General features: G+C 67.9%; 49 protein-coding genes and 1 pseudogene (1 of these 50 running past the window's edge). 18 read left to right on the forward strand and 32 right to left on the reverse strand.

Annotated elements, in window-relative coordinates:
* Positions 1–260: 260 nt before the first annotated feature.
* From ACFOYU_RS24405 to ACFOYU_RS24415, 3 genes are read right to left on the reverse strand one after another with little or no spacing between them, the layout of a single operon-like run.
* Positions 261–1244 carry a TRAP transporter substrate-binding protein gene (locus tag ACFOYU_RS24405; protein WP_226738630.1) on the reverse strand — a complete coding sequence of 328 codons (984 nt, stop codon included), beginning with the start codon at positions 1242–1244 and terminating at the stop codon, positions 261–263.
* 33 nt (positions 1245–1277) lie between these two features.
* Positions 1278–2591, reverse strand: coding sequence for a TRAP transporter large permease (locus tag ACFOYU_RS24410; protein WP_226738627.1), 1314 nt, complete (start codon positions 2589–2591; stop codon positions 1278–1280).
* A 3-nt stretch (positions 2592–2594) separates the two neighbouring features.
* Positions 2595–3140, reverse strand: a complete 546-nt coding sequence (locus ACFOYU_RS24415) for a TRAP transporter small permease (RefSeq protein WP_226738626.1) — start codon at positions 3138–3140, stop codon at positions 2595–2597.
* A gap of 220 nt (positions 3141–3360) precedes the next feature.
* Here ACFOYU_RS24415 and ACFOYU_RS24420 point away from each other — a divergent pair, with 220 nt between their 5' ends.
* Positions 3361–4575 (forward strand): putative DNA modification/repair radical SAM protein, encoded by a 1215-nt coding sequence (locus ACFOYU_RS24420; RefSeq protein WP_377035564.1) that lies wholly within the window; start codon positions 3361–3363, stop codon positions 4573–4575.
* The gene (locus ACFOYU_RS24425; protein ID WP_377035565.1) at positions 4572–6014 is read left to right on the forward strand and encodes a UdgX family uracil-DNA binding protein; all 1443 of its coding nucleotides are present in this window, start codon (positions 4572–4574) and stop codon (positions 6012–6014) included. The genes ACFOYU_RS24420 and ACFOYU_RS24425 overlap by 4 nt, the downstream gene beginning before the upstream one ends.
* Positions 6015–6018: 4 nt before the next feature.
* Here ACFOYU_RS24425 and ACFOYU_RS24430 read toward each other — a convergent pair whose 3' ends face one another.
* Positions 6019–7332, reverse strand: a complete 1314-nt coding sequence (locus ACFOYU_RS24430) for a cation:proton antiporter (protein ID WP_377035566.1) — start codon at positions 7330–7332, stop codon at positions 6019–6021.
* Positions 7333–7470: 138 nt separating this feature from the next.
* Between ACFOYU_RS24430 and ACFOYU_RS24435 the strand changes: the two genes are divergently transcribed.
* Complete coding sequence (locus ACFOYU_RS24435; RefSeq protein ID WP_226738618.1) at positions 7471–9618, forward strand: transglycosylase domain-containing protein; 2148 nt, start codon at positions 7471–7473, stop codon at positions 9616–9618.
* Between the two features lie 4 nt (positions 9619–9622).
* On the opposite strand, the gene ACFOYU_RS24440 is transcribed toward ACFOYU_RS24435, so the two are convergent.
* From ACFOYU_RS24440 to ACFOYU_RS24455, 4 genes are all read right to left on the reverse strand, one after another.
* A complete protein-coding gene (locus ACFOYU_RS24440) occupies positions 9623–10816 on the reverse strand; it encodes a multidrug effflux MFS transporter (protein WP_377035567.1) in 1194 nt (397 codons plus the stop codon).
* A gap of 73 nt (positions 10817–10889) precedes the next feature.
* Positions 10890–12575 (reverse strand): methyl-accepting chemotaxis protein, encoded by a 1686-nt coding sequence (locus ACFOYU_RS24445; RefSeq protein WP_226738613.1) that lies wholly within the window; start codon positions 12573–12575, stop codon positions 10890–10892.
* Positions 12576–12746: 171 nt separating this feature from the next.
* Positions 12747–13490, reverse strand: a complete 744-nt coding sequence (locus ACFOYU_RS24450; RefSeq protein WP_377035568.1) for a M48 family metallopeptidase — start codon at positions 13488–13490, stop codon at positions 12747–12749.
* Positions 13491–13566: 76 nt separating this feature from the next.
* Positions 13567–14841: a polyhydroxyalkanoate depolymerase gene (locus tag ACFOYU_RS24455; protein ID WP_226738591.1), complete on the reverse strand. Its 1275-nt coding sequence runs from the start codon at positions 14839–14841 to the stop codon at positions 13567–13569.
* Between the two features lie 238 nt (positions 14842–15079).
* Here ACFOYU_RS24455 and ACFOYU_RS24460 point away from each other — a divergent pair, with 238 nt between their 5' ends.
* Entirely contained in the window at positions 15080–16474 is a 1395-nt protein-coding gene (locus tag ACFOYU_RS24460) for an ActS/PrrB/RegB family redox-sensitive histidine kinase (RefSeq protein ID WP_226738589.1), read from the forward strand.
* 46 nt (positions 16475–16520) lie between these two features.
* The gene (locus ACFOYU_RS24465) at positions 16521–17078 is read left to right on the forward strand and encodes an ActR/PrrA/RegA family redox response regulator transcription factor (protein WP_226738587.1); all 558 of its coding nucleotides are present in this window, start codon (positions 16521–16523) and stop codon (positions 17076–17078) included.
* A gap of 11 nt (positions 17079–17089) precedes the next feature.
* Here ACFOYU_RS24465 and ACFOYU_RS24470 read toward each other — a convergent pair whose 3' ends face one another.
* On the reverse strand, positions 17090–17587 hold the full coding sequence (locus ACFOYU_RS24470; RefSeq protein WP_377035569.1) for an MmcB family DNA repair protein: 498 nt from the start codon (positions 17585–17587) through the stop codon (positions 17090–17092).
* Between the two features lie 213 nt (positions 17588–17800).
* Here ACFOYU_RS24470 and ACFOYU_RS24475 point away from each other — a divergent pair, with 213 nt between their 5' ends.
* A complete protein-coding gene (locus ACFOYU_RS24475) occupies positions 17801–18433 on the forward strand; it encodes a DUF4142 domain-containing protein (RefSeq protein WP_377035570.1) in 633 nt (210 codons plus the stop codon).
* Between the two features lie 54 nt (positions 18434–18487).
* Here the strand turns inward: ACFOYU_RS24475 and ACFOYU_RS24480 are convergent, their stop codons facing one another.
* Positions 18488–21169, reverse strand: coding sequence for a peroxidase family protein (locus ACFOYU_RS24480; RefSeq protein WP_377035571.1), 2682 nt, complete (start codon positions 21167–21169; stop codon positions 18488–18490).
* A 647-nt stretch (positions 21170–21816) separates the two neighbouring features.
* Complete coding sequence (locus tag ACFOYU_RS24485; protein ID WP_377035572.1) at positions 21817–22371, reverse strand: tetratricopeptide repeat protein; 555 nt, start codon at positions 22369–22371, stop codon at positions 21817–21819.
* A gap of 151 nt (positions 22372–22522) precedes the next feature.
* Between ACFOYU_RS24485 and ACFOYU_RS24490 the strand changes: the two genes are divergently transcribed.
* Positions 22523–25054 (forward strand): ABC transporter ATP-binding protein, encoded by a 2532-nt coding sequence (locus tag ACFOYU_RS24490; RefSeq protein ID WP_377035573.1) that lies wholly within the window; start codon positions 22523–22525, stop codon positions 25052–25054.
* Between the two features lie 96 nt (positions 25055–25150).
* The gene (locus tag ACFOYU_RS24495) at positions 25151–26062 is read left to right on the forward strand and encodes an MBL fold metallo-hydrolase (RefSeq protein WP_226738575.1); all 912 of its coding nucleotides are present in this window, start codon (positions 25151–25153) and stop codon (positions 26060–26062) included.
* 136 nt (positions 26063–26198) lie between these two features.
* Here ACFOYU_RS24495 and ACFOYU_RS24500 read toward each other — a convergent pair whose 3' ends face one another.
* Positions 26199–27875: a hypothetical protein gene (locus tag ACFOYU_RS24500; RefSeq protein WP_377035574.1), complete on the reverse strand. Its 1677-nt coding sequence runs from the start codon at positions 27873–27875 to the stop codon at positions 26199–26201.
* Positions 27876–28874: 999 nt separating this feature from the next.
* On the opposite strand from ACFOYU_RS24500, the pseudogene ACFOYU_RS24505 reads away from it, so the two are divergent.
* Positions 28875–29201: pseudogene (locus tag ACFOYU_RS24505) on the forward strand (cadherin repeat domain-containing protein); the annotation flags it as partial.
* Positions 29202–29221: 20 nt separating this feature from the next.
* On the opposite strand, the gene ACFOYU_RS24510 reads toward ACFOYU_RS24505, so the two are convergent.
* A complete protein-coding gene (locus ACFOYU_RS24510) occupies positions 29222–29422 on the reverse strand; it encodes a hypothetical protein (protein WP_377035575.1) in 201 nt (66 codons plus the stop codon).
* A 395-nt stretch (positions 29423–29817) separates the two neighbouring features.
* Here ACFOYU_RS24510 and ACFOYU_RS24515 point away from each other — a divergent pair, with 395 nt between their 5' ends.
* From ACFOYU_RS24515 to ACFOYU_RS24525, 3 genes are read left to right on the forward strand one after another with little or no spacing between them, the layout of a single operon-like run.
* Positions 29818–30825, forward strand: a complete 1008-nt coding sequence (locus tag ACFOYU_RS24515) for an NAD-dependent epimerase (protein WP_377035576.1) — start codon at positions 29818–29820, stop codon at positions 30823–30825.
* 1 nt (position 30826) lies between these two features.
* Positions 30827–31855 (forward strand): glycosyltransferase family 4 protein, encoded by a 1029-nt coding sequence (locus ACFOYU_RS24520; protein WP_377035577.1) that lies wholly within the window; start codon positions 30827–30829, stop codon positions 31853–31855.
* Positions 31852–32793 (forward strand): NAD-dependent epimerase/dehydratase family protein, encoded by a 942-nt coding sequence (locus tag ACFOYU_RS24525; RefSeq protein WP_226738567.1) that lies wholly within the window; start codon positions 31852–31854, stop codon positions 32791–32793. Before ACFOYU_RS24520 ends, ACFOYU_RS24525 begins: the two co-directional genes overlap by 4 nt.
* On the opposite strand, the gene ACFOYU_RS24530 is transcribed toward ACFOYU_RS24525, so the two are convergent.
* From ACFOYU_RS24530 to ACFOYU_RS24540, 3 genes are all read right to left on the reverse strand, one after another.
* A complete protein-coding gene (locus ACFOYU_RS24530; RefSeq protein ID WP_377035578.1) occupies positions 32726–34693 on the reverse strand; it encodes an SDR family NAD(P)-dependent oxidoreductase in 1968 nt (655 codons plus the stop codon). The two genes, ACFOYU_RS24525 and ACFOYU_RS24530, sit on opposite strands and share 68 nt — an antisense overlap.
* Before the next feature lie 88 nt (positions 34694–34781).
* A complete protein-coding gene (locus tag ACFOYU_RS24535; protein WP_226738562.1) occupies positions 34782–35564 on the reverse strand; it encodes an ABC transporter ATP-binding protein in 783 nt (260 codons plus the stop codon).
* Entirely contained in the window at positions 35561–36565 is a 1005-nt protein-coding gene (locus tag ACFOYU_RS24540; protein WP_377035579.1) for a FecCD family ABC transporter permease, read from the reverse strand. The genes ACFOYU_RS24535 and ACFOYU_RS24540 overlap by 4 nt, the downstream gene beginning before the upstream one ends.
* A gap of 312 nt (positions 36566–36877) precedes the next feature.
* Here ACFOYU_RS24540 and ACFOYU_RS24545 point away from each other — a divergent pair, with 312 nt between their 5' ends.
* From ACFOYU_RS24545 to ACFOYU_RS24555, 3 genes are all read left to right on the forward strand, one after another.
* A complete protein-coding gene (locus ACFOYU_RS24545) occupies positions 36878–38032 on the forward strand; it encodes an aminotransferase (protein WP_377035580.1) in 1155 nt (384 codons plus the stop codon).
* Positions 38033–38133: 101 nt separating this feature from the next.
* The gene (locus ACFOYU_RS24550; protein ID WP_226738556.1) at positions 38134–39222 is read left to right on the forward strand and encodes a polyamine ABC transporter substrate-binding protein; all 1089 of its coding nucleotides are present in this window, start codon (positions 38134–38136) and stop codon (positions 39220–39222) included.
* A 74-nt stretch (positions 39223–39296) separates the two neighbouring features.
* Positions 39297–40022, forward strand: a complete 726-nt coding sequence (locus ACFOYU_RS24555; protein WP_226738554.1) for an SIMPL domain-containing protein — start codon at positions 39297–39299, stop codon at positions 40020–40022.
* Between the two features lie 7 nt (positions 40023–40029).
* Here the strand turns inward: ACFOYU_RS24555 and ACFOYU_RS24560 are convergent, their stop codons facing one another.
* From ACFOYU_RS24560 to ACFOYU_RS24575, 4 genes are all read right to left on the reverse strand, one after another.
* Positions 40030–40842 (reverse strand): anti-sigma factor family protein, encoded by an 813-nt coding sequence (locus ACFOYU_RS24560; RefSeq protein ID WP_377035581.1) that lies wholly within the window; start codon positions 40840–40842, stop codon positions 40030–40032.
* Complete coding sequence (locus tag ACFOYU_RS24565; RefSeq protein WP_377035582.1) at positions 40839–41348, reverse strand: RNA polymerase sigma factor; 510 nt, start codon at positions 41346–41348, stop codon at positions 40839–40841. Before ACFOYU_RS24565 ends, ACFOYU_RS24560 begins: the two co-directional genes overlap by 4 nt.
* Positions 41349–41450: 102 nt before the next feature.
* Entirely contained in the window at positions 41451–42104 is a 654-nt protein-coding gene (locus ACFOYU_RS24570) for a GNAT family N-acetyltransferase (protein WP_377035583.1), read from the reverse strand.
* A gap of 195 nt (positions 42105–42299) precedes the next feature.
* Positions 42300–42686: a hypothetical protein gene (locus ACFOYU_RS24575; RefSeq protein ID WP_226738546.1), complete on the reverse strand. Its 387-nt coding sequence runs from the start codon at positions 42684–42686 to the stop codon at positions 42300–42302.
* 193 nt (positions 42687–42879) lie between these two features.
* Here ACFOYU_RS24575 and ACFOYU_RS24580 point away from each other — a divergent pair, with 193 nt between their 5' ends.
* Entirely contained in the window at positions 42880–43623 is a 744-nt protein-coding gene (locus tag ACFOYU_RS24580; RefSeq protein WP_377035584.1) for a Crp/Fnr family transcriptional regulator, read from the forward strand.
* Positions 43624–43631: 8 nt separating this feature from the next.
* On the opposite strand, the gene ptsN is transcribed toward ACFOYU_RS24580, so the two are convergent.
* From ptsN to ACFOYU_RS24620, 8 genes are all read right to left on the reverse strand, one after another.
* The gene (ptsN, locus tag ACFOYU_RS24585) at positions 43632–44090 is read right to left on the reverse strand and encodes a PTS IIA-like nitrogen regulatory protein PtsN (protein ID WP_226738541.1); all 459 of its coding nucleotides are present in this window, start codon (positions 44088–44090) and stop codon (positions 43632–43634) included.
* Positions 44091–44170: 80 nt separating this feature from the next.
* The gene (gene hpf, locus ACFOYU_RS24590) at positions 44171–44743 is read right to left on the reverse strand and encodes a ribosome hibernation-promoting factor, HPF/YfiA family (protein WP_226738539.1); all 573 of its coding nucleotides are present in this window, start codon (positions 44741–44743) and stop codon (positions 44171–44173) included.
* 93 nt (positions 44744–44836) lie between these two features.
* Positions 44837–46255: an RNA polymerase factor sigma-54 gene (rpoN, locus tag ACFOYU_RS24595; RefSeq protein ID WP_377035585.1), complete on the reverse strand. Its 1419-nt coding sequence runs from the start codon at positions 46253–46255 to the stop codon at positions 44837–44839.
* 85 nt (positions 46256–46340) lie between these two features.
* Positions 46341–47171: a hypothetical protein gene (locus ACFOYU_RS24600; RefSeq protein ID WP_377035586.1), complete on the reverse strand. Its 831-nt coding sequence runs from the start codon at positions 47169–47171 to the stop codon at positions 46341–46343.
* Between the two features lie 10 nt (positions 47172–47181).
* The gene (locus ACFOYU_RS24605; RefSeq protein ID WP_377035587.1) at positions 47182–47721 is read right to left on the reverse strand and encodes a GNAT family N-acetyltransferase; all 540 of its coding nucleotides are present in this window, start codon (positions 47719–47721) and stop codon (positions 47182–47184) included.
* A 10-nt stretch (positions 47722–47731) separates the two neighbouring features.
* On the reverse strand, positions 47732–48331 hold the full coding sequence (locus tag ACFOYU_RS24610) for a helix-turn-helix domain-containing protein (protein WP_377035588.1): 600 nt from the start codon (positions 48329–48331) through the stop codon (positions 47732–47734).
* A gap of 119 nt (positions 48332–48450) precedes the next feature.
* Positions 48451–50871 (reverse strand): bifunctional diguanylate cyclase/phosphodiesterase, encoded by a 2421-nt coding sequence (locus tag ACFOYU_RS24615; protein ID WP_226738528.1) that lies wholly within the window; start codon positions 50869–50871, stop codon positions 48451–48453.
* Positions 50872–50901: 30 nt separating this feature from the next.
* Positions 50902–51426: a molybdopterin-dependent oxidoreductase gene (locus ACFOYU_RS24620; RefSeq protein WP_226738526.1), complete on the reverse strand. Its 525-nt coding sequence runs from the start codon at positions 51424–51426 to the stop codon at positions 50902–50904.
* 198 nt (positions 51427–51624) lie between these two features.
* Here ACFOYU_RS24620 and folE point away from each other — a divergent pair, with 198 nt between their 5' ends.
* Together folE and ACFOYU_RS24630 are read left to right on the forward strand one after the other, a co-directional pair.
* Positions 51625–52299, forward strand: a complete 675-nt coding sequence (folE, locus tag ACFOYU_RS24625; RefSeq protein WP_377035589.1) for a GTP cyclohydrolase I — start codon at positions 51625–51627, stop codon at positions 52297–52299.
* Between the two features lie 31 nt (positions 52300–52330).
* A complete protein-coding gene (locus ACFOYU_RS24630; protein ID WP_377035590.1) occupies positions 52331–52834 on the forward strand; it encodes a 6-pyruvoyl tetrahydropterin synthase family protein in 504 nt (167 codons plus the stop codon).
* A gap of 46 nt (positions 52835–52880) precedes the next feature.
* Here the strand turns inward: ACFOYU_RS24630 and lptB are convergent, their stop codons facing one another.
* The 4 genes from lptB to ACFOYU_RS24650 form a co-directional block, all read right to left on the reverse strand.
* On the reverse strand, positions 52881–53663 hold the full coding sequence (gene lptB / locus ACFOYU_RS24635; protein WP_226739245.1) for an LPS export ABC transporter ATP-binding protein: 783 nt from the start codon (positions 53661–53663) through the stop codon (positions 52881–52883).
* 111 nt (positions 53664–53774) lie between these two features.
* Positions 53775–54413, reverse strand: a complete 639-nt coding sequence (locus ACFOYU_RS24640; RefSeq protein ID WP_377035591.1) for an LptA/OstA family protein — start codon at positions 54411–54413, stop codon at positions 53775–53777.
* Positions 54410–55186 carry an LPS export ABC transporter periplasmic protein LptC gene (lptC, locus tag ACFOYU_RS24645; protein WP_226738518.1) on the reverse strand — a complete coding sequence of 259 codons (777 nt, stop codon included), beginning with the start codon at positions 55184–55186 and terminating at the stop codon, positions 54410–54412. Before lptC ends, ACFOYU_RS24640 begins: the two co-directional genes overlap by 4 nt.
* A 63-nt stretch (positions 55187–55249) precedes the next feature.
* Positions 55250–55487, reverse strand: the end of a protein-coding gene (locus ACFOYU_RS24650) for a ribonuclease D (RefSeq protein ID WP_226738516.1). It continues 377 nt past the right edge of the window; the window shows 238 of its 615 coding nt (coding positions 378–615); its start codon lies beyond the right edge, outside the window; its stop codon occupies positions 55250–55252.

A 55487-nucleotide genomic window follows, 5' to 3' on the forward strand; every position in this document is an offset into this window, starting at 1 on the left:
GCTCACGGTCGGGCGGAGCGACATGGAACCCTCCAGGTCTAAACCCAAGCCCCTACAGCCTGAACGCCGACCCCGCCTCAATCGCTCCAACCATTCGCCAGCAGTATCAAGGGGGAGGAGAGCAGGTTGGCGCTTCCGGCGAGTCCGAGATCCGGGGGAGGAGAGCACGCGCAGCGCCCCTCGTACCGGTCTTTGATCGGCCCAACCCCTCCCCTTGCGCCCCGCCTCTCCCCGGCGGGAAGAGGCGGACGCCGCTTCCGTCAGCTTCCGGACTTCCTGTAGGCGTCGACGATGGCCTGGCCCTCGGAGCCGGCCTTGTTGAGCCAGTCCTGGGTGAGCTGGTCGCCGATCTTCTGGAAGCCAGCCTTCAGCTCGGGGCTCGGCGGCTGGACCTTCATGCCCTTGGCGGCGAGCTGCTCCATGTACCACTTGGTCTTGTCCTGAGCCATCTGCCAGCCACGCTCCTCGGCCTTCTTGGCGGCGGCGAGGATCGCCTCCTGGGCCGGCTTGTCGAGGGCGTCGAAGGCGGCCTTGTTCACGAAGACCATGTTCTTCGGAAGCCACGCCTGGGTGTCGTAGAAGTGGCTCAGCGACTCCCACACCTTGGTGTCGTAGCCGGTGGCGCTCGACGACATGAAGGAATTGACCGCGCCGGTGGCGAGCGCCTGCGCCAGCTCCGCCGCCTGGATGGTGACGGGCTGCGCGCCGACGAGCTCCGCGATGCGGGCGGTGCCGACGTTGTAGGCGCGCCACTTGAGGCCCTTCATGTCCTCGACGGTGTTGATGTCCTTCTTGGCGAAGATGCCCTGCGGCGGCCACGGGGTCGCGTAGAGCAGCATCAGTCCCTGACCGGCGAGCTTCTTCTCCACCGCCGGGCGCTGCGCGTCCCACAGCTTCTTGGCCTGGTCGAACGAGGTGGCGACGAAGGGCACCACGTCGAGGCCGTAGATCGGGTCCTCGTTCTCGTGCAGCGACATGATCACCTCGCCGATCTGCGCCTGCCCGGTCTGGACCGCGCGCTTGATCTCCGGCGCCTTGAACAGGGAGGCGTTCGGATGGACCGTGATCTGGAGCTTGCCGCCGGTGGCCTCGCCCACGTCCTTGGCGAAGAGGCTGAGATTCTCGGTGTGGAAGTTGTCGGCCGGATAGGCGGCGGGCAGGTTCCACTTGGTCTGCGCCATGGCGGGCAGGCTCAGCATGAGCGCGCCGGCAAGGCCGAGGGATAGTCTGGTCCAGTGTCTCATCGTGGTTCTCCTCTGGTTGTTCTTGAACGGCTCCTATTCCGGAAAGGCGAGCCTCGGCAGGTAAAGCGCAATGTCCGGAAAGATCGTGATGATGGCGAGCGCCGCCACGAGCAGGAAGAAGAACGGCACCGCCGCCTTCGCGACGCTGAAGCTGTCGCGCCCGCTCATGTTCTGCAGCACGAAGAGATTGAAACCCACCGGCGGCGTGATCTGCGCCATCTCCACCAGGATGATGAGAAAGACGCCGAACCAGATGAGGTCGAACCCCGCCTGCTTCACCATGGGCAGCACCACCACCGTGGTGAGCACGATCATGGAGATGCCGTCGATGAGGCAGCCCAGGATCACGTACATGACGGCGAGCGCCGCGATCAGCGTGTAGGGCGAGAGGTTCTGCGCCTCGACCCAGGTGGCGAGGGCGGCGGGAATGCCGGTGAACGCCATGGCGGCGGTGGTGAAGGCCGCGCCCGCCAGGATCAGCATGATCGTCACCGTGAGCCGAGTCGCGCTGAGCACGCTTTCCCTGAAGGTCTCCCAGGTGAGCGTGCCGGACCACCAGGCGAGCGCAAGGGCGCCGAGCACGCCCCAGGCGGCGCATTCGGTGGCGGTCGCCCAGCCGAGCAGGAGGGCGGCGAAGATAAGGCAGATGAGCAGGAAGACCGGCAGGAGCCGGGCGGAGCTGCGCAGCTTGAACAGGAAGGACGTGCGCGGCTCGCGGGCGGGCGTCCGGTCCGGGTTCAGGAGCGACCAGACGAGGATGTAGCCGGAATAGAGCCCCATCACGAGCAGGCCCGGCAGGAAGCCCGCGAGGAAGACCTGGATGACCGAGACGTTGGCCGCGATCGCATAGACCACCATCGGGATCGAGGGCGGGATGAGCAGGCCCAGCGTGCCCGAGCCGGCCAGGCTGCCTAGCGCCATCATGTCGTCGTAGCCGCGCCGCTTCAGCTCCGGCAGGGCGATCTTGCCGATGGTGGCGCAGGTGGCGGCCGACGAGCCCGAGACCGCCGCGAAGACGCCGCAGCCGACCACGTTCACATGGAGCAGCCGCCCCGGCAGCCAGTTGAGCCAGGGCGCGAGCCCCTGGAACATCTGCTCGGACAGGCGCGTCCGGAACAGGATCTCGCCCATCCAGATGAAGAGCGGCAGCGCGGCAAGCGTCCAGGAGGCGGAGCTCGACCAGACCGTGGTCGCCAGGACCGGGCCGATGGGCACGCTGGTCGCCGTCATGGCCGCGAAGCCGACGACGAGGAGCGCGATGCCGATCCAGACCCCGAAGGCCAGGAGCGCGGCCAGGAGGCCGAAGAGGATGGCGGCGGTGGTGACGAGGCTGAGATCGGCAAGCATCGGTCAGAGCCCGCTCTCGGCCGCCCGGTCCACCACCTCCTCGGGGGTGGCGGGCGGCGGGCGCTCGTAACGGGGCGCATGTCCCGTCGCCACGCGGGCGAGTTCGTCCAGGAAGGCGATGCCCAGGATCACGAGCCCCAGCGAATAGCCGAGTTGGGGAATCCAGAGCGGGACCGCGACCACCCCTTGCGACATGTCGTTGAAGCGGAAGCTGTCATAGGTCATCCACACCGCGTACCAGGCGAAATACGCGATGACGGCGAAGCCCAGCAGCAGGCACAGCCCCTCGACCGCGCGACGCAGGGAGGCCGGCAGGCGCTCGATCACGAGGCCGACCCGGATCAGGTCGCCGGTCTTGAAGGTGTGCGCCAGCCCCAGGAACGCCATCGCGGCCATGGACCAGGCCGCGAAATCGTCCCCGGCCGGAATGTTGATCCCGACCTCGCGGCCGAGCGACAGCCCCATCATCAGAAGGAAGATCACGATCAGGAAGACGCCCGCGAGATAGCCGGCGAAGAGATAGAGGCCGTCGAGGACAGGGCGGATCATGCAGGCTTTTCTTTCGCGCACCCTTTATGGGCGAAAGGAGATTACCGCCCAGGCGGACCGGGGCAAGGGTGTCCAATGGTCGAAGTGCGGGAGCTCCCGGCTTTCCTGCCCGCCCGGGCATGGGTCCGGAATCCCGTGCGACCTCCCGCCCCGCCCGGGAAACTCGCGCCGAATCACCGTTCGTGCTAGAACAAAAAGCGAACATTCCTGCGAAGGATCCATGGACGAGAAGCTTGCCAAGAAGCTGCGCATCCTGGCGGACGCGGCCAAATACGACGCCTCCTGCGCCTCCTCGGGCGCGCCGAAACGCAAGGCGGATGCCGACGGCCTGGGCTCGACCACGGGCGCAGGCATCTGCCATGCCTACACGCCGGACGGGCGCTGCGTCTCCCTGCTCAAGATCCTGCTGACGAATTACTGCCTGTTCGACTGCGCCTATTGCGTGAACCGGCGCTCCTCCAACGTGAAGCGGGCCAGGTTCTCGGTCGACGAGGTGGTGACGCTCACCGTCGAGTTCTACAAGCGCAACTACATCGAGGGCCTTTTCCTCTCCTCGGGCATCATCCGCTCGCCCGACCACACCATGGAGCAGATGCTGCTCGTGGCGAAGAAGCTGCGCCGCGACCACGGCTTTCGCGGCTACATCCACCTGAAGACGATCCCCGAGGCGAGCCCCTGGCTGATCGAGGAGGCGGGGTTGTGGGCCGACCGGCTCTCGATCAATCTCGAACTGCCGACGGAAAAGAGCCTGGAGCGGCTGGCGCCGGAAAAGGACGGCGCCTCCATCGAGAACGCCATGGCCCAGATGCACGAGCGCATCGAGGAGGCGCGCGAGGAGCGCCGGACGTTCTCGCCCGCCGGGCAGTCGACGCAGATGATCGTCGGCGCCGACGACGCCACCGATGCGGACGTGCTGCGCACATCGGCCAAGCTCTACGGCCATTACGACCTGACGCGGGTCTATTATTCCGCCTTCAGCCCGATCCCGGATTCGAGCGCCGTGCTTCCCCTCAAGCCCCCGCCGCTCATGCGCGAGAACCGGCTCTACCAGGCCGACTGGCTGCTGCGCCATTACGGCTTCGACGTGGACGAGATCGCATCCGGCGGCGACAAGGGAATGCTCGATCTCGAGGTCGACCCGAAGCTCGCCTGGGCGCTCAAGAACCGCCACCTCTTCCCCGTGGACGTGAACGCCGCCGAGCGCGAGATGCTGCTGCGCGTGCCGGGACTCGGCACCCGCGCCGTCGACAAGATCGTTGTGGCGAGGAAGCACACGCGGCTTCGCCTGGAGGACGTGGCCTGCCTCACCTCCGGCCTGAAGCGGGCGCGGCCCTTCCTCATCGCCGCCGACCATCACCCGCAAGGGCGCCTCGACCGCCTCGACCTGCGCGAGCGGCTGATCGAGAAGCCCGAACAGCTGAGCCTGTTCACATGACCCTTCACCGCATCACCCTTCGCGACGGCGCGGATCTCGACGGCTTCCGCCGGGCCGTGCGCCGGCTGGTCTACGAGGAGCTGGCCCCCCAGCACGTGGTCTGGACCGTCGATGAGGCGCCCGACCTGTTCGGCGGCGAGACCCACGGCGATGCGCCGCCGGTGTCCCTGCCCCGCAGCCTGACCGAGACGATCGGCCGGGTGGTCTGCCACCGCGACCCGGAGCGCTACGCCCTGCTCTACCAGCTCGTCTGGCGCGTGCTGAACGGGGAGCGCGAGCTCATGGACATCGCCACCGATCCCCTCGTCCACCGGCTCGAGCTGATGGCGCGCGCCGTGCGGCGCGACCTGCACAAGATGCACGCCTTCCTGCGCTTCCGGCGCGTCGGCGGCGCTCTCCCGGAACGCTTCGCCGCCTGGTTCGAGCCGGAGCATTTCATCCTGGAGGCGGCCGCCCCGTTCTTCGTCGACCGCTTCCGCTCCCTCCACTGGACGATCCTCACGCCCGTCGGCTCCGCGCAGTGGGACCGCGCGGCCCTGACCTACGGCCCCCCGGCCCGGCGCGAGGATGCGCCGGCGGAGGACGCGTTCGAGGAGGGCTGGCGCGGCTATTACGAGAGCGTGTTCAACCCGGCCCGCGTGAACCCGGTGGCCATGCGCTCGGAGATGCCGAAGAAGTACTGGCACAACATGCCGGAGACCGCCGCCATTCCGGGCCTGATCCAAACCGCCTCCCAGCGCGTTGAACGGATGATCGAACAGGAGGCGACCATGCCGGCGAAACGCACCCCGGAGCGCGCCATCGAGGCCATGTGGGATCAGGAACCGAAGACGCTCGAAGAACTCAACGCCATCATCGCCGCGGCCGGCCCCCTGGTGCCGGGCGCCACGCAGGCGGTGTTCGGCGAGGGACCGGTCCATGCCGACGTGATGTTCGTGGGCGAGCAGCCGGGCGATCAGGAGGATCTGCAGGGACGGCCCTTCGTGGGGCCCGCCGGCAAGCTGCTGACCAGGGCCATGGGCGAGGTCGGGATCGACCGCAGCCAGGCCTATCTCACCAATGCGGTGAAGCACTTCAAATTCGAGCAGCGCGGCCACCGCCGCATCCATTCCAAGCCCACCGCCGGCGAGGTGAAGCACTACCGCCCCTGGCTCATGAAGGAGCTGGAGCTGGTGCGCCCCAAGCTCGTGGTGGCCCTGGGCGCGACCGCCGTCCTGGCCCTCGCCGGGAAGGCGATCCCGATCACGCGCTCGCGCGGGCGGGCAAAATTCGGCGACTGGCAGGGATACGTGACGGTGCATCCGTCCTATCTGCTGCGCCTGCCCGACGAGGAGACCAAGCGGACGGCCTACGAAGCGTTCCTGGCCGATCTGCGCCGCATCCGCGACCTGGCGCAGGCGGACCCGGATACGGGCGAGCTGCCGCTCGCGGCGGAGTGAGGGATCACGCGTTCTCGCGGGTCGGAGCGGGCGCCTCGGCGGTCCCGTCACCGGGCGGGCACCACGCCTCGGCGGGCTCACCCCTGGCCTGACGCTCCCTGTCGAGGCGGCGCATCACCGGCGTCACCGTGGTCCCGTGCAGGAGGATCGAGATCAGGACGATCAGACCCGCCGTAGCCCAGATGAGGTCGGGCTGCTCGAACTCGGCATGGTTGAGCCCGTAGGCCAGGTAATAGGCCGAGCCGAGACCCCGGATGCCGAAGAAGCTGATGACCGCCTTCTCGTCGGAGCGCTGGTCGCGACCGAGCAGGCTGATCCAGCCGATGATCGGGCGCACCAGGAAGATGGCGGCGAGCGCGAAGACCACCGCCTCCAGGGTCAGCGCGTCCAGCAGCCCCCCATCGGCGATGGCCCCGCCGAAGATGACGAGGAGCACCATCATGAGCAGGCGCTCCAGCTGCTCGACGAAATCGTGCAGTTTCTCGTGATATTCGTGGCTCCGCTCCACGGAGCGCAGGCCGAGCGCCGCCACGAACACGGCGAGGAAGCCGTAGCCGTGCGCCATTTCTGTGATGCCGTAGGCCAGGCAGGTGATGCCCAGCGCCACGAAGCCGTCGCCCGTGCGGGAGAGGCTGGCCCGGTTCGGCAGCCGGAAGGTCAGCCAGCCGAGGATGCGGCCCACGATCCAGCCGACCGCGACGCCTGCGGCAAGCTTCCAGACCACGTCCACCGACAGCCAGTCCACGAGCCAGGGCTCGCCGGTCTGGCCGGCCAGCGCCAAGGCGACGGCGAGGTTGACGAAGGGAAAGGCCAGCCCGTCGTTGAGGCCCGCCTCCGAGGTCAGGGTGAAGCGCACCTCGTCCTCCAGGCCCTCGCCCGGGGGGCCGACCTGGACGTCGCTGGCGAGCACCGGATCGGTGGGAGCCAGGGAGGCCGCGAGCAGGATCGCCGTCGCGGCCCCGAGGCCGAGCAGGAGATAGGCCAGGGCCGCCAGGACCGCGATGGTGAGCGGCATGGCGATCCCGAGGAGCCGCCAGGTCAGGGCGCAGGTGGCCCAGGCCAGCGCCCGGTCGAGCTTCAGCCCCGCGCCCATGAGGGCGATGATCACCACGAACTCCGTGAGGCGCTCCGTGAGCTCGGGATGATCCCTGGGATGGGGGGCCACGCCGGGAACGCCCGGGATCGAGAAGATGACCGCGCCGAGGGCGACGCAGAAGATCGGCAGGGAAAGGGGAAGCTCCTTCAGCAGCATGGGCAGCCAGGCCGTGAGGAGCACGACCGCGCCGAATCCTGCGAGAACGACGATATAGGGGTCCATAAGACTGCGAACGCCGGGTGGATTCCGGCGGTTCCCGCTGCCCAAAGGCTTAACCACCCCTTAAACCCGCCACAATTAGAGTGCTCCAGAACATGTTAAGGCCGGAACATGCCGGTCGCACGAACATGGGGTTTGGATTTGGCGAACGGACGTGACCGGCGGGAGCCGGTTTTCGATACGCCCGCCGCCAGCGCGGGGGAGCTGGATTTTCGCCTCTCGCCTGAGGACCGGGCAGGGGGCACCATGGCACGACAGCGCACGTCTCGCGGCGGCGGATCGGGTAAGACCGGCCGGGGCGGCCCGCGCTCGAAGCCGCCCAAGCGCAAGCGCGGCGGCCGCTCCCTTCTCGGCCGGCTGTTCTATGCCGGCGTGGTCCTGAGCCTCTGGGGCGTGATCGCGGTGGGCGGCGTCGTCGCCTATTACGCCGCGCAGCTTCCGCCCATCGACCAGCTCACCGTGCCGAAGCGTCCGCCCAACATCGCCATCATGGCGAGCGACGGGTCGCTCCTGGCGAATCGCGGCGAGACGGGCGGGCGCACGGTCTCGCTCAAGGAGCTTCCGCCCTATCTGCCCAAGGCCTTCGTGGCCATCGAGGACCGGCGCTTCTACGACCATTTCGGCATCGACCCGATGGGCATCGCCCGCGCGCTCTACCGCAACATCAACCGCGGCGGCGTCTCCCAGGGCGGCTCGACCCTGACCCAGCAGCTCGCCAAGAACCTGTTCCTGACCCAGGAGCGCACCGCCTCGCGCAAGATCCAGGAGGCGATCCTGGCCCTCTGGCTGGAGCGCAACTACACCAAGGACCAGATCCTCGAACTCTACCTGAACCGGGTCTATTTCGGCGCCGGCGCCTACGGGGTCGAGGCCGCCGCCCAGCGCTATTACGGCAAGTCGGCGCGCAACGTGTCGCTTGCGGAAGCCGCCGTGCTGGCGGGCCTCGTCCAGGCCCCGTCGCGGCTGGCGCCCAACCGCAATCCGGAAGCCGCGCAGGCGCGGGCCGAGCGCGTGATCGCCGCCATGAACGAGCTCGGCTTCATCACGCCCGGCATGACCAAGACCGCCCTCGGCGCGCCCGCGGAGCCCGTGCGCCCGAACGGCGCCGGATCGGTCAACTACGCCGCCGACTACGTGATGGACGTGCTCGACGATTTCGTCGGCACCATCGAGTCCGACATCGTGGTCTCGACCACCATCGACCCCTCCCTCCAGGCCGCGGCCGAGCGGGTTCTCGTGGACGAGCTCAACGCCAAGGGCCAGAAACTCAACGTCAGCCAGGGCGCCATCGTGGCCCTGCAGCCGGACGGGGCCCTGAGGGCCCTCGTGGGCGGCCGGAACTACGAATCGAGCCAGTTCAACCGGGCGACGGCGGCCCGCCGCCAGCCGGGCTCGTCCTTCAAGCCCTTCGTCTATCTGACAGCCATCGAGCGGGGCTACACACCGGACGTGGTGCTCGAGGACGCCCCGGTCAATTTCAGGGGCTGGGCGCCCCAGAACTACGACCGCAAGTATCGCGGGCCCATCGCCATGCGCGATGCGCTGGCGCTGTCGCTCAACACCACGGCGGTCAAGCTCAACATGGAGGTCGGTCCGAAGGCCGTGGCGCAGACGGCGCAGCGGCTCGGCATCTCCTCGCCCCTGCAGGCCAACGGCTCGCTGGCGCTCGGCACCTCCGAGGTGACGCCGCTGGAGCTCGTCTCGGCCTATGCGGCCTTCGCCAACGGCGGCACCGGCGTGATCCCCTACGTCATCACCCAGGTGAAGACCGCCGACGGCAAGCTGATCTACAAGCGCCCGGCGGGCGGCGGCCTCGGGCGCGTCATCGACCCGGCCGCGGTCGCCATGATGAACGACATGATGCACAACACCTTCGTGGTCGGCACGGCGAGGAAGGCGCAGATCCCCGGCTGGACCCTCGCCGGCAAGACCGGCACCACCGACGACTACAAGGACGCCTGGTTCGTGGGCTTCAGCGGCAACCTGGTGGCGGGCGTCTGGCTCGGCAACGACGACGGCGCGCTCACCAAGCGCGTGACCGGCGGCGGCCTGCCGACGGAGGTCTGGCACGAGTTCATGCAGATCGCCCTCAAGGACAAGCAGCCCGTGCCCCTGCCGGGTCAGGAATACTTCCGGACGCCGATGCCGTCGGACGTGCCGGTGGCGGATGCGCGGACCGATCCGCGCTACGCCAACGCCCAGTCCGGCGACAACAGCTGGATCCAGCCGGCGCCGCCGCCCCAGCGCCGGGGCGAGAAGAACTTCCTGGAGCGCCTGTTCGGCCTTTGAGGTTCTAGACCTTCGAGGCCCGCGCCCTCGCGGTGGAGAGAAACACGGCCAGCGCCAGCACGCCCGTGGTGGCGATGGTGGCCGGGAGCGGCAGCGCCGAGGCCCCGAGATTCTGGCCCAGCACGACCCCGAGGATTGCCGCGAAGGTCATCTGGCAGATGCCCAGCAGCGACGAGGCGGCCCCGGCGCGGGTGGGAAACGGCATCAGGGCCGAGGCCATGGATTGCGGCATGGTGAGGCCGACGCCGAGCGCATAGACCGCCATCGGCATGGTGATGGCCAGGGACGAGGCGACGCTGGACGCCACCAGGACGAGCATGGCGACGCCGCCCGCGGCCAGGCTCGACACCCCGAACCGGATCGTGCCGTCGAGGCCGTAGAGCCCCACGAGGCGCTGGGCGAGAGAGGTCCCGGCGATGAAGCCGACCACCATGAAGGCGAAGGAGAAGGCGAAGGCGAGCTCGTCCAGGCCGTAGATGCCCTGGAGCACGAAGGACGAGCCCGAGATGAAGGCGAAAAGCCCGCCATAGGTCAGCATGGAGAGCATCACATAGACCCGGTAGGCGGGATGCTTGAGCAGCACCCCGAAGCCGCGCAGGATCGAGCCGAACGAGATCGGCGCGTCCGACTTCGTCCGGATGCTCTCGGGCAGGCGCAGGACCACGGTGGCGGCGAGGGCCGCGCCGCACAGGATCATGACCGCGAAGGTCATGCGCCAGCCCGAAAATTGCGCGATCAATCCACCGAAGACCGGCGCGATGGCGGGCACCACGCCCATGATGGTGCCCATGCGCGACAGCTCCCGCCCGGCGCGGGGCCCCTCGTAGAAGTCGCGCACGATGGCGCGGCCGAGCACGATGGGCCCGGAGGCTCCCAGCGCCTGGAGGAAGCGGGCTCCGACCAGCATCTCGATGGAGGACGCGAGGGCGCAGACGAGGCTCGCCAGGGTGAACAGCCCGAGGCCGAAGAGCAGGACGGGCCTGCGCCCGATCCGGTCCGAGATCGGCCCGTAGAAGAACTGGCCCGCCGCGAAGCCGAACAGGAAGGCCGAGAGGGTGAGCTGCGCCTGCCCGGTGGTCGCCCCGAAGCTCGCCGCGATGGCGGGCAGCGAGGGCAGGTACATGTCCGTCGAGAGCGGCCCGAGCGCCGTGAGGAGCGCCAGGACGATTGTGAGGGCCAGCGTATCGGGCTTGAGCATGGGACCGTTTCAGCGATGACAGGCAGGCCGGACTAAGCCGAAAAGGCCCGCCTGTCATCTGTTATGCGTCCCTTTAGGCGGCGCGCACATTGGCCAGGAAGCCGCTGACCTGGTCGCGCAGCTGCTTGGCCTGGGACACGAGGGCCGAGGAGGATGTCAGCACCTGACGGGCCGCGTGCTCGGTTTCCTCGGCGACCTCGGCGACCCCGTTGATGTTGGCCGTGACCTCGCCCGTTCCGGCGGAGGCCTGGCTCACCGAGGCGACGATCTCCCGGGTGGCGGCTCCCTGCTGGTCCACGGCGGTCGCGATGGTGCCGGACACGTCGCTCATGGCCTGGATGCGCTGGGTGATGCCGCCGATCGCCTCCACGGCGCGGGAGGTCGAGGCCTGGATCGCCGCGATCTGGCTCGAGATGTCGGCCGTGGCCTTGGCGGTCTGGTCGGCGAGGCTCTTCACCTCGGTCGCCACGACGGCGAAGCCGCGCCCGGCCTCCCCGGCCCGCGCGGCCTCGATGGTGGCGTTCAGGGCCAGGAGATTGGTCTGGCCGGCGATGGCCGAGATCATGTCGATGACGGCGCCGACCCGGTCGGCGGCCGAGCTCAGCTGCGAGACGATCTCGGTGGTCATGGTCGCGGCCTCGACGGCCTCGCGGGACATGACGGCGGATTGCTCGACCTGCCGGCTGATCTCTTCGACCGACGAGCCCAGCTCCTCCGTCGCGCCGGACATGGCCAGGACGTTGGCGGAGGTCTGTTCCGCGGCCGCCGCGACGGCGGTGGAGCGCGACGAGGTCTGCTGGGCGGAGGCCGTCAGCCGCTCGGCGGTGGACTGCATCCGGTCGGCCGCGTCGGAGACCGAGTCGACGATCTCGCCGATGGCGCTGTCGAAGCTCGCGGCCAGCTCGGCCATCATCTGCCTGCGCTGGGCCTCGGAGGCCTCGCGGGCCTGGAGGGCCTCCTGCTCCAGCGCCCGGTTGCGGGCCATGCGGTCCTTGAAGACCTGGACGGCCTCGATCATGCGGCCGATGTCCCGGCTGCGGTTGCCGGAGGGCAGCTCGACCGAGACGTCGCCGTCCGCCAGGCGGCGCATGATCGCCGTGAGGTTGCGCAGGGGGGCGACGATGCTGAACCGGGTCATGAGGAGGCTGATCAGCACGCCCAGGACGATTCCCGCCAGGGCCACGCCGATCTGAAGCCTGATCGCATCGTTCGCCCCGGCCTCGGCGGCGAGGCGCATGTCGGCCAGCTTCTTGGCCGTGTAGGTGCTGTAGGCCTTCACCGTGTCGGTGACGGTGCGCTGCGCGGCCAGGCCCTTGTCGACCTCGGCCACCATCACGGCCCGGTCGGCGCCCCGCTCCGTGGCCGCCACGCGGATCATGGAGCGGATCACCTCGAAATAGGCGTTGAGGGCCGTCCGCATCTGGGCCAGCAGGTTTCTTTCCTGCGCATCGGCCACCGCTTCGAGCTTTCCGAACCGGCCGAGCATCTCTTTCGTGCGGCGGTCGGCCTCGGCGGTGAAGTCGGCGGCCTTCAGGGGATCCTGCGCCACCTGATAGGTCATGCGGCTGATCGCGATGATATCGACGCGCAGGTCCATCGCCTCCCGCGCCGCCTCCTCGCGCAGTCCGACGATCTCCATCGCCTCCTTGAGCCTGGACGTCTCGCGCCAGCCCACCACCGCGATCATGGCGGCCACGAGCCCCATGAGCGAGACGACCGCGATCACCTTCTGCGGGATCGAAAAGTTCTTCAGTGTCATGTGGAATCTGCCCCTTGCAGCCCGGCCGGCGCCCTCTTTCCGGATCGGGGCGCAGCCAGGAGTCTTTCCCTAAGGGCATATCCGCGGGCGGCAGTTAAAAAATACCCAATGTTTCCAATGGAAAATGCTTTGTTCCGCAGGGGCCGCCGGAGCGGCGGGACGGACCCGCCCTCACCCGAAGCGGTGCAGGGCGCTGCCGTGGGTCTTGAGCCAGCGTTCGGCCTCGTCCGTACGCGGGCAGAGCTGGTGCGTGAGCTTCCAGAACCGGTGCGAGTGGTTGAGCTCGCGCAGATGCGCCACCTCGTGGGCGGCGAGGTAATCGAGCACGAAGGGCGGGGCCATGATCAGGCGCCAGGAGAAGCTGAGCGCCCCCGTGGCCGAGCAGGAGCCCCAGCGGCTCTTGGTGTCGCGCACGGTGATCCGCTTGGCGGCGACGCCCAGCGCCGCCGTATGGCGCTTCACGGCGGCCGCGAAGTCGCGCTTGGCCTCGGCCTCCAGGAAGTCCTGCACCCGGCGGGTCACGTGGGCGATGTCGCCGGTGACGGCGATGATCGGCTCGCCCTCGGCATCCCGGGCGGCCTGCGTTGTTCCCCTAATGTTCGACCAATGAACGACCCGGTGGGGCACGCCGCGCAAGGGCACGAGGGAGCCCGGCTGGAACAGGACGCGCTTGGGCACCTTGGCCAAACGCGTGGCGATCCAGGCGCCGTGGCTGTCGGCGAATTTCTGGGCCAGCCCCACATCGGTCCGCTCGGGGATCGTCAGCACCACTTCCCCGGTCGCGTTGGAGACGCGCAGGGTGATCCGCTTGGCGGTCGGACGGCGTTTCAGAGCCACCTGGAAGGCCTGGCCTTCGTGGGAAACCTTGAGATAGGGAGGGTCCGCAGGGACGCGGCGGAACAGGGCGAATCTCATGTCCGCAATCTGCCCCGCCGGGTCGTTCTTGTCAGCGCAGCCGTTTGCCGCTGCCGAGAACCTATCCGGAACAGGCTTAGGCTCTTGACGCCCTCCGCCGGGCTGGTTCTCGCTCGGCGACCTGTTCGTGATTCTGAATGAATTCAACGATTCGAGGAGCGATTTCAGCCCGGAAACGAGAACCGTTGAAGACGCCATAATGCCCGACACTCTTCTGCAGGTGGTAGAGCTTCTTGTCGGGGGACAGATTAGGCGTCAGCTCCAGGGCTGCCAAGGTCTGGCCGACGCCGGAGATGTCGTCCCGCTCGCCCTCGATGGCCATGATGGCGCAGCGCCGGATCGCCATGAGGTCCACCGGCTCGCCCCGATGCATCATCTCGCCCTTGGGCAGCTCGTGCCGGACGAAGACCTTGTCGACGGTCTGAAGGTAGAACTCGGCGGTCAGGTCCATGACGGCCAGGTACTCGTCGTAGAAGTCCCGGTGCTTCTCGGCCGAATCCCCGTCGCCCTCGACCAGGTGGTTGAACATCTCCCAATGGGCGGTGAGGTGCCGGTCGAGGTTCATGGCCATGAAGCCGGACAGCTGCAGGAAGCCGGGATAGACGTCGCGCCAGAAACCCGGATTGCCCGGCGGCACCTTGGTGATGCAGTGGCGCCGGAACCACTCGATCCCGCGCTCCTCCGCCAGCTGGTTCACGGCGGTGGGCGAGCGGCGGGTGTCGATGGGCCCGCCCATGAGGATCATGGACCGGGGGGTGGCGGGGTCGTTCTCGGCCTCCATGCGGGCGATGGCGGCGATCACGGGGACCGCCGGCTGGCACACGGCCATCACGTGGAGGTCCGGCCCGAAGGCCCGGAACATGCCCTTCAGGTAGTCGATGTAGTCGTCCAGGTCGAAGCTGCCCTCGATCATCGGGACCATCCGGGCGTCGGCCCAGTCGGTGATCATGACCTGGTGGGTGGGCAGGAAGGTCTCGACCGTGCCGCGCAGGAGGGTGGCGTAGTGCCCGGACATGGGCGCCACGATGAGCAGCTTGGGCTGGGTCTCGGCGACGGCGGAATCGCGCTCGAAGGCGATCACGTCGCAGAAGGGGCGCTCCCAGACGATGCGCTCCCGGACCGCCACTTCCTCGCCGTCGACGACGGTGGTGGCGAGGCCGAATTCGGGCTTGCCGTAACGGCGGGTCGTGCGCTCGAACAACTCGCAGGTCGCCGTCACTGTGCGCCCGTAGGGCGTATCGGCCAGCGGATTGCCGGGAATCTCGAACAAGGACTTCGTGGCACTGGAGGCAACGCGGGCCGGCCCGAGCAACCAATGGGCCGTCTCATACCAATAATATGAAAAGTTCATACAAATCCCCAAAACGGTCGGGTGCTCGATTTTCCCCCGCAACGGCGAGTGTGAGCTTATCCTCCAACCAGAGCGTTAAGATGAAAGTTCCTGCACCCGATTGCAATGCTGCCAGGACGTCAAAGCCGGCTCCTCATCCTTTAGGCCTAGATGAAACAGGGTTTCCGGCGCGAAAAGGAGTAAATCCTTCCGCCGGCCTCGCTTGGCGAACGCCGCGAAGACCCTATCCTGTCTGCTGATGGTTGATATCAAGCCGACGAATCTCACCCGGGATGCCCGGCAACTGCGCCTCGATACCCTGGTCCGGCTGCGATGGCTGGCGATCGCGGGCCAGGCGGCGGCGGTGACCGCCGTCCGGTTCGGGCTCGGCTTTCCCCTGCCCTTCGGCCTCTGCTTCCTGGTCATCGCGGCCTCGGTCTGGGTCAACCTGCTCCTGCGGATCCAGTATCCGGCGAGCCACCGGCTCAGCGACAACGCCGCCACGTTCCTGCTCGCCTTCGACATTCTCCAGCTCGCCGCGCTGCTCTACCTGACCGGAGGGCTCGAGAACCCGTTCGCGATGCTCTTCCTCGCGCCCGTGCTGATCTCGGCCACCGCGCTCAAGCCCGAGCGGACCCTGGGGCTCGGGCTGCTGGCGGTCGGCTCCGCCACCGTGCTGGTGCTGGCGCACCGCCCCCTGCCCTGGTACCCGGGCCAGAGCTTCACGCTGCCCTTCCTCTACGTGTCCGGGATCTGGACCGCGATCCTGCTCGGCACGGCCTTCACGGGAATCTATGCCTGGCGCGTGGCGGAGGAGGCCCGCCAGCTCGCGCAGGCGCTGGCCGCCACCGAGCTGGTGCTCGCCCGCGAGCAGCACCTGTCCCAGCTCGACGGTCTGGCCGCGGCGGCGGCGCACGAGCTCGGAACCCCGCTCGCCACCATCGCCCTGGTGGCCAAGGAGCTCAACCACGCCCTGCCGAAGGACGGGCCCGTGGCGGACGACCTGAAGCTCCTGCGCGAGCAGGTCGAGCGCTGCCGGACCATCCTGACCAAGCTCACCTCCATGGGCCAGGACCAGGGCGGCTTCCTGGAGACGGTGTCCCTGAGCCATCTGGTGGAGGAGATCGTCGCGCCGCAGCGGGCGCTGGGCCTCGACATCGACGTGATCGCCAAGGGCGACGGGCCCGAGCCCATGGGCCACAAGAATCCCGGCGTGATCTACGGCCTGTCCAACATCCTCGACAACGCGGCGGACTTCGCCGAGAGCCGGGTGACCGTGGAGGCCTGCTGGTCCGCTCACGAGGTTTTCATCGAGATCCGCGATGACGGCCCCGGTTACGCGCCCGATATCCTGCTCAGGGTCGGAGAGCCCTACGTGACGACGCGCAGCGCCGTGAAACGCTTGGAAACGGAGGAGGAGGACGGCGGATCGGGACTGGGCCTGGGGCTCTTCATCGCCAAGACCCTGATCGAACGGTCGGGAGCCCAGCTGACCCTCACCAACGCCGCTCCGCCCGCCACCGGGGCCATCGCTCGGATCGTTTGGCCCCGTCATGCGTTTGACCGAGGTGCGGCAATAATGCCGCAGGGAGATCCCCCGGGAACTCTCAAAGATGAAGGGCAGAATTCCCATATGAAGAGCAGGGTCGAATAGGCCCGGCTTCATAGGAGTTCTTCCCAGAATGCAAGGAGATGTTCTGATGGCCGATGCGCCTATGGCGTTTGAAGATCGGGCCGACAAGAGCCTCTTGATCGTGGACGACGACCGTCCTTTTTCGACACGTCTCGCCCGCGCCATGGAAACGCGTGGCTATCAGGTCCGGGTCGCCGAGAGCGTGGCCGATGGACTGGCGGCGATCGAGAGCGAAGCGCCGGCCTTTGCCGTGATCGACATGCGGCTCGGGGACGGCAACGGACTCGATGTCATCGAGCGCCTGAAAAACCGCCGCCCGGACGCCCGCGGCGTCATTCTCACGGGCTACGGCAATATCGCGACCGCCGTCACGGCGGTGAAGATGGGGGCCTTCGACTACCTGGCCAAGCCCGCCGACGCGGACGAGATCCACGCGGCGCTCATGGCGCAGCCCAACGAGCGGGCGCTGCCGCCGGAAAACCCCATGTCGGCGGACCGGGTGCGGTGGGAGCACATCCAGCGGGTCTATGAATTGTGCGGCCGCAACGTCTCCGAGACGGCGCGCCGTCTCAACATGCACCGCCGGACCCTGCAGCGGATCCTGGCCAAGCGCGCCCCGCGGTAAGCCCCGCGGCCCTACAGGCGCCCGTCCGGAATCCCGTCCGGATCGGCCAGGGCGTGCAGCAGGGAGGCCGCCGCGTGGGCGAAGCGCAGGGTCACCGCCTTGCGGCGGGCGCCCGCGAGCGGATGGTGGGGCGCCTCGCGCATGATCGCCGCCCCGAAGCTGTCGGCCAGGATGAGCCCGCGATCCTCCGGCAGGATGTCGAACGGCACCGTCTCGGGCACGGCGAAATAGAACCGGTCGCAGAAATCCTCGTAATCCGGCCATTTCCTGTCGGCCCGGAAATCGGCGACGCTCGACTTGATCTCCACGATGGTGAGCGTGCCGTTCGGCGCGAGCGCGATGACGTCCGCCCGCCTGCCGTTGGCCAGGGTGAATTCGGGAATGGTCGAGTGCCCCAGCTGCGCGAAGAGACGGCGCACGCCGCGCTGGACGCCGGCGGCGACCGGCGACTGGCGCCCGTCTGACGGAAGGGCGATCGGGGATTTCAGGGCGGCGGACGAATCGGGCATGGGTCCAGAGTACCCGCCGCCCGACGCACTGCAACGGCTCCGTTGTCGCGCTTGTTCCGGTCCGTCCCTTCACGGCTTCGGGAAGACGATCCTTCACGCCCAAGCTGAAACAAAGGCATTGCCGGGGCGTTCGGTCCCAGCGGCTTCCAGGCGCCTGTCGCTCTCGCGCGACGGAGGCGCGGAGGCCGCTCTTTCAGGGACAAGGAGACCCCCATGGATCGCCGTATTCTTCTGGCCAGCATCGCCATGCTCGCCGCAGCCCCCGCGCTTGCCCAGTCGGGCGGCAATCAGACCACCATGCAGCCGGGCGCCGCGTCCGGCTCCGCCGCTGGCGCACGCATGAGCCAGGCCAATGGCCAGATGAGCCAGGCCGACATGCAGCACATGCAGCAGACCATGCAGCTCGGCATGACGGCCCTGGAGACGAGCCGCATCGCGCAGCAGAAGGCGCAGAATGCCGAGCTCAAGCAGTTCGCGCAGTTCGAGGTGCAGGAACAGACGACGCTCTCCGAGGTTCTCCGCTCCATGATGGAGCCGGCGGCCACCGCCGCCACCGGAGCCTCCTCGGGACAGGCGAGCGGCAATGCCGGCTCGGGCGCCATGCAGATGGATGCCCAGAGCCGCGGGATGATACAGAAGCTGCAGGACATCGAGACCGGCGCGGAATTCGACCGCCAGTACCTGCAGGGCCAGATCCAGGTCCACCAGAACCTCCTGCAGGCCCAGGAGCAGTACCTGCAGTCCAACCCGCAGAACCGCGAGCACATGAACATCGCCAAGATGGCCCGCACGCAGATCCGCGAACACATCGCCCTGCTGCAGGACATGCAGCAGAAGATGCGCTGATCCCGACACGAGACGTGCCGCCCTTGCGGGCGGCACGCTCACCGGGGCACGGGCTCAGAGCAGGATGAAGTCCGCCTCGGTGATCTCGCCCACCTTCACCTTCTCCAGGACGATGACGTCGCTTCCGATGGTGATGACGGTATCGCGGCCCGCAGCCGCGATGACCACATCGTCGAAATCCTCCGCCTTGAGGAAGGCGGACAGGTCGAGCTTGTCCTGACCTCCCCACGAATTGGCGTCGAAGTTGCGGATCGTGTCGCGCCCGAACCCCGGCTTGAACACGAAGGTGTCGTTGCCGCTGCCGCCGTCCATGGTGTCGTTGCCGGCGCCGCCTTCCAGCACGTCGTCCCCTGCATCCCCCTTGAGGTTGTCCGCCCCCCCGAGCCCCTTCAGGACGTCGTTGCCGCCCTTGCCCTCGAGGCTGTCGTTCCTGGCGCCGCCGGTGATATGGTTGTCCTGGTTGTTGCCTTTGCCGGAGAACGTGCCGCTGCCGGTGTAGATCAGGTTCTCCACGTGGGAGTCGAGTTCGTAGGACGTGGACGCCTCGACCGTGTCGTTTCCTCCGCCGGCCGATTCGGCGATCTCGTCGGAGCGATGATCCACCTTGTAGGTGTCGTTGCCCTTGTCGCCCCACATCTTGTCCTTGCCGGCGCCGCCGTCGAGGATGTCGTCGCCGTCGCCGCCATAGAGCTTGTCCTCGCCCTCCTCGCCCCGGAGATGGTCCTTTCCGGCGCCTCCGCGCACGGCATCGTTGCCGGTGCCGCCCCAGATCTCGTCGTCTCCGCCGGCCCCGTCCACGCTGTCGTTGCCCGCGAGGCTCTTGATGATCTCGTTCGCGCCGGTCCCCATGTACTGGTCGGCCTTGTCGGACAGCTCGATGACGCCCGTGGGCGGGGGCGGATCCTGGGGATCGGGCGGGGGATCCTGCGGGCTGGGATTCCCGTTGCTGCCCTTCGTCGTTCCGTTCGACGACGCCATGAAGACGTTCGAGGACAGGCCGGTGATGCCGGTGTTGCGCATGATGATGTCGGCGAAGGTCTGCGCGTTGTCCGGCGACTGGAACAGGCTGTCGTCGAAGATCTCCAGATAATAGAGCCGGTCGCCGTCCTGCAGGCGGTCGAGCTGCTCGAGGAAGAGGTAGCCGAAGGTGGAGCCGAGCTGGCCCTTCGTGGCCTTCTCGGCCAGGCCGCCCACCCACAGGTCCATGTGCTCGAACCCTTCCGGATAGGCCAGCTTGAGCTGGGCGATGAAGGCGTCCGAGAGATTGTTGCGGCTCTGGAAATCCGCCCAGCCGCTATAGGGCCGGAGGCTCCCGTTGCCGGTCTTCGCATAGAGCTCCGCGCGCACCGCGTTGAAGGGTGCGATGCCCGTGTCGCGGCCGCGGAAGATGTTGAGCGCCGCGAGATCGAGGGGCTGGCCCACGAGCTGGTTGCGCAGGGCGTTGACGATGTCGACGTCGATGGCCTGGTGCTTCACGCCCGTGGCGCCGAGAAGCAGTTCCTCGATGCCCGCATCCTTGAGCTTGCCCGGGCTGAGAAAGGCCTGCACGAGGGACATCTCGCGCATCACCCCGTCGGCGCCCTTGTAGCTCACGGTCTCGTTGAGCATGGAATGGCCGAACCGGTAGGCCACATGGGCGAACTCGGCCGAGATCGAGGCGTCGACGGTCGGATCGTAGCCGTCGAAGCCGTGCTCCTCCTCGCCCGGGTCGATGCCGCCCGCCATGGCGCCGGCGAATTCGGTGAAGACCACGCGCTGATACTCGGCGACGTTCACGATGCGGGCCGCCTGGAAATACTCCTCCTCGGTCCAGGTTCCGCCGGTGCGCTGCTTGAGCTGGTCGACCCAGAAATTGTGGTTGCGGGCCCAGATCGTGTGGATCGAGGTCAGCATCACGTTCTCGTTCAGGCGCCCGTCGCCGGCCACGAAGAAATGGCCCATCTTGTCGAGGTCGTAGCCCTTCGTCGGGTCGTTGCCGACGAAGGACGGGATGAAGTCGAGCAGCAGCGCGTGGCCCGTGCCGTCGTAGTTGCCGATATCCTCCGAGGTCAGCTCCTGTCCGCCGGTCATGATCCGGTAGTTTTCGCGGATGTGGTTGAGGGTCGGCAGCAGGGCGCGCCCGGAGCCGTCGAGATCGCCGGTGAGGAGATAGGCGGTCTGGACCTTGCCGTTCGGACCCGTCTCCCACTTGCGCAGCAGGTCGGTCACCGCCTCGTGCGAGCCGTAGGCCTGGTTCTGGTCCACATAGGGCGAGGCCATGTTGAGATGCTGCGCGGCGATCTCGTCGCCGTTGTTGGGGATCCCGTCCGGATCGATGCCGGTCCCGGGAATGATGTTGGCGCGCGACGCCGTGATGGGGAATCCGTCGGAGCCGATCGGCACCCGTCCGGACGCTCCCTTGGGCACGAAGTCGAGCCCGTGGTCGAAGTACTGGCCGAAGAAGGTCAGGAGGGCGCTGCCGCCGAAGGCATTGGGAAGGTTCTCCTCGATCCCGTCGCCGTTGTTGTCCTGGTTGGACACGATGTCCGAGATCTGGCGCGGCGTGTTCACGGTCGTGCGCATGCCTGCGGCGCCGTCGGTGTAATAGGGATCGGTGAGCCGGATGAAGGGCTGCGCCGCCGTGCCCCAGGTGGGATTCCCGGTATTGTTGCCGTATCCGCTGGCATCGCGGATCTGGCCGGTGCGGACGAGGTTCAGGATGTCCGCGAGATCTTCGCTGTCGAGCTGCAGGGGCATGGTCGTTCTTCCTTCTCCGCCTGGTTGAAAGACAAAACCGCGAGGGAAAAGAATGAAGACGGTGGGATTATCGAGCTATGGGACCAAGGTCCCGGCGCCCGGAGAGCCCAAGGTCCCATAACACCAACTGTTCGGTTAATGCTGCCGTATTAACACCCCGTATCCTTAAGGTTGATGTCTGACCGACTGTTTGGGCTCGACTTGCGGCTATTCTCCCGAGGCGGACATTTCTCTTCCGCCCGCGTGTTCTTCAGGTCTTTCGTCTCTCTTTCGACGGAACTCGACCTGTCCCCGGCACTCCTGGGCCGCCGGTGCCGGGATTCGGGCCGAAATGCGGCATTCCAGCAGGCCGTCGGGCCTCCGGCCCATCGCCCGGCCGCCCGGGGCAGCAGGCGAAGAGCTCAGCCTTTCCGGTGCGGGCCGGTGCGGCGATTTCAGGCAGGTGGGTCGTTCGGGAGCGTTACTCACCTTTCCCGCGCCGGGAGCGGGATCCATCCGAACGGGGCAGCGACGGCGGGACGCCGCCGGGGAGCGCAGCTTCGGCCCCCGCCTCGCGATGTCCATATTTTCCACGGCCGAGCTTTCCGGGGGAGGTTTCGAGCCGCAGCGCATCATGCGGATGCGACACCGGCCGTCCGGACGAGGCCCTAGTGCAGCATCAGAAGATGCGGGTCGAGATCGTCGAGCATCTCGCGCAGGTCCGGCAGATGCGGATTGATCGAGAGGGCGATCTGGAAGGCCGCGCGGGCTTCGTTGAGATGGCCGTTGCGCAGGCAGATCTGGCCGAAGCCCGACACAGCGCCGAAATGGCGCGGCTCCAGCTCGAGGGTGCGCTGGATGTCCTGGAGGCTGTCCCTGTCGCGGGTTTCGATATAGGCCAGGGTCGCGCGCTTGTTCCAGGCTTCCGCCCAGTCGGGGTGCTTGGTCACCAGGTGGTCGAGCAGGGGGCGCGCCTGCTTGAGCGCGCCCGAGGCCATGGCCTCGACCGCGGCCCCCATGGTTTCCTCCGCCACCCGGTCCTCGTGGGACATCCACAGGGCCCAGATCTGGTCCTCGATCTCCTCGACCGGGCGCGCGGGCTCCGGCCGCGCAAGCTCCTTCAGGAGGGACACGAGGCGCCGGGGCGCCCCCGCCGCCGGCGCGCGGGACGGAAGGTCGAGGATCAGCTGAAACACCGGATCGATGGGAAGGGAAGATGTCATGGCGGCTCTTGATCATCCTCCATGGCGAAGCGGCCCGGGGAGAGAAATAGGAGCCTCGGGCGCGGCGGCGAGGGGGTCCGAGACTTTGCACTGGCCGTTGCGGCAAGGCTTGGATAACGTCAGGCCTCTCGACTGACCTTTGGGAGCTCTCATGGAGCGCGATCCGCTGCGCCTGGCCTGGAAGACGAAGCCCGCCCGACACCTCCTCGGATTCCTCCTCCTGACGCTGGCAGGCTTTCTTCTTCTCGTCGGCCTGGATCTGGTCCGGATCGTGGTGGACCGGGCGGTGGGAGGCGGCCTGCCGGACGGGCCGGGCACCTTTCTGCGCATCGTGATCACCCCGCCGGACGCCCTGCGGGCTGACCCGCTCGTGCTGTTTCCCGGCTTCGGCCTCGGCCCCGAGGCCTTCGCGCTCGCCGCGGTGGGCGGCCTGATCCTCGTGCCGGTCCTCATCGCGCTCCTCCTGACGCTCCTCGACTGGCTCGCCGTCGGCATCGGCGCCGGCGTGCTCGCACGGGTGCGGGCGAAGGTCCTGGACGCGGTTCTCGATGCCCCCGCATCGAGCCAGGACGAGATCGCCACGGTGACCTCCCTGGCCGGCCGGGCGCTCGCGCGGGAAAGCGGCGTGCTCGGCGCCGCCCTCCTCGCGCCGATGCAGCTCGGCGGCATGATCGGGCTGGCCTTCGCCTATGTCCTCGTGACGGACTGGCAGCTCGGTGCGACCCTCGCCCTGGCCCTGGCCGTCGGGGGCGTCCTGAACGCCCGGCGGCTCGTCCTGCGCCTCGATGCGGTCCGGGCGCGGCACCGGGAGGGCGAGGCCATCGATTCCGCCTTCGCGGATCTCGGCCACCGGATCCCGGCCCTGCGGGCGCACGGCACCGCGCCCTTCGAGCGCGACCGGGTCGGCAGGGCGCTGACGCACGGCCACCACCCGGTCGAAACCCGGGAATTCCGCATGGCGCCGGCGGATTCCCTTGCCGCGGCGACGCTCATGATCGCGCCCCTCGCGGTGCTGGCCGTCGGCGTCTGGTTCGCGCCGGGCCGGCCCGTCACCGCGGGCGCCGTCGCCGCATGCATCCTGGCCGCGTCCCTGGCCGCCTTCGGCGTGCGCGAGCTCGTCCAGTGGCAGCACATCGTGAACCGGGCGCAGGAGCTTCTGGCCGACATCGCCGAGAGCCTGATCGGCCTCCAGCCGCGCGAGACGCACCGGCAGGGCGTCGCGCTGCCGGAGAGCGGCGCCCTCGTCGCCCAGGGCGTCTCGGCCTACGACCATGCCAGCGGCGCCCGGATCTCGGGCGTCAACCTCACCCTCGCCTTCCCGTCCCACGTGGCCCTCGTGGGCGACGGGGATGCGGGCCCGCGCGTCTTCGCGGCCCTCGTGGGCGGCCTGCTCGAGCCCTCGACGGGGCGGCTGACCTATGGCGGGACGGATCTCGCGGCGGCGTCTCCGGTCGAGCGGGCCCGGCGCATCGCCCTGGCCGGAGAGACGGTGCTGATCCCGGGCACCCTGCGCGACAACCTGCTCTACGGCTGCGCGGCGGCGCCCGACGAGACCGACGGGCGCCTGTGGGACGCCATCGCGGTGGCGGGCCTCGACCGGCTGATCCATGCCCGCGGCCTGTCGGGCACCCTCAATCCGCGACGGGAGCCGAAGGTGGCCGCGGCCATCGTGGATTCCCGCCGCGCCGTGCAGGCGGCCCTCGTGGAGGAGAACCTCGACCGCTTCGTCGATCCGTTCAACGCGGAGCGCTACAACCGCTATGCGACGATCGGCGAGAACCTGCTCTTCGGCAAGGCGATCGGCGACACGTTCCGGGAGGACAGGCTGGGGAGCCACCCCTTCGTGCGCGCGGTGCTGGAGGCCGGGGACCTCACCAAGCCCCTGGCCCGGATGGGCCTGTCCATCGCCACCAGCATGATCGAGATCTTCGCCGAGATCCCCGACGGCCATCCGCTCTTCGAGCGCTTCGGCTTCTTCTCGGCCGCGGACCGGGCCTATTTCGAGGATCTGGTCGAGCGCCGCAACGAGAAGCGGCGCGGCGCCCAGACCGCCCGCGACCAGGAGCGCCTGATCGGGCTCGCCCTGCGATACAACGAGAGCCGGCACCGCCTGGGGCTTCTCGACGAGGCGATGGAGGCGCGCATCCTCGCGGCCCGGGCCGACTTCACCCGCATGCTGCCGCTGAGCCTCAAGCCCTCGATCGAGTTCTACGACGAGAACCTCTTCTGCGCCGCGGCCAGCGTGCAGGACAACGTGCTGTTCGGGCGCATCGCGTCGGACCAGGCCGGGGCGGCCGAAGCGGTCCAGAAGGCGATCCGCCGGGTGCTGACCGAACGCGGGCTCGACGCCGAGGTGTCGCGCATCGGCCTGGGCACGCCGGTGGACATCCAGGGCAGCGACCTGACCTTGAGCGAGATCGCCGCCATCGACGTGGTGCGCTGCCTCGTCCGGCGGCCCAACATCCTCATCGTCCAGCGCGCCCTGGAGGGCCTGCCCGGCCCCGCCGCGGACAGGCTCGTGGCCAACCTGCGCCGGGCGATGATCGGGCGCGGGCTCGTCCTCATCACCCCCGAGATCACCGCCGCCATGGATCAACCGCCCTTCGACGCGGTTATCCGTTTCGAACGGGGCGAGCCCGTGCTCGATCAGCGCAGGCGGGAACCGGAGGCTTTGTCCGCATGAACGATTTGACCTTGACCCTTTGCCCAAGTCGCGGTCAGCTACCCTGACGTGCGCTGCCGCACACGAGGAGACAACCAGATCCGCCATGATGGTACGATGAGTAGTCGAGCTGCACCTTCAGACCTGCTCCAGATCCGTTTCTGGGGGGTTCGCGGTTCGACGTGCGCCTCCGGTCCGCAATTCGTCGAGTTCGGCGGGCATACGCCCTGCGTCGAGATCCGCTGCGGCGAACGGCTCTTCATCGTCGATGCGGGAACCGGCCTGTCGTCCCTGGGCTTCGATCTCGGCACCTCGGCGCCCGCGGAGATCGACATCCTCTTCAGCCACCTGCATCTCGACCATATCGGGGGCCTGCCGTTCTTCAAGCCCGCGCTTCTCGGCAAGGAGCGGGTGATCCGCACCTATTGCGGGCATCTGGAAGGCGACAGCGCCATGGATTCCCTGGAGCGCATCTTCGCCCCGCCGCTCTTCCCCGTGCGCCTCGGCCAGCTCCCCGCCCGGTTCGAGCACCACGGCTTCAGGGCCGGCGAGCCCCTGGTCTTCGACGACGGCGCCCGGGTCGAGACCTTCCTCCTGAACCATCCCGGCGGCGCCACCGGCTACCGCTTCCGCCACGGGAACCGGAGCGTCTGCTACATCAGCGACCTCGAGCACAGCGAGCCCTGGCCCGACCCGGACCTCACCGCCTTCATCCGCGATGCGGACCTCGTCATCTACGACGGCATGTTCTGCGAATCCGAATATTCCAACTGCCGCGGCTGGGGCCATTCCACCTGGCAGAAGGGCGTGGAGCTGGCGAAGGCCGCCGGCGTGAAGGCGCTCGCGATCTTCCACCTCTATCCCGGCCACGACGACGCCTTCCTCAAGGAGGCCGAAGCCGCCATGCAGACCGAAATGCCCACCGCCTTCGTGGCGCGGGAACGGCAGCTGGTGACGCTGGAAGCCGGCGGCGTGGCCGCGAAGGCGCCGGAGGCGAAAGCGGAACAGGCCGAGGATTTCGCCAGCTGAGCGGGTTGGCCGCTCCTTCCTCACGGCCTGTCGAACGGCTGGTTTCCCCGAGAACGTCTGTCGTATGCGTCGCGATCATCATGCCGCAGCGGGAGGCACAGAAGACAATCTTCTGTTGCTGATTTGTTATTTTATATCATAAATAATTGTCCTGAACCCCTGCGGCTGAGCTTCCCGGGGGAAAGGTTGCACCGCAACACCTTGGGGACAGATCATGACCGACCATTCGTCCAATCCCGTCTTTCTCGCTCCTGCGCAGACCGGGCTCGATGTGCAGCCGCTCTCGGAAGCAGCGCCTATCATTGAGAATCTCGACTTTGAGGTAGTCAAAGCAGCGCCGAACGAAACGGTTTTCCTGGACCAGGAAGCGGACGCGACCGTAACCGTTCCAAGCGGGAACTTGGCTTTCCTGTACGTCTCGTTTTGGAACGGCGATGCTTCCGACCAGTTTGGTGTTGCCGAGGGGAACGGCATCACCATCTCCGATCAGGGTGAGATTCTGATCAATCATCCTAGCGACAACAACCCTGCGAACGACATCCTGATCGGAACGCTCACGTCGGTCACAGGCGACAATCCTTATCTCCAGATTGAGTTCACCGCAGCAGCAACGCCCGAATTCGTACAGCGGCTCATTCGGGCGCTCACCTACACGAGCACGACCGCCGACGCGGATGCGATCACGAGAAAGTACGCTGCGATCGAGCTCTATACCGATAATGAAGAAGCGACCGCAGCATGGGTCGACGTCGTCGTCGGTCCACCCAATGCTCATGTCCTGACGATGGGAACGGATGACCTCTCCGGCACCAGCGCCAACGATGTTTTCGTGACACGGGGTTTCGACCTTACGGCAGGCGACAAGGTCACCGGCGGAGCAGGCAACGACACCCTGCGCCTCGACGACGGCGGCGTTTCCGACCTGAAGCAAGTCACGCTGAGTGGAATCGAGACGATCACGGGTTCGGACTCCATGGACACCATAACCCTTTCCGCTCAGCAGCTGGGTGATGTTACTGGAATAAACGGCGGGAGCATTGCAGAGACCGATTACGACAGCCTCGCCATCAGCGGCACGGCGATCGATCTGAGTAACACTACGATCGCGAACATCGAGCATATCGGCCTCGAGACTGACGAGGCCGTGATCATGGTCGGCAGCCTCCAATTGGCCCTGAAGGTTCATGGCCATCATACCCAGGGCGACAAGCTGATCCTGACCTCCGGCACCCTCACCGAAATCGAGCGGCTGACTCTGCACCGGCAGGGCATCGAGACGATCGAGGACGCATCGGGAGAGCCGCCGACGACCCATGGGGCTCCCGTCGTGACGAATCTCGGTGGCGACCGGGTTTACAGCGCCGGAAGCAATCCCCTCTTTCTCGACGCGAGCACCAACGCGATAGTCACCGACGACGACGCGATCGATGGCGACAGCGGCATTCGAGAGATCAAGGTCCACGTCTCGACCCGGTCGAGCGGGAACGACATCCTTGGGATCGCCGAGGTGAACGGGATCACCCTGGATGCTTACGGCAACATCGCCATCGCAGGGGCTTCCGTCGGCTCCCTCGACGATTCGGCGCCGGGTACGATCAAGATCTACATCGACTTCTCCGCCACGGGCGCGCAGGTGGAACAGATCGTCCGGGCCCTGACCTATCGTCATGCAACCGGCGCCCTCGACCAGGACCTCCAGATCAAGATCGACTTCACCGACATCGGCTGGCGAACCTCCTCCCATACGGTCACAGTCGAGGCGCCGGATGATCCGAGCGTTCCCGAAACCGCCCCGGTGATCGCCGACCTTCATGGGGATGTGGTCGTCAGCGACGGAACGAACTGGGTCTATCTGGATGACGGCACGCTGTCCTCCGTATCGGACGACGGCACCCTAAAAGTTCTGGAAGTTCTGGTCGCGAACGATGCCGAAGCCGCGAAGAGCGTCTTCAAGATTGTGGCGTTCGGAGAGGATGTCGACGGCAATGCGATCGAGCTGACGGACGGGATGAATGAAGGCAGCGACGTCTACGTCAAGCTTGCGGGCGACGCCCTCACCGAGATCGGCACGATCACCAGCACGGGCGGCGGAGCCCGGGGCCTTACCATAGCCCTGAATCCGTTCGCGACACCGGAGCGCGTAAGCCTGCTGCTGCAGTACCTGTCCTACACGCGTACGGACGATCAGGCCCATGCTCCGGTCGACGTCCAGATCAAGCTCACCGACGACGAGAGCCTGACCACGACCGCCACCGTGACGGTGAGGTCGGCGACCGATCCCGGCACGCCGCCCACCGGAACCCCGGTTCTCAGCGGTCTCGACGGCGACGAGATCTTCAGCAACGGAACCGCCTCGGTTCGTCTCGACAATGCCGATGCGCTCGCCACGGTCGTCGACAACGACTTCCTGACCAGGCTCGAGATCCGTCTCAAGAACGGCGCAACCGACCCCAAGAGCATCTTCGGGATCGGCACGTCCGCCGACGTAACCCTCAGGAACGGACTGGAACTCGGCAGCTTCTTGAGGGTCGACGGCGAGGATATCGGGCATATCGAGAGCACGGGCGAAGGAGTGTCCGGCCTCGTGATCCACCTCAACAGCGTGGCGACGCCTGCGCGAGTCAGCAAGTTGCTGCAGCATCTGACCTACCGGCGCTCCGATAGCGCCACGCACAACCCCGTCGAGGTCGAGGTCAAGGTCACCGACAGGGACAATCTGACTGCGAGCGCCACCGTCACCGTCAAGTCGGCTGCCGATCCCGGCACGCCGAACGGCGCCCCCACGGCTCTGTCCCTCAGCGCGGACAGCGTCATGGAAAATGTCGGGGCGGGCGTCGTCGTCGGCACCTTCACGGCCGCCGACCCGAACCAGGGCGACCGCTTCACCTATACGCTTCTCGACGATGCGGGCGGGCGCTTCGCCATCCAGGGCGACAGGCTCGTCGTGAAGTATGGCGAGTTGCTCGATTATGAGCAGGCCGCCTTCCACGACATCCGCGTCCGCGTCACGGATTCGGGCAATGCCAGCTTCGACAAGACCTTCCGCATCTCCGTCCGGGACAATCCGGCGGAGACGGCGGGCGGGTCCGAGCGGCCGGACGTGCTCGTCGGCGGCAGCGGCAAGGACCGGCTGTCCGGCGAAGCCGGGAGCGACAGGCTCTACGGCAAGCTCGGCAAGGACGTGCTGACCGGCGGCGCCGGCCAGGACATCTTCGTGTTCGACACCAAGCCGAACAAGAAGAAGAACCCCGACAAGATCACCGACTTCTCCGTGGCCGACGACACGATCTGGCTCGACAACAAGGTGTTCAAGAAGCTGGGCAAGAAGGGCTCGGAGCTGAAGCCGGCGAAGCTGAACAAGAAGTTCTTCAGCCTGGAGAAGGCCAAGGGCAAGGACGACTACCTCGTCTACAGCAAGAAGAAGGGATCCTGTATTACGATGCCGATGGATCGGGCGCCGGCAAGGCGGTGGAGATCGCCAAGATGGCCAAGAAACTCAAGCTCACCGCAAACGACTTCTTCGTCGTCTGAGCGGAAGCCGCACTCGGATCGAGCAAGCCCCGGCGACCCCGCCGGGGCTTTTCGTTTCGTGCCGACACAGGCTCCGGAGAGACCGGCCAAGGCCGGTCCCCCTTTCGGGGTCATTCCGATGCCCGCGCTCCTGGGGGCGATGCGCCTTTCGGTGCGGAAAACCGGGTCCCCTTTTCCGCACGATGCGCTAAGGTGCCGACCCCTCCACCGTCGCGGGCGTTTGCATGTCGTCTCCCATCCTGGTCACCGGAGCCGCCGGCTTCATCGGCTTTCACGTGGCGCAGCGCCTTCTCGACCAGGGCCATCAGGTGGTGGGGGTCGACAATTTCACGCCCTATTACGACGTGGCGCTCAAGGAGGCCCGGTTCGGGCGGCTCGTCCCCCGCAACAGCTTCCAGGGCGAGCGGATCGACCTCGCCGACCCGCAGGCGACCAGGGACCTGTTTCAGCGCCATCGCTTCGAGCGGGTGATCCATCTGGCCGCCCAGCCCGGCGTGCGCTTCGTCGATCCGACGCCCTACGTCACCTCCAACATGGTCGCCTTCACCAACATGCTGGAGGCCTGCCGGCACGGGGGCATCCGGCACCTCGTCTATGCCTCGTCGAGCTCGGTCTACGGCGCCAACCGCAAGCTGCCCTTCTCCGAGCACGATTCCACCGACCACCCGGTCAGCCTCTACGCGGCCACCAAGAAGGCCAACGAGATGATGGCGCATTCCTACGCCCATCTCTTCGGGCTGCCGGCCACGGGGCTGCGCTTCTTCACGGTCTACGGCCCCTGGGGCCGGCCGGACATGGCGGTCTACACCTTCACCCGGGCCATCGCCGAGGGGCGCCCCATCGAGGTCGCCAATGCGGGCAAGGTCTGGCGCGACTTCACCTACGTGGACGACATCGTGGAGGGCATCGTGCGCCTCGTCGACCGCGAACCCGCGCCGGACCCGTCATGGGATGCGACGAACCCGGACCCGGCCACCAGCGCCGCGCCGCACCGGGTCTACAATATCGGCAACGACAACCCGGAAGAGCTCAACCGCCTGATCGCGATCATCGAGGAGGCGGTCGGCCGCAAGGCCGAGCGGATCGAGAAGCCCCTGCCGCCCGGCGACGTGCTGGAGACCCGCGCCGACGTGACGGACCTGCGCCGGGACGTGGGCTTCGCGCCCACCACCTCGCTGGAGGAGGGCGTGCGCCGCTTCGTGGAATGGTATCGCGGGTATCACGGCGCCTGACATGGTCCCCCTCGAGCTTCTCGTCTCCATGGCCGCTTCGGGAATCCTGATCGGAACGGCGGTCCTCTCGGCCGTCCTGATCGTCCTCCTCAAGCCCCTGCTCGTGCGCTACGCGCTGGCGCGCCCGAACGCCCGGTCGAGCCACCGGGTGCCGACGCCGCAGGGGGGCGGGATCGCGGTGGTCGGCGCCTGCCTTCTCGTGGCGGGCGCCTTCATGTGGAACACGGATCTTCCGGCCAACGGGTTCCTCGCCGTGGCGGCGGCCTCGGTCATGCTCGCGCTCGTCGGCGCAGTCGACGACATCCGCCCCCTGCCGGCGGTTCCCCGCCTGCTGCTGCAGGTCGCCGCCGTGGCGGCCGTGGTGGTCGCGAGCCGGGTCAGGGTCCTGCCGGACGCGGTTCCCCTTGCCGTCGAGCAGGCGCTCCTCGTGTTCGGCGGCGTCTGGTTCGTGAACCTCGTCAACTTCATGGACGGGCTCGACTGGATCACCGTGGCCGAGATGGTGCCGGTCACGGCCTTCGTCGCCGCCTGCGGCCTCCTGCTGCCCGATCTGCGTCCCGCCGCCCTCGTCGCCGCCACCCTCTGCGGCGCCCTCCTCGGTTTCGCGCCGTTCAACAAGCCGGTGGCAAAACTCTTCCTGGGCGATGTGGGCTCGCTGCCCATCGGCCTGCTCGTCGGCTGGATGCTGCTGGAGCTTGCCGGCACCGGCGCGCTGGCGGCGGCGCTGCTCCTGCCGCTCTACCACCTGATGGACGCCACCATCACCCTGCTGAAACGCCTCGCCCGCGGCGAGAAGGTGTGGGAGGCCCATCGCAGCCATTTCTACCAGCAGGCCACCACCAACGGCTTCACGCCGCTCTCCGTCAGCGGCCACGTGTTCGGCCTGAACCTCCTCCTGGCGGCGCTCGCCGCGATCACCCTGACATGGCCGTCCTGGCCGGTTCAGGTCGCCTGCCTCGGCATCGGCGCGGTTCTCGTGGGCCTGCTCCTCTCCCATTTCGCGAAGCCACGCCTAAAATCACCCGCATGACAGCTCCCCTCATTGCGCTCACCGGCGCGACCGGCTTCATCGGCCGCCATCTCCTCAAGGAACTCCCCAAGCGCGGCTACCGCGTCCGCGTGCTCCTGCGCCGGCCCTCCGAGGTACCCGAAGGCGCAACCAGCGCCGTGATCGGGGACATCGCCCAGCCCTACAACATGGCGGCGGCGCTCCGGGACGTGGATGCGGTGATCCATTCGGCTGGCCTGGCGCACGCCATGTCGGGGCGCCCCGAGGACGATTACCGCGCCATCAACACCGAGGCGACGATCAAGCTCGCCCAGGCGGCCGAGCGGGCGGGGGTGAAGCGCTTCGTGTTCCTGTCCTCGATCCGGGCGCAGAGCGGGCCGGTGGCCGAGGGCGTCCTGACCGAGGAGCGGGCGTCGGAACCTACCGACGCCTATGGCCGGTCCAAGCTGGAGGCGGAAGAAGGCCTGGCTCGCCTGGGCCTCGACTGGGCGGCCCTGCGTCCGGTTCTCGTCTATGGGCCCGGCGTGAAGGGCAACATGGCGGCGCTGCTCAAGCTCGCGCAGTCGCCCTGGCCGCTGCCGCTGGGCGGCCTGAGGAGCAAGCGATCGCTCCTCTCCCTCGACAACCTCACGGCGGCCATGGACGCGGTGCTGAAGGCGGAAGGCCCCCTGAGGCGGCCCTTCATCGTGGCCGATCCGGAGCCGGTCACCGTGCCGGAGATCGTCGCCGCCCTGCGGGCCGGCCTCGGGCGCGGCCCGGGGCTGATCCCGGTTCCGGCCTTCGCGCTCAGGGGCGCGGCCATGCTGGCGGGAAGGGCCGAGGCCTACGAGCGCCTGGCGGGCTCCCTCGTGGCCAGCCCCGCGGCCTTGAAGGGCCTGGGCTGGCAGCCGGTCAATTCGACGCGAGACGGATTGGCTGAACTGGCGCGGCAGGCTGGTGCGCCTGCGTCCGGCGCTTGAATTCCGGAATCGCCTCCTCGAACACCCGCTCGGCCGCGTCGCGGTCGCCGCTGGCGACGGCCCGGCGCAGGGCGCTCAGCCACTGATCGACCCGGGCGCGGTCGGCGAAGATCGGCTTTGCCGCCATGACGCCGTCGATGCCGATCTCGGCCATGGGCTCGTCGCGGGCGAAGAGGATCTCGTGCAGGCGCTCGCCGGGGCGGGTGCCCATGACGGCGATCTCGATGTCCTCGCCCGGCTCGTAGCCGGCCAGGCGGATCATGCGCTCCGCCAGCTCGTAGATGCGCACCGGCTGGCCCATCTTCAGCACGTAGACCGAGGCCCTCTCGTAGGCGTTGGTGCCGTCGAGCGGGACGCGGCGGCCGTCATCCGCATGGGAGGCCGAGGTCAGCACGAGGTCGGCGGCCTCGCGGGTGGTCATGAAGTAGCGCACCATGTCGGGATGGGTGACCGTGACCGGCCCGCCGCGGGCGATCTGCGCCTTGAACTTGGGAACGACGGACCCGACGGAGCCGAGCACGTTGCCGAAGCGCACCGCGATGAGCCGGGCCGGGCCGTTGCGGCCCACGAACTCCGCGTCGAGCGCCTGGGCGTACATTTCGGCCAGCCGCTTGGTGGCGCCCAGCATGGAGACCGGGTCGATGGCCTTGTCGGTGGAGATGATGACGATCTCGCCCACGCCCGCTTCCACCGCGGCATCGGCCACGTTCACGGAGCCGAAGACGTTGGTCTTGATGCCCTCGGCCCAGTTCTTCTCGAGATAGGGAACGTGCTTGAGGGCCGCCGCGTGGAAGACCACGTCCGGCCGGAATTCGTGCATGACCTCGCGGATGCGCTCCCGGTCGCGCACATCGGCGATGACCCCGTCGACCCTGGTGTCGCTCGACAGCAGCGTCGGGTTTTCCAGGATGTGGTAGAGGGAGGGCTCCGAACTCTCCAGGATCATCAGGTCGCTCGCCCCGAAGGCCACGACGCGGGTGCAGATCTCGGAACCGATGGATCCGCCGCCGCCCGTGACGAGCACGCGCTTGCCGCGGATGAAGGCCTCCAGCCGCTGCCGGTCGATCTGGACGGTGGGGCGCAGCAGCAGGTCCTCGATCTCCAGCGGCGCGAGCTCGGCGTCGCGCATGCCCTCGCCGAGGCTCGTGACCCGCACGAGCGGCAGGCCCAGGCGGCGGGCGCGGGCGATCAGCATGTCCGGATGCGCCTCCGGCACCAGGGCGCTCGGGGTCGCCACGAGGCGGCGGATCGGCGTGCCCCGCTCCTGGAAATCCTGAACCACCTGATCGAGATCGGCGAAGGTGCCGAGCACCGGCACGCCGCGGATCGACTGGCCGAGATCGTCGGTGCGGTAGGACAGGACGCCCATGGGCTTGAGCTTCTTGACCGTGCCCGATTCGATGGCCCGCAGGACCACCTCCACGTCGCTGCTGCGGCCGAGGAGAAGGGCGGGCGTGTTGGCGTCGCGCTCCAGGGTGTGGCGCGAGCGGGCATATTTCAGATACCGGAATGCCAGGCGCGGGCCGCCCAGCAGGAACATCTGGATCAGCCAGTAGAGCGCGATGGTGATCTTGCCGAAGAAATAGAAGCCGAAGAGCTGCGGCGAGAACAGGATGTAGTCGATGACGAGCAGCGTCAGGGCGAGCACGCTGGTCGCGCGGAAGATGTTGAACAGGTCCGGCAGGGAGGCGAAGCGCCATTTCGACCGGTAGAGATGGAAGAACCAGTAGACCAGACCGGCGAAGGCGACGAAGGGCGGCAGGAACAGGGGCAGGTGCTGCAGACGCTCGTCGAGAAGGTAACCCTCGAAGCGCACGAAGAACGTCGCCACGATGGCGACGGCCGTCGCCACGAGGTCGTGAAGCACGATGAGCGTCTTCTTGAAGTCCTGCCGTTTCATAGATCCCGCCACATTATGACGGGCGGTATCCGCCGACCTCCGCCCTTTGTCAATGTGACGCCGGGCGGCGTGGGGCGGGTCCGGCGCCTCACCCTTGCGGCAGCGGGCTTTCGGCCACCACCACGAGGCCGCCCTCCTCCCGGGAGACATGGGCGCTGATGCCGAAGCTCGCGGCGAGGCGCGCCTCCGTCAGCACCTCCTCGGGCGGGGCATGGGCCTCGAGGCGGCCCCGGTCGAGGAGAACGATCTCGTCCGCGAACCGCGCCGCCAGGGTGAGGTTGTGCATGATCGCGACCACCATCGCCCCGGCCCGGGCCTGGGCGCGCAGGACCTCCAGCACGACGAGCTCGTGGCGCGGGTCGAGCGCCGCGACCGGTTCGTCGGCGAGGAGAACGGGCGCTTTGGTCGCAAGGGCGCGGGCGAGAAGCACCCGGGCGCGCTCGCCCCCGGAGAGCTCCGTGGCCGGCCGGTCCTCGAATCCCGCGAGATCGGCCGCCGCCATGGCCTGCGCCACCGCCTCGCGCCCCGCGGCGGGGAGCGCATCCGGCTCTTCGCCGTGCGGGAGACGGCCGAGGGCCACCACCGCCCTGACCGGCAGGGGCCAGGCCACGGTGCCGCTCTGGGGCAGGTAGGCGATGGCCCGCGCCCGGTCGGCGGCGCGCAGGCGCGCGACCGGCGCCCCGTCGAGGGTCACCGTGCCCTCGGCCGGCGCGAGAAGCCCGGCCAGGGACCGCAGCAAGGTCGTCTTGCCGGCGCCGTTCGGCCCGACGATCACGGTGAAGCGGCCGGATTCGAGGGTGAGGTCGATGGCCGAGAGGGCCCTGCGGCGTCCGAGATCCACCGAGAGGGAGCGGGCCTGAAGCCGGGTCATGCCGGGGTCTCCGCCAGCTCGGCCTTTCGCCGGGCGATGACCCAGAGGAAGAACGGCACGCCCAGGATGGCGGTCAGCACGCCGATCTTGATCTCGGCGCTCGACGGGATCAGGCGCACGGCGCAATCGGCGGCGAGCAGGAGCGCGGCGCCCGCGAGCCCCGCGGGAACGAGGGTCCGGGCCGGATCGTAGCCCACGAAGGGGCGCACCAGATGGGGGGCGACGAGCCCGACGAAGCCGATGGAGCCCGCCACCGCCACCGAGGCGCCCGTGCCGATGGCCGCCCCCGCCACGATGAGGACCCGCAGCCGGCGCACGTCGACCCCGAGGCTGCGCGCCGTCTCCTCCCCCAGGGCCAGGGCCCGCAGGCCCGGCGCGGCGGCGAGGACGAGGACCGACGCAATCAGGATGAAGGGAACGGCCATCAGCACGTGGACGCTGGAGCGGTCCTCGAAGGAGCCCAGGAGCCAGAACACGATCTCGGTGACCGCGAAGGGATTCGGCGACAGGCTGATGGCGAGCGAGGTCCCGGCCCCCGCGAGGCTGCCGACCGCGAGCCCCGCCAGGACGAGCACCACCACCGTGGCGTTGCGGCCCGCCACCGCGACCACGAGGGCGATGGAGACGAGGGCACCCGCGATGGCCGCGACGGGCAGGGCCCAGGACAGGGCGCCGACCAGCCCGAAATAGAGCACCAGCACGGCCCCCAGGGCCGCCGCCTGCGGCGCGCCGAACACCGCCGTGTCGGCCAGGGGGTTGCGCAGGAGCCCCTGCAGGGCCGCGCCCGTGATCCCGAAGATCCAGCCGACGAGCAGGCTGAGCAAGGTGCGCGGCAGCCGGATCTCCCGCACCACGATGCCCGCGGCGCCCTGGTCGGAGACGAGCGCCTTCGCGGCCGTGACGGCCGGGATCGGCGCCGGCCCGACGGCGAGCGAGGCGAGGCTCAGGATCGCGAGGAGCAGCGCGAGGCCTGCGATGAGGGAGGGCCGGGAGGGAAGCATGGATGGCGGTTTTCGTTGTCCCACCCGCGATAGCAACAGGGCCTCCCGCTGTCATCCCCGCCACTCTCTTCCCTCCCCTTGAGGAAGGTTAGGAGGCGCAAAGCCGGAGCGCTGTACGTGCAAGCGGAGGCGCGAGCGAGGGTGAGGGAGAAAGCGTTTCCGATTTCGCACCGGTTGCGCCACCCGACTCTCCTCCCCCTTGTGGGGAGGGAAAAGCAGCTGACGGAGCAAGCGACAAACCGGGTTCGATCCGGCGGCGGACCGTGCTACGAAGCTGGCAAAGCCCTTCAGAACAACGATTCAGAGCCCGGCATGAACCCGCTTTTCGCCAATCTGCCCACCACCGTCTTCGAAGTGATGTCGAGCCTCGCGCGCGAGACCGGCGCGATCAATCTCGGCCAAGGCTTCCCGGACGATCCCGGCCCCGAGGACGTGCGGCGCATGGCGGCGGACGCGGTGCTCAACGGCTACAACCAATATCCGTCGATGATGGGCATTCCGGAGCTGCGCAGCGCCATCGCGGCCCATTACAGACACTGGCAGGGCATCGACCTCGACGCCGGCACCGAGGTCATGGTCACGTCCGGCGCCACGGAGGCCCTGGCGGGGGCGATCCTCGGCATCGTCGAGCCCGGCGACGAGGTGGTGCTGTTCGAGCCCATGTACGACGCCTACCTGCCCCTGGTGCGGCTCGCGGGCGGCGTGCCGAAATTCGTGACGCTCCAGCCGCCCCATTTCCGGCTGACCGAGGAGGCGCTGGCGAAGGCCTTCTCGCCCAAGACCAAGGCCGTGGTGCTCAACAACCCGCTCAACCCCACCGCCACCGTGTTCTCGCCGGAGGATCTGGCGCTTCTGGCCGATTTCTGCCGCCGCTTCGACGCCATCTGCATCAGCGACGAGGTCTGGGAGCACGTGGTCTTCGACGGCCGCCGCCACCAGCCGGTTCTGGCGCTCGAAGGCATGCGCGAGCGCTCGGTGAAGATCGGCTCGGCGGGCAAGATCTTCAGCCTCACCGGCTGGAAGGTCGGCTTCGTCTGCGCCGCCCCGCACATCATGAAGGTGCTGGCGAAGTCCCACCAGTTCCTGACCTTCACCACGCCGCCCAACCTGCAGGTGGCCGTGGCCTACGGGCTGGCGAAGGAGGACGCCTATTTCGAGACCATGCGCAGCACCTTCGCCCGCAGCCGCGACCGGTTCTCGGCCGGGCTCGAGACCCTGGGCTTCCAGGTCATTCCGAGCCAGGGCACCTATTTCCTCAACATCGACATCGCGCCCTTGGGCGAAACCGACGACGTGGCCTTCTGCCGCCGCCTGGTCATGGACCACGGGGTCGCGGCGATCCCGGTCTCGGCCTTCTATGCGCAAGGGGCGGTGAAGAACGTGGTGCGCTTCTGCTTCGCCAAGAAGGACGAGACCCTGGATGCCGGCCTGGAGCGGCTGGCGGGCGTGGCCCGGAAGGCGGCGTGACCGCCGCGCGGCAACCCCCTGAATTCAGGATTGTTTCTTTCGGCATAAGCCCTTAGCCTCACTGTGTCATCGTTCCGAAACCAGAGGAGTTCCCACCCCTGATGATCCGTACTTTCGCCTCGCTTGCCCTGGCCCTTGGCCTTGTCACGGGCGCCGCCGCTCAGGAGCGCGTCGTCAATGTCTACAACTGGTCGGACTATGTGGACCCGAAGGCGCTGGACGAGTTCACGAAGGAGACCGGGATCAAGGTCGTCTACGACACCTACGACAACAACGAGATCGTGGAGACCAAGCTGCTGGCCGGCCAGTCCGGCTACGACATCGTGGTGCCCTCCGGGCCGTTCGTGCAGCGCCTCATCGGCGCCAAGGTGTTCCAGAAGCTCGACAAGTCGAAGCTGCCGAACCTGTCGAACCAATGGCCCGAGGTGACGGAGCGCCTGGCCGTGTTCGACCCGGGCAACCAATATGCCGTCAACTACATGTGGGGCACCACCGGCATCGGCATCAACACCAAGAAGGTGAAGGAGATCCTGGGCGACAACGTGCCCCTCAACACCTGGGACCTGGTGCTCAAGCCCGAAATCTCCTCCAAGCTCAAGAGCTGCGGCATCTACATGCTCGACAGCCCCGAGGACCTCTTCCCCGGCGTTCTGGCCTATCTCGGCCTCAACCCGGATTCCAAGCGCACCGAGGATCTGAACAAGGCGGGCGACGCCCTGTTCCGCATCCGCGGCAACATCCAGAAGTTCCACTCCTCCGAATACATCAACGCGCTGGCCAACGGCGACATCTGCGTGGCGGTGGGCTATTCGGGCGACATGATCCAGGCCAAGAGCCGCGCCGAGGAAGCCAAGAACGGCGTCGAGATCTCCTACGTGATCCCGCGCGAGGGCGCGCTGATGTGGTTCGACAGCTTCGCGATCCCGGCGGACGCGAAGAACGTGGACGAGGCGCACGAATTCATCAACTTCATGCTGCGCCCCGAAATCGCCGCCATGAACACGAACTTCGTGTCCTATGCGTCGGGCAACCTGGCCGCCAAGAAGCACATCGAGCCGGAGATCCTGAACAATCCGGGCATCTACCCGGACGACGCGACCATGAAGCGCCTGTTCACCAACACGGCCTATGACGAGCGGGCGCAGCGCACCGTGACCCGGCTCTGGACCCGGGTGAAGACCGGCCGTTAATCCGCCGCTCAGAATCGGTTTGGAATCGTCTGCTCCGCCATTTCGGCGGAGCAGTCATTTCGGGAGACCCTCACATGCGCCTCGTCACCCTCGCGGCCCTTGCCGCGCTTGCCCTCGCGTCCCCGGCGCTCGCCCAGACCGACGCGGCGCCGCGCCAGCCCACGATCAGCGTCGTCGGCACCGGCGAGGTGGAGCTCAAGCCGAACTTCGCCCGGGTCTTCGTGACCGTGGCCACCCAGGCCGACACGGTGGCGCAGGCGGCGAGCCAGAACCGGGCCGCCACCGAGCGGGTGCTCGCCCGCATCGAAGGCCTCGGCATCAAGCGCGAGGACATCCAGACCTCCAACTTCCAGGTCTTCCAGACCCCGCAGCAATACACGCCCGACGGAAAAGAGGTGAAGGCGCCGAAATTCTCGGCCAACCACCAGTTGCGAATCACCACCCGCGACCTCGACGGGGTCGGGCGCCTGGCCGGCGAGATCCTGGCCAGCGGCGACATGACCTTCCAGTCCGTCACCTGGGGCCTCGACCGTCAGGAAGAGGGCGCCGACAAGGCCCGCGAGGCCGCCGTGCGCGACGCCCGCCGCCAGGCCGAGGTCTATGCCTCCGCCGCCGGGGTCTCCCTCGGCCGCCTGATCGAGATCCGCGACGGCTCGGCCCAGCCCTTCGAGCCCCAGCCCGAGATGCGCATGCAGATGGCGATGTCGAAGGGCGCCGAGGCGGTTCCGATCGTGCCCCCGGCCTCGATCCGCTACACGGCGAGCGTCCAGCTCGTCTGGGAGATGGCGCAGCGGCCGTGACGACGCCTCAGAGGCGGTTCCCGGCCGGCGCGGACCGGTTCTCCAACTGGCGGTAGACGCTCTGCGCGACCGCCAGGAGCTCGTCCCGGCCGATGCTGCCGGTCACCACGTAGGACAGGCCCCTGTCGATCCAGGAAAAGGCCGAGACGCCATTCTGCGCCTCGTAGCGGAAGGAGGTCTCCTCCTCCGCGTGGCTGGACCGGGCATAGAGCGTCAGGCGCCGGCCGCGCCCGTCGTCGTACATGAACAGGGCGGCGGGCTCCGCGCCCGCGGGCAGGAGACGCCCGCCCATCAGGCGGTAGCCCTGGCCGGTGAGGTCCGGCGCCACCAGGGTCTTGCCGACCCGGCGCGACAGCCATTGCACCAGATGGGCCTCCTGGTCGGCCCCGACCTCCACCGGGTGGAGCCGCTCGCCCACATAGGTCCTGTAGGCCGTGATGGCGTCGTCGGCGGCCGTGCCCGCCGCCGCCTGCCGCATCGGAAGGCCGCCGGCGAGCCACAGGCCGCCCAAGGTTCCGGCGGCGAGGCCGAGGGCGAGCCAGGCCAGGGCCGCCGCCACGGCGCCCCAGCGGAAGCGCGAGGGCCGGTTGCCCTGGGCCATGATGTTCGCGACGCGCAGCCGTGCCGGGATCGGCTCGTTCGCCTTGAAGGCGAGCCGCTCCCGCAGGTCCCGGCGCTGCTCGGCCTCGACCGCGACCTGCGCCGCGGCGGCCGGGTTGTCCGCCAGATAAGCCCCCACGGCCCTCAGACGGCCGGGGGCGAGGCGGCCGTCCACATAGGCCTGCAGGTCGTCCTCGCCGATGGGGCGCTCGTCCGTCACTTGACCCTCCTGAGAACGGCGTTGCGCTCGGTCTCCATGAACCGTCTCATCTTGTCCCGCGCCCGGCTGAGGCGCGACATCACGGTGCCGATGGGCACGTCGAGCACCTGGGCCACCTGCTCATAGGAGAGATCCTCGACGCCGACCAGCAGCAGCACGGAACGCTGCTCCTCGGGCAGGGCGTCGAGACCCGACAGGATATCCCGCAGGCCCGCCGTTCCGTCGGTCGCGCCGTCGGGGGCGGGAAGGTCGTCCAGGATCTCCATGCCCACATGCGGGCCGCGCCGCCGGCGCTGCCGCACGCCGTTGAGAAAGAGATTGCGCTGGATGGCGAAGAGCCAGGCCCTCAGGTCCCCGTCCCGCCGCCGCAGGTTCCAGCGGCTGATGGCGCGCTCCAGCGTGTCCTGCACCAGATCGTCCGCCGCCTCGTCATCGCGCAGGAGCGCCCAGGCATAGCGCCTCAGGCTCGGGATCTGCGGTTCGAGAAGAGACGCGATCTCATTCACGGTCGTGCATCTTTCATGCCCGGGCCGGGCGGCCGACGCCCGGCGGATCGGCGGGAGCACCGTTGCGGGCGGACGTCCCGATCCGCCCTCGCGCACGATGCGCTAGGATATCCTGGCACAGAACAGCGACCTGCAGCCAGGGCTGCAAAGGGCGAGGCAGGGGCGCCTGCCGCCCAGCACGAGGATGCGTCCGACCGTCCTGAAGCCGATGCGCCTCAGCCCCTTCTGCGACGGGCGATTGTGCGACTGAACGCAGCTCACCAGTCCCTTGAAGCCCTGCTGTTCGAGCAGCGCCTGCATGGCCCTTGCGATGCCCATGCCGTAGAGGCGCCGGCCCCGGAAGGCCGGCGCGGTGAAGGCCTTGTACATATAGACGTAGCCCGGGCCGAAGACGGCCGTCAGCGAATCCTGGATCGGCGTCGGGCCGACCGCATACCAGGCATAGGCGCCCAGGATCCCGTCCTGGATGAACGCGAAGCAGCGGTCGCCGCGCGCGAAGGCGCCGGACAGGAACTCCTCGTCGAGCTCCAGGGAGGGATCGGCTCTCGACAGGCGCTTGAGTTCGTCCTGGCCGAGGAACCCCCATTGCCCGCCATGGCCGGCGGCCAGCTCCCAATCCACCTCGCCCCGCGCCAGGACGACCACCTGAAACACCATCAACATGACGGCGCTGTTGGCCAGCCGGTAGACGACGTGAAACAGGGTGCTGGCAAGGCCGTGCCGTGCCACGTAATTGCGAAGACGTGCGCTCACCATCGCTCTCTGCACGCCGGTTATGCCCCTTTATCGCCCTTGGATCGTCTCCGGCGATGATAGGAGCGCCGGGCGCAGGCGCGCATAGCCACGCGGTGGTACCGGGCTCAGTCATTTGGGGTAACGACGAATCGGGAGGCGCGTCGGACAGGCCGTCGTTCCAGCCCCGCCGACACGCCTTCCGGCGCCGGGGCGGCCTTACGGCGCCGCCACGTGCCACACCTGGTTGACGCCGTCGCCGGTCGCGTCGCCGGCCTTGGTGTCCTTGATCCAGGTGTAGAGCGGCTTGCCCTTGTAGGCCCATTGCATGGAGCCGTCGTCCCGCTTCACCAGGCTCCATTCACCGGAAGCCTTGGCGTCGGCGGAGGCCATCAGGGGCGGCCAGTTCTGGGCGCAGGTGCCGTTGCAGTTGGATTTCCCGGCCGCATCGCGGTCGAAGGTGTAGAGGGTCATGCCCTTCGCATCCACGAGGGCCCTGCCCTTGCTCGTCTCCGCGACCTTGGCGGGGGCGGCGGTCTGCGCCGTCGCGCAGGTTGCGGCCAGCAGGGCGCCGGCCAGGATCGTCGAGCGTGCCAGAAACGTCATGTGAATTCTCCCCGGGTCATGTGGCGACCACGACCTTTAGGACACGCCCTGTGCCGCATTTATTCCGCCCCGCCGGGGGATTTTTGCGGGAGGCGGAGAGGCCGACCGACCCCGCCTCGCCTTCGCCGGCCGCTCCGGTTAAGCTCGGTGCCCAAGCCGGAGACATCCACCGGGCCGGCTGCCGGAAGACACGATGCAGACAAGGGACGAATATCCCCTCAGCCACACCCTGATCCTCAAGCTCGAGCGGCGCGACCGGCTCTCTCCGGAGGAGAAGCAGGTTCTGGAAAGTGCGATCTCCCGGGTTTCGGACATCGGGGCGGACGAGGAGTTCATCCGCGAGGGGGATCGTCCGACCGACAGCACGCTTCTGCTCGAAGGCTTCGCCGCCCGCTACAAGGGCCTCGCCAACGGAAAGCGGCAGATCACGGCCCTTCACGTGCCCGGCGACTTCGTCGACCTGCACAGCTTCCTCCTGAAGACGATGGATCACGGGATCGTGGCCCTCACCCCGTGCCGGATCGCCTCCGTCCCGCACACGGCATTGCGCACGATCACCGAACGCCATCCCCATCTCACCCGTCTGCTCTGGCTCAATACGCTGCTGGACGGCGCCATCCACCGCGAATGGCTCGTGGCCATGGGACGCCGCACGGCGCTCGGCCGGATGACCCATCTGTTCTGCGAGCTTTTCCTGCGCCTTCAGATCGTGGGACAGACCGAGGGCAGAAGCTTCAAGCTGCCGCTGACGCAGGCCGAACTGGGCGATACCCTCGGCCTCTCGACCGTTCACATCAACCGGATCCTGCAGGAATTGCGGGCGAACGGGCTGGTCGCCTGGCGCGGCCCGACCCTGACGATCCTGGACTGGGATCGCCTGGTGGAGGCTGCGGAGTTCGACCCTGCCTTCCTGAACCTGGACCGGGAACCGCGCTGAGAACGGCCTCAGGCCGCCTTCGGGAACTCGGTCATGATGGCATAAAGGGCCGCGGCGTCGCGGGTCATGCGGACCCGCTCGATCAGGCCGGGCTCGCGCAGCACCCGGGCGACCCGGGACAGGGCCTTCAGGTGGTCCGCGCCCGCGCCCTCGGGGGCGAGAAGCAGGAAGAGCACGTCCACGTGCTGGCCGTCCAGGGCCTCGAACTCGATAGGCTTCTCCAGCCGCGCCATCAGGCCGAAGATTCGGGTGAGGCCCGCAAGCTTCCCGTGGGGAATGGCGATGCCCTCGCCGATCCCCGTGGAGCCGAGCCGCTCACGCTGCAGAAGAGCCTCGAAGATGTCGGCCGCTTCGAGGCCCGTGAGCTTGGCCGCGTGGGAGGCCAGTTCCTGCAAGGCCTGTTTCTTGCCGTTGACCCGCATGGCGGGCAGGACGGCGCGGGGGTCTAGGAAATCCAGCAAAGGCATCGATCAAGCTGCATATGTTGTGAAGCCGACAGGCCTCGTGCCGTTCCAAGCAAGTCTTGGGCCAAAACGGCCAAGTCTCTTCAGGACTGAGCCGGCGGAGGATCGACCCAGCCGATCGCCCCGTCGCCGCGGCGGTATACGACGTTCACGCGGCCGGTGCCAGCGTGGATGAACACGAGAGCGGCGGCTCCGGACAGATCCAGCTGCATCACAGCGTCGCTGACGGAGGCCCGGTGGAGCGGTTTCATGGTCTCGGCGATCACCACCGGGTGGTAGGCTTCCTCCCCCACATCCTCGTCGGTGGGCGCCTCGAAGACCGCATAGGGGGCCTCAAGGCTCGTGTCCCGCCCGGTCGCGGTCGGGTGATTCTTCAGTCTCTGCCGGTAGCGGCGCAGGCGCTTTTCGATGCGGTCCGCGCTCTGATCGAAGCTGGCATAGGCATCCCCCGCCGCGCCCGAGGCCTCGAGGGTCATGCCCGAGGTCAGATGGACGACGCAGTCGGTGCGAAAGCCCGTGCCGTCGCGGGCGACCGTCACATGGCCGGAATAACCTCCGTCGAAATACTTGGTCAGGGCGCCGGCCATCCGCGCCTCCACCTGGGACCTAAGGGCTTCGCCGATATCGAGATTCTTACCGGATACCCTCAATGTCATGTCGTTGTTCTCCTTGTGCGTTTCCCCGCCCCGGGCGACGCTTTGTGGGATGATGCGGCTTCCCCGGGGCAATACAAGTCTTGATGTTGTCCCCTACGGGGTCTTCAATCGGTGTTTGGCCCGCCTGCGGCGGTCGGCCGAGGAGGGGATGCGCAGGATCTCGCGATATTTCGCGACGGTCCTGCGCGCGATTTCCATGCCTTCCCCCTTCAGTTTTTGGGCAATTGCATCATCCGAGAGCACCGCGTCCGCCGCCTCGGCCTCCACGAGCTGCCGGATCCGGTAGCGCACCGCCTCGGAGGAATGCCCGCCCTCGCCGGCCGCGGCGGCGAAGAAGGACTTCATGGGGAAAACCCCGCGGGCGGACCCGATGGCCTTGTTGGCCGCCACCCGCGACACGGTCGATTCGTGCATGCCGATGGCCTCGGCCACCGCTTTCAGGGTCAGGGGGCGCAGGGCGGCGACGCCCTCGCGGAAGAACGCCTCCTGCCGGGTCACGATCTCGGTCGCCACCTTCAGGATGGTCCTGGCCCGCTGATCGAGGCTGCGGGTCAGCCAATGGGCATTCTGCAGGCATTCGGACAGGAAGACCTTGTCCTTGTCGCTCTTGACCGATTGCACGACCTGGGCGTGGTAGGTCCGGTCGAGGAGGATGCGGGGCAGGGTGTCCGGATTGAGCTCGACCGTGAAGCCGCCGCCGGGCGCGGCGCGCACCAGGGCGTCGGGGACCAGCACGTCGACCGAGGCCGCCGCGAAGGCGAGGCCGGGCTTCGGCTCCAGGCGGCGCAGTTCGGCCAGCATGTCGGCCAGGTCCTCGGCATCGACGCCGCACAGGCGCCGCAGGGCCGCGAAGTCGTGACGGGCGACGAGGTCGAGGCGCCCGAGGAGAGTCTCCATGGCCGGGTCCAGGCGGTCGCGCTCGCGCAGCTGGAGTGCGAGGCATTCCGCCAGGTTCCGCGCGCCCACGCCGGGCGGATCGAAGCCCTGGATCAGCCGCAGGGCGGCTTCGACCGTTCCGGTCGAGACGGCCAGCCGCCCGGCGATGTCCGCGAGGTCCTCGGTCAGGTAGCCCGATTCGTCGAGGCTGTGGATCAGGTGCTCGCCTACCTGCCGGATCTCCCGGTCGGCGCCCGCCAGATCGAGCTGGGCCTCGAGATGCTCGGTGAGGCTGGCGGCGCGGGCCAGGGTGGCCTCGAGCTCCGGCTTGAGCTCGGAATCGCCGCCTCCCGTCCGCACGGAGCCCCCGGACGATGGCCCCTTGGGAACAGGCAGGGGCCGGGGCGCGCTTCCGATGCCTCCGCCGCGCCGGGCATTCGGGGCCTGCCGCGCCGGGCTGCGCGGGAAGGCGCCGCCCTCGGCCTCCTGGAGGAGAGGATTGCGCTCGAGCTCGGCCTCCACATAGGCGACGAGTTCCGCGTGGGAGAGCTGCAGGAGCTTGATGGACTGGAGCAGTTGCGGGGTCATCGTCAGGGACTGGCCCTGGCGGAGTTCAAGCCGTTGCGTTGCGCTCATGACGGCATCCAACGATCCCTCGGCATGTCGAACATGCCTCTCAGGTGTACTGCGCGGCTCCAGCCACGTCAAAAGGCTAGGATTCCTAGGCGAAGCGCAGAATGCCGGCGCCCAGGGCCACGAGCGCCACCGCCCCCATCTGCGCCGGGGCCATTCTTTCGCGCAGCACCACGACCGCGATCAGCGCCCCGAAGACCATGCTGGTGTCCCGCAGGGCCGCCCCCAGGGCGATGGGCGCCCGCTCCCAGACCCACAGGATCAGGACATAGGACAGGATCGCCGCCGCCGCTCCGAACACCGCCATGGCGCGGTTGGACGCCAGCGCGTCGCGGATCGAGCCGCCCCGAAGGCGGAAGGTCGTTCCGAACACCACCGCGTTGACGATGGAGAGCACCAGGGCATAGCCCAGCACCGACGGCGAGAGCCGCGCCCCCTGCGCGTCGCAGACCGCGTAGGCGGCCGAGAACAGCCCCGCCGCGAGCGCATAGGCGAAGGCGGCCGGTCCGTGCCGGCCCCGTCCGACCGCGAAGAACGCGACGCCGGCCGAGATGAGCGCGACGCCCGCGATCCCGGTCCGGCTGAGGCTTTCGCCCACGAGCACGTTGGCGAACAGCGTGACCAGAAGGGGCGAGACGGCCCGGGCCAGGGGATAGACGAAGCCGAAGCCGCCATGGGCATAGCCCTGCACGAGGGTCAGCATGGCGAGAAGGTTGAACAGGGCCGAGGCCGCGAGCCAGGGCAAAGCCGCGGCCGAGGGCCAGGGCAGGAAGGCCAGCGCGGGCACCGCCGCCAAGCCCGAGCCGACGACCACCGCGGCCATCGCGCCCTGCGCATCCGGCGATGCCTTCACGGCGGCGTTCCAGGCCGCGTGGAGGAAGGCGCTCAGGAGCGCGGCGAGGACGACGACCGAATCCATGGCGGTTCCGTCAGGCGCCGGGAAGCTGCTTGTGGTAGACCGTCGTGTCGCAAAGCCCGCCCTGCGGCCACAGGGCGTAGTTCGGGATGACGCCCACCCTCATCCAGCCGAGGCGGTCGTAGAGGCGCTCCGCATCGCCGCCCGTCACCGTGTCGAGCACGAGCACGCTCTTGCCGGCGCGGCGCGCGGCGTCCTCCGCGGCCCGCATCAGGGCGGCCCCGACGCCCTTCCGGCGCGCCCGCCGATGGACCAGCATCTTGGAGATGTCGGCCCGGTGGGGCTGGTTCTCCGGCTGCCTGAGCACGACCTGCACGGTGCCGACCACCGACCCGTCCGATTCGTCCCGCGCCACGAGCAGGATGCGCTCTCCGGCCGCGACGCCCTCGGCCACGCCCTGCCAGAAGGCGTCCGCCCGCTCCTGCGTCAGGGGCGCCATGAAGCTGACCGAGGCGCCACCCTCGACGCAGTCGATCAGGACCGCCGAGAGGGCGCCGACCTGCGCCCGCGCCTCGTCCGGGGACAGGGCATGGACCGTGACGTGCCCGCACATGATGAACTCCTCAACGTTGGCCGGCGCCCGTGCCGCTCCGGTCGGCGGCGAGCGCCACCAGATAGCGGGCGGGCCGGTCGGCCGGATTGTGAAACACGATCAGCTGTTCGATGTGCATGGAAAGGCAGTCGCCCGTGGCGAGCCGGTGGGTTGCGTCGCCCACGGTCAGCTCGATGTCCCCGTCGATCATCCAGACCTGCTGACCGATGCCGACGGAGCGGGGGCCCGTGTCGTAGGTGACGCGGGCGCCGGCCGGCAGCACCACCTCCACGAGCTCGATGGGGGACGGGTAGCCCGGAGCCGACAGGTTGCGGCGCATGTAGCCGGTGGCCGGATCGCGCCAGGTGCGCTGGTCGGCGCGCCGCGCCAGGGGCGACGGGTCGGCGCCCTCCCCGCCCGAGAAGAGGGACGCGAGGGTGACGCCGAGGCCCGCCGCCAGCTTGTCGAGAACCGCCGCGGTCGGGCTGCTTTGACCGCGCTCGATGAGGGAGATCATGGAGCGGCTCACGCCCGTGCACTCGGCCAGGCCCTCGAGGGTCAGGCCACGCTCCGCGCGCAGGCTGCGAAGGCGCGCGGCGAGGTGCGCGTTGATGTCCGGGGAGTTGTCCATTAAATTAGAATGCTCGTCCAATATAATGGAGTCAAGCGCGCCGGAAGGCCTTCGGCAGGATACAGGTCGGGATCCGCCGGGCCAGGGGCGGATGCTGCGGGACGGTGTCGGGGAGGGCCTCAGAGCGCCTCGCGCGCCTCTTCCTCGTAGAGGGAGAACACGAGCTCGTCCGCCGGCAGCGGATAGCCGAAATAATAGCCCTGCACCTCGGTGCATCCGGCCACGAGGAGCTGCCGGTACTGCTCCTCGGTCTCCACGCCCTCCGCCGTGGTGATCATGCCCAGGCTGGACCCGAGCCGCGTGATCGACTGCACGATGGCGAGGCAGTCGGCGCGGGAGGTCAGCTCCCGGACGAAGGACTGGTCGATCTTGATCTTGTCGAAGGGGAAGCTGCGCAGGTAGCTCAGGGACGAATAGCCCGTGCCGAAATCGTCCATGGCGATGCATACGCCGAGCGCGCGCAGCTCGTGCAGGGTGGCGAGCGTGGTCTCGTTATCCTGCAGCAGCACCGATTCGGTGATTTCGAGCTCGAGCCGGCTCGGGCACAGGCCGGACAGCGCCAGGGCGCGGCTCACGGTCTCCACCAGGTTCCGGTTGCGGAACTGCACCGGGGAGAGATTGACCGCGACCTTGGTGCCGTGAGGCCATTGCGCCGCCTGGCGGCAGGCTTGCTCGATGACCCATTCCCCGAGAGCGGAGATGAGGCCGATATCCTCGGCGACCGGGATGAACTCCGCCGGGGAGACCATGCCCTTCTCGGGGTGCCGCCAGCGCAGCAGGGCCTCGAAGCCGCTGATCTCGTGGCGCCGGATGTTGACCTGAGGCTGGTATGCGAGGGCGAATTCCCCGTTGGACAGGGCCTTGCGCAGATCGGCTTCCATGAGACGCCGGGCCTGGAGCTGCGCGTCCATCTCGGGCTCGAAGAAGCGGTAGGTCCCGCGCCGGTCGGACTTGGCGCGGTAGAGGGCGAGGTCCGCGTGCTTCAGGAGCTGGTCCGGGGCGACCCGCCCCTCGACCGCGAGGGCGATGCCGACGCTCGTGCCGATGACGATCTCCTGGCCCTCGACCTCGTAGGGGGCGCCGATGGCGTTGATGATGCGGGACGCGAGGGAGGCGCAGTCGTTGGGCTCGTCCACCGCCACCTGCAGCATGGCGAACTCGTCGCCGCCGAGGCGGGCGATGACGTCCCCGTCCCGGACGCAGCTGCGCAGGCGCACCGCGACGGCCTTGAGGAGCTCGTCGCCGGTTTCGTGGCCGAGGGAATCGTTCACGTCCTTGAAGCGGTCGAGATCGAGGCACAGGACCGCGACCGTGGTGCCCATCCGGTGGGCGGCGGCGAGCGCCTGGTCGAGCCTCTCCCGGAACAGCACCCTGTTGGCGAGGTCCGTCAGCGCGTCGTGATGGGCCATGTAGGCGATCTGCGACTCGGCGCGGCGGCGCTCGGTGATGTCCTCGTAGGTGGCGATCCACCCGCCGCCGGTCATCGGCTGGTGGGAGATTGAGAAGGTCTTGCCGTCCGGCTCCTCCTGGATGAAGGAGGCGCGCCGGCGGCTGCGGGCGAGCTCGTCCTGGCGGGCGCAGATCTGCCGCAGGGCGGCGATTCCCGGCGACTGGGACGGGTCGGCGCTCCGCGTCAGCTGGTCGAGGGTGACGCCGGGCCGGGCCATGTCGCTGAGGCCGAAGAGCTCGGTGAAGCGCGCATTGAACACGATGATCCGCCGGTCGGCATCGACCATGCAGAGCCCGTGCGACATGTTGTTGAGGGCGGCGTCGAAGCGCTCGTTCTGCAGGCGCAGCTCCTGCTCCTGCGTCTGCAGGACCTGGTTGCGGCTCTGAAGCTCCTTGTAGGCGAAGCCGAGGGCCTTGTTGGCGTCCTCGAGCTCGGCGGAGGTGGCCTGGAGGTTGCCGGTGAGGGAGCGCAGCTCCTTGTGGGCGCGCCCGAGCAGGCGGTTGTGCCATCCCAGAAGGCCCAGCAGCACGATTCCGACCAGGATGAGACAGGCCGCGAGGCTGGAGAAGAGCCAGTGCAGGCGGATCAGCTCGTGCTGGTCTTCCGCCACCCGCTGGCCGCCGAAATGGTTGGCCGCCGAGGCGAGATCCGTCAGCTTCGTCTCGAGGGGCTGAAGGATCGCATAGGCCCTCACGGCGTTGCCGGGCTCCTCGAGCCGCTCGATGAGAGGCTCGACCTCGCGCAGGACCCTGGTGAGGCTCTCCACCGTGGCCTGACGCTCGGGATCGCGGCGGACGAAGGACTGGAACTCGCCGTCCGTCAGCAGCTTCGCCCGGCTGAGGAGGATGTCGTACCGGAGCACGACCTCGTCCTTGTCGACGCCGCTGCCCGGGATCTCGTAGGCGTTGAGGCGCTGGCCCAGCCGGGTGAATTCGGACACCGCCTGGCTCGCGAGCCAGGAGATGTTGTAGCGGGAGACTTCCTTCAGCGTGTTCTGACGCTCGATGACGAGGATCGAGATGTAGGCGGCCGAAAGGAGGAAGCTGGCAATGACGACAGCAAGCACCAGTTTGAGCGTTCGCAGCGACAAGGGCTGTCCTCCGAAACGAGCCTCAGGCGGTCATTTCACGACGATCTTCGCAACCTGCCAGACGGAGCGGCCGTAATAGGTCTGGTTCTTCAGTTCCGGCTTGCTGTCGAAGGGGTAGATCACGAAGAGAGGTCCCTTGTCGCGGACCGGCATGTACTCGCCGTCGCGCTTCAGGGCCAGGATCACGTTGTGCTTCGAGAAATCCTCGATCGGGATTTCGCTGCTGTAGTCGTTGAGGGCGACGAAGACGGCCCGCTGGCCGTCGGCGCCGACCAGCTTCATCAGCTTGTCGAGGGAGACGCCCTCGAACTTCACCGGGCCGTTGTACCAGGGCGTCGTGGTCTCGATGGTCTCCATGCCGAGAGCCTCGAGCATGGGACGGTCGAACTGGGCCGTGTCGCCCTTGTTGGTGGCGCCGATCTTGCCGGAGATGGTCAGGATGGGTTTCTCCTTGGGCGTTCCCAGGGTCTCCGCGCCCGCACCCGTGACGCTGAGGAATCCGACCAACAATACCGCAATCGCCACGATATTGCGTTTCGCGTAGTCAATAATCATTCTAATCTCCGGAGGTCTTCGGCAAAAACTAATACCAAGAATCAATGATGATGCGCGAGTTATAATTATTCCTTTAATCAGTCTTTCGTCACAAAGAATTAGCATATAGCTTGCCACAGACGCTATGCGACACGCCTAATGCGTCTGCGACACTAGGGAACGAGCAGCCTTTCGACGTTCATCGGATAAAGGTCGATTATGAACTTCCACTCCACTGGTTTGAATTTGTCCCGGCTCTGCAACGAGGCTCTCGATCAGCCGATCGACGAGGCGGAGCGGGAAACGATGATTGCCGCCGCGGCCAGCAAGGTCGAGGAACTGTTCGATATTCTGCGCATCGACCACCGGAACGACCACAACACCCGCGATACGCCCCAGCGGGTCGCCAAGATGTACGTGGAGGAGATCCTGCAGGGCCGCTACACGGCTCCCCCGCGGATCACCGAGTTCGACAACGTGCGGTCCTACGACCAGCTCATCGTGACCGGCCCGATCGAGCTGCGCTCCATGTGCGCGCATCACCTCATGCCGATCTACGGCTATGCCTATATCGGCATCCTTCCCTCGGCCGAGGGCAAGATCATCGGCCTGTCGAAATACGACCGCATCGTCGATTACTTCGCCTCCCGGCTCCAGATCCAGGAAGAGCTCGTCAAGCAGATCGGCGATTACATCGTGGACATGACGAAGCCGCGCGGCCTCGCCGTGCGCATCAGCGCGGTGCACATGTGCAAGACCCAGCGGGGCGTGCGCTCCAGCCGCCGCAGCCGCATGGTGAACACCTATTTCTGGGGCGAGCTCGCCACCAGCGCCGAGCACAAGAGCGAGTTCCTCCAGGAATGCATCACCCTCGACCGGGGATCGGCCGAATAGACCCGTCAGAAAGCCCTTCGGAGAGTTTTCGATGACCCTGACCGCCGAAAGACCGGCGCCTGCGCCCGAGAGCCCTCCCCAGGGGCGGGAAATCTACCGGTCGACCAAGAGCTACGACCATAACGAGGGGCTGTCGTGCTGCTTCCGCCAATGGCGGGCCACGCATTCCCATTGCCGCCTGATCCACGGCTACGCCCTCGCCTTCCGGTTCGTCTTCGCCACCTATGAGCTCGACGAGCGCAACTGGTGCTTCGACTTCGGCGGCATGAAGCCGGTCAAGGCGTGGCTCAAGGATCTGTTCGACCACACCATGCTGGTCGCCGAGGACGATCCCGAGCTGGAGCGTTTCGCGGCCCTGCACCGGGACGGTCTGGTGAACCTGCGCGTGCTCCCGGCGGTGGGCTGCGAGGCCACGGCCAAGCACGTGTTCAACCACGTGGCCGGCTTCGTGCGCGAGGAAACCGGCGGCCGGGTCTGGCTCGAGAGCGTCGAGGTCAAGGAGCACGGCGGCAACTCGGCCATCTATTCCCGCTGAAAGGCCGGTCTCAAGCCGCCTTCCGGGAGCGCCTGAGCCGGGGTCGTCAGAGACGGAAATCCTCGCCCAGATAGAGGCGCCGGACCTCCTCGTTGGCCACGATGGCGTCCGGGTGGCCCTCGGTGAGGACGCGGCCGGAATGGATGATGTAGGCCCGGTCGATCAGGCCCAGCGTCTCGCGGACGTTGTGGTCCGTGATCAGCACGCCGATCCCGCGCCGGGTCAGGTGGCGCACCAGGTTCTGGATGTCGCCGACCGCGATCGGGTCGATGCCCGCGAAGGGCTCGTCGAGCAGCATGAAGGTCGGCTCGCCGGCCAGCGCGCGGGCGATCTCGCAGCGCCGCCGCTCGCCGCCCGAGAGGGCGATGGACGGCGACTTGCGCAGGCGCGTGATGTTGAACTCGTCGAGCAGCGCGTCGAGCTTGCGCTCGCGCTCCTTGCGGCTCGGCTCGACGATTTCGAGCACCGCGCGGATGTTGTCCTCCACGTTGAGGCCGCGGAAGATCGACGCCTCCTGCGGCAGGTAGCCGATGCCGAGGCGGGCGCGGCGGTACATGGGAAGCTGCGTCACCTCGTGCCCGTCGAGGCTGATCACGCCCCGATCCGCCGAGACGAGGCCGGTGATCATGTAGAAGATGGTGGTCTTGCCCGCGCCGTTGGGGCCGAGCAGGCCGACGGCCTCGCCCGCGCGCACGTTCAGGGCCGCGTCGTGAACCACGGTGCGGCCGCGATAGCTCTTCTGCAGGCCCTTGACCGCCAGCACGCCGGGTCCGCCGAAGACGGACACGTTTCCGGTGGTCTCGTAGAACGACTGGCCCGGCGCGCTCAGCTCCGCATCCAGGAAATGCGAATCCGAGGGACCGGCTTGGGAACGGCGGAGAAGGGATTTCAAGAGGCTATCGCTGCAATGAGGAAGGGACCGGGATGAAAGGCGCCGACGTCAGTTGGTCGCCGGCTTCTTGGGCGCGGGCTTGGCATTGGCGCCCGCTCCCGTGGGAGCCGGACCGCCGCTGCCGGGCACGAACAGGGCGCGCACGCGCCCGCCCGGCTTCGTCTCCACATTGGCCACGCCCGTGTTGATGTCGTACACCACCCGCTCGCCGCGGGTGACGTTGGGCCCGTCGCTCAGGGCCGCGTTGCCGGTCAGGAAGATCTTGTTCGACACCCGGTCGAAGGTCGCGTTGTTGCCCGTTGCCACCTGGGTCTTCGACACGATGGTGACCGGGCCTTCGCAGTCGATCTTCTTGATCGAGCTGTCGTCCGCGCCCTGCGGTCCCGGCGTCGCGGCGCCGCCGCCCTCCCGGTTCTGCTGCTCGTAGTACACGGTCATGAGGCTGCAGTTCATGGTGCTCTCGCCCTGAACCGCCACCACGTTGCCGGTGAAGACCGCGCGCCCTTCCTTGTCGAACACGTCGAGACGGTCGGCGTCGATCTTGATCGGCTCCTTGCTGGCGCCGAAATTGCCGAAACCGACGGCGCGCTCCTTGCCGGCGCCGACCTGGGCCGAGACAGGTTGGACGCAGACCGGCGCGGCGAGGAGAAGCGCGCCTGCGAGGGCGGCGAATTTTGGAGTCATCATGGACGCACACTTGTCGGTTGCGCCGGCGGGCTCTCGGAGCCGGCCTCGGCGGGAACGGAAGCGGATGATTCGGACGATGCGGCGTGGAAGGTGGTGCGGACGCGGCCCTTGAAATGCATGGCCTTGCCGTTGTCCTTCACCTCGAGGCCGGTGGCCTCGATGATGCCGTTGCCGAGGGTGACGGTGACGGGCTCGTCGGACACGACCGTGCCGGCCTTGAAGTCCACGAAGGCCGAGTTGAGCAGGACCTCCTGGCCGCTGTCCGTCCGCACGCGGACGTCCTGGCGCAGGTTCATCTGCTCCTTCTGGGTGTTCAGGATGCCGATGGCGGCCTCGAGCCGGGCGGCGCTGCCCTTGTCGTCGGTGACGATGCGCGCCTTCAGGTCCTTCAGCTCGACGAGGGTGGGATTCCGCACGTCCTGCGTCGCCGCGCTCGCCGTCACCTCGTAGGGACGGTTGTCGTTGCGAAAGCCGGTCAGCTTCGGGCTTTCCATGGTCACGTTCGTGCCGCTCACGGAAATGGGGCCCACGCTCAGCCCCTCGATCTGGCGGAAGGGATCGAGATACGCGACCGCGCCGACCGCCGCCATGGCGATCAGGGCGCCGAGGGGAATCGCCACCTTGGCGACGCGCACCAGCCTGGAATGGCGCTGGGCCTTGGAGAAGGCGCGCGAACGCGCGCTCCGCACGGGAGCCGGACCGTCACCGATCGTGATGCCGTTCGTCGCCGTCACTGTCAAAGGCCCCTTCCCGTCCACATCGGCCGGTGCCATGGCCGACAGCCGTGGCAATGTTGTGACGGATGAGGGTTTTATGCGGGAAAGTTTAAGGTCGCGTCAACTATGGGCGAAAATGTCCGTGTCCGGCCACCCCAAAAGATCCAGCTGCGCCCGCGTGGGCAGGAACGAGAAGCACTGATGGGCGATGCCGAGCCGGTTCTCCCGCTCCAGCATCCGGTCGAGCCGGTCCTTGAGCGCATGGAGATGCAGCACGTCGGAGGCCGCGTAGTCGAGCTGGGCCTGGGTGAGCGTGTCGGCGCCCCAGTCGGAGGATTGCTGCTGCTTGGAGAGCTCG

The organism is Microvirga sp. GCM10011540 (genome assembly GCF_042650665.1).
Classification (GTDB): domain Bacteria; phylum Pseudomonadota; class Alphaproteobacteria; order Rhizobiales; family Beijerinckiaceae; genus Microvirga; species Microvirga lenta.

What these genes read in the sequence shown, in the direction of transcription:
- ACFOYU_RS24405 (WP_226738630.1), bottom strand. Translation starts at nt 1,244, where the DNA reads ATGAGACACTGGACCAGACTATCCCTCGGCCTTGCCGGCGCGCTCATG.
- ACFOYU_RS24410 (WP_226738627.1), bottom strand. Translation starts at nt 2,591, where the DNA reads ATGCTTGCCGATCTCAGCCTCGTCACCACCGCCGCCATCCTCTTCGGC.
- ACFOYU_RS24415 (WP_226738626.1), bottom strand. Translation starts at nt 3,140, where the DNA reads ATGATCCGCCCTGTCCTCGACGGCCTCTATCTCTTCGCCGGCTATCTC.
- ACFOYU_RS24420 (WP_377035564.1), top strand. Translation starts at nt 3,361, where the DNA reads ATGGACGAGAAGCTTGCCAAGAAGCTGCGCATCCTGGCGGACGCGGCC.
- ACFOYU_RS24425 (WP_377035565.1), top strand. Translation starts at nt 4,572, where the DNA reads ATGACCCTTCACCGCATCACCCTTCGCGACGGCGCGGATCTCGACGGC.
- ACFOYU_RS24430 (WP_377035566.1), bottom strand. Translation starts at nt 7,332, where the DNA reads ATGGACCCCTATATCGTCGTTCTCGCAGGATTCGGCGCGGTCGTGCTC.
- ACFOYU_RS24440 (WP_377035567.1), bottom strand. Translation starts at nt 10,816, where the DNA reads ATGCTCAAGCCCGATACGCTGGCCCTCACAATCGTCCTGGCGCTCCTC.
- ACFOYU_RS24445 (WP_226738613.1), bottom strand. Translation starts at nt 12,575, where the DNA reads ATGACACTGAAGAACTTTTCGATCCCGCAGAAGGTGATCGCGGTCGTC.
- ACFOYU_RS24450 (WP_377035568.1), bottom strand. Translation starts at nt 13,490, where the DNA reads ATGAGATTCGCCCTGTTCCGCCGCGTCCCTGCGGACCCTCCCTATCTC.
- ACFOYU_RS24455 (WP_226738591.1), bottom strand. Translation starts at nt 14,841, where the DNA reads ATGAACTTTTCATATTATTGGTATGAGACGGCCCATTGGTTGCTCGGG.
- ACFOYU_RS24460 (WP_226738589.1), top strand. Translation starts at nt 15,080, where the DNA reads ATGGTTGATATCAAGCCGACGAATCTCACCCGGGATGCCCGGCAACTG.
- ACFOYU_RS24465 (WP_226738587.1), top strand. Translation starts at nt 16,521, where the DNA reads ATGGCCGATGCGCCTATGGCGTTTGAAGATCGGGCCGACAAGAGCCTC.
- ACFOYU_RS24470 (WP_377035569.1), bottom strand. Translation starts at nt 17,587, where the DNA reads ATGCCCGATTCGTCCGCCGCCCTGAAATCCCCGATCGCCCTTCCGTCA.
- ACFOYU_RS24475 (WP_377035570.1), top strand. Translation starts at nt 17,801, where the DNA reads ATGGATCGCCGTATTCTTCTGGCCAGCATCGCCATGCTCGCCGCAGCC.
- ACFOYU_RS24480 (WP_377035571.1), bottom strand. Translation starts at nt 21,169, where the DNA reads ATGCCCCTGCAGCTCGACAGCGAAGATCTCGCGGACATCCTGAACCTC.
- ACFOYU_RS24485 (WP_377035572.1), bottom strand. Translation starts at nt 22,371, where the DNA reads ATGACATCTTCCCTTCCCATCGATCCGGTGTTTCAGCTGATCCTCGAC.
- ACFOYU_RS24490 (WP_377035573.1), top strand. Translation starts at nt 22,523, where the DNA reads ATGGAGCGCGATCCGCTGCGCCTGGCCTGGAAGACGAAGCCCGCCCGA.
- ACFOYU_RS24495 (WP_226738575.1), top strand. Translation starts at nt 25,151, where the DNA reads ATGAGTAGTCGAGCTGCACCTTCAGACCTGCTCCAGATCCGTTTCTGG.
- ACFOYU_RS24500 (WP_377035574.1), bottom strand. Translation starts at nt 27,875, where the DNA reads ATGAAGGTCGGCGATCACCGGGGCGGTTTCGGGAACGCTCGGATCATC.
- ACFOYU_RS24515 (WP_377035576.1), top strand. Translation starts at nt 29,818, where the DNA reads ATGTCGTCTCCCATCCTGGTCACCGGAGCCGCCGGCTTCATCGGCTTT.
- ACFOYU_RS24520 (WP_377035577.1), top strand. Translation starts at nt 30,827, where the DNA reads ATGGTCCCCCTCGAGCTTCTCGTCTCCATGGCCGCTTCGGGAATCCTG.
- ACFOYU_RS24525 (WP_226738567.1), top strand. Translation starts at nt 31,852, where the DNA reads ATGACAGCTCCCCTCATTGCGCTCACCGGCGCGACCGGCTTCATCGGC.
- ACFOYU_RS24530 (WP_377035578.1), bottom strand. Translation starts at nt 34,693, where the DNA reads ATGAAACGGCAGGACTTCAAGAAGACGCTCATCGTGCTTCACGACCTC.
- ACFOYU_RS24535 (WP_226738562.1), bottom strand. Translation starts at nt 35,564, where the DNA reads ATGACCCGGCTTCAGGCCCGCTCCCTCTCGGTGGATCTCGGACGCCGC.
- ACFOYU_RS24540 (WP_377035579.1), bottom strand. Translation starts at nt 36,565, where the DNA reads ATGCTTCCCTCCCGGCCCTCCCTCATCGCAGGCCTCGCGCTGCTCCTC.
- ACFOYU_RS24545 (WP_377035580.1), top strand. Translation starts at nt 36,878, where the DNA reads ATGAACCCGCTTTTCGCCAATCTGCCCACCACCGTCTTCGAAGTGATG.
- ACFOYU_RS24550 (WP_226738556.1), top strand. Translation starts at nt 38,134, where the DNA reads ATGATCCGTACTTTCGCCTCGCTTGCCCTGGCCCTTGGCCTTGTCACG.
- ACFOYU_RS24555 (WP_226738554.1), top strand. Translation starts at nt 39,297, where the DNA reads ATGCGCCTCGTCACCCTCGCGGCCCTTGCCGCGCTTGCCCTCGCGTCC.
- ACFOYU_RS24570 (WP_377035583.1), bottom strand. Translation starts at nt 42,104, where the DNA reads ATGGTGAGCGCACGTCTTCGCAATTACGTGGCACGGCACGGCCTTGCC.
- ACFOYU_RS24575 (WP_226738546.1), bottom strand. Translation starts at nt 42,686, where the DNA reads ATGACGTTTCTGGCACGCTCGACGATCCTGGCCGGCGCCCTGCTGGCC.
- ACFOYU_RS24580 (WP_377035584.1), top strand. Translation starts at nt 42,880, where the DNA reads ATGCAGACAAGGGACGAATATCCCCTCAGCCACACCCTGATCCTCAAG.
- ptsN (WP_226738541.1), bottom strand. Translation starts at nt 44,090, where the DNA reads ATGCCTTTGCTGGATTTCCTAGACCCCCGCGCCGTCCTGCCCGCCATG.
- hpf (WP_226738539.1), bottom strand. Translation starts at nt 44,743, where the DNA reads ATGACATTGAGGGTATCCGGTAAGAATCTCGATATCGGCGAAGCCCTT.
- rpoN (WP_377035585.1), bottom strand. Translation starts at nt 46,255, where the DNA reads ATGAGCGCAACGCAACGGCTTGAACTCCGCCAGGGCCAGTCCCTGACG.
- ACFOYU_RS24600 (WP_377035586.1), bottom strand. Translation starts at nt 47,171, where the DNA reads ATGGATTCGGTCGTCGTCCTCGCCGCGCTCCTGAGCGCCTTCCTCCAC.
- ACFOYU_RS24605 (WP_377035587.1), bottom strand. Translation starts at nt 47,721, where the DNA reads ATGTGCGGGCACGTCACGGTCCATGCCCTGTCCCCGGACGAGGCGCGG.
- ACFOYU_RS24610 (WP_377035588.1), bottom strand. Translation starts at nt 48,331, where the DNA reads ATGGACAACTCCCCGGACATCAACGCGCACCTCGCCGCGCGCCTTCGC.
- ACFOYU_RS24620 (WP_226738526.1), bottom strand. Translation starts at nt 51,426, where the DNA reads ATGATTATTGACTACGCGAAACGCAATATCGTGGCGATTGCGGTATTG.
- folE (WP_377035589.1), top strand. Translation starts at nt 51,625, where the DNA reads ATGAACTTCCACTCCACTGGTTTGAATTTGTCCCGGCTCTGCAACGAG.
- ACFOYU_RS24630 (WP_377035590.1), top strand. Translation starts at nt 52,331, where the DNA reads ATGACCCTGACCGCCGAAAGACCGGCGCCTGCGCCCGAGAGCCCTCCC.
- ACFOYU_RS24640 (WP_377035591.1), bottom strand. Translation starts at nt 54,413, where the DNA reads ATGATGACTCCAAAATTCGCCGCCCTCGCAGGCGCGCTTCTCCTCGCC.
- lptC (WP_226738518.1), bottom strand. Translation starts at nt 55,186, where the DNA reads ATGGCACCGGCCGATGTGGACGGGAAGGGGCCTTTGACAGTGACGGCG.